Origin of the sequence: uncultured Bacteroides sp. (assembly GCF_905207245.1) — a bacterium.
Taxonomy (GTDB): Bacteria; Bacteroidota; Bacteroidia; order Bacteroidales; family Bacteroidaceae; genus Bacteroides.
Genome location: NZ_CAJLKP010000052.1, coordinates 1 through 43,771, shown reverse-complemented (window position 1 = coordinate 43,771; position 43,771 = coordinate 1). Strand labels below are relative to the sequence as shown.

The following is a 43,771-nucleotide window of genomic DNA, read 5'->3' as shown; positions in this document are numbered from 1 at the left end:
AAAATATATTGAGTAAACTAACTTAGGTATAACAAGCGAAGTTGTCAACTAAATCCAGTACAGTACACCTAGTACCAGGAAACTCGCGTTCCTATGCCTGGAAACTGGAGTTTCCAACCCTTGGGAACGAGCGTTTCCCTTAATGGAACTGTCGTTTCTCCTCATGGGAACGCTCGTTTCCCTTAATGGGAACTGTCGTTTCTTCTCATGGGAACGCTCGTCTCTCTTAATGGGAACGGATGACAAAGCTTTTTCTTGTGTGACTTTAATGAATAGAGTAAAAGAGAATGGAAAGGTTTATTTTCTTCCAAAATCGGCAGGTATTTCTCCCCATTGTTTGGTTTCCCACTTCATGATTTTGGTGGTGTAGGTGTTTTCGCGCAGCCACTTCTCGGCGCGCTCTATCAATTTGAAGAGTTCCTCCGTTTTGGGCTCACGTGGCAGTTTTGTCTTGCATTTTTTCTGCTTTATCCAGTTGATGGCATTCACACTGTCGCTGTAGATGGGCATATCGAAGCCTTTCTGTTTCAGCAAAGCAAGTCCGTGAACGATGGCGAGGAACTCGCCGATGTTGTTTGTGCCATACACTGGGCCGAAGTGGAACACTTCTTGCCTGCTTGCCACATGTACGCCCCGGTATTCCATTGCCCCGGGATTGCCGCTACAGGCTGCATCTACGGCAAGGCTATTCTCTGTTACACAGGCGGGGAGGGGGGCATCGGCATCTTTCTTGGGAGCATGAGCAGTGGCGGGTGTCCGTTTGATATATTCATATGGAGAGGATGCAAAGGCTTTTTCTGCTTCTTCGCGCGTTTCGAACGATTTGTACTTCGCTCCTTCGTAACCTTTGGTTTGCAACTGGCAGTCTGTCCAGGAACTATAAATGCCCGGATTGACGCCTGCCCATACAACGTAAAATTTCTCCTTTCCCATATCGGGGGACAAAGGTACAAATATTCTGTAACTTCGAACAAGTTTCCTCTTTCACTTGTTCCCTTATATGAAGCAAAAATGATAAATACCAAAAGAAAGGACTAAATATGATTAGACAACGGACATTTGCTGAGGCATTGGAACATCGCCGCAGCTATTATTCCATTAGTAACGACTCACCGGTTCAGGATGAGGAGATTGTACATCTCATTCGTACAGCAGTGAAACATGTGCCTTCGGCATTCAACTCTCAGACTACGAGAGTGGTGTTGTTGCTGGGCGATGAACATCAGAAGTTATGGAGAATTGTGAAGGACCAGTTGGAAGAACGCCTTTCCGAAGAGCGCTACCGCCAGTCGGAAAAGAAGATTGACACTTCGTTCTCTTGCGGATATGGTACGATACTTTTCTTTGAAGACCACTCCATAGTAACGGAATTACAAAAAGCATTCCCCACTTATCAGGATAATTTCCCTACTTGGTCGCAGCATACCTCTGCCATGCACCAGTTGGCCATCTGGACTATGCTCGAAGACAAAGGTCTGGGTGCTTCCCTGCAACACTACAACCCCTTGATTGACGAAGAAGTGCGCCGCACCTGGAAGCTGCCCGAAAGCTGGCAACTCGTTGCACAAATGCCTTTTGGCACTCCTGTAGCCGAACCGGGAGAAAAAGAATTCAATGATTTGAGTGAACGCATTAAAATTTTCACCTGATAGTAAATCCTCTCAGAGTAGAATTGCTTACCTTTGTACGCAAAGGTAAGTGCTTATGATACGTATTTTCTTAACCGGATACATGGGAGCCGGTAAAACAACTTTAGGAAAGGCTTTTGCCCGCGAACTCGGCGTGCCGTTCATTGATTTGGACTGGTACATTGAAGAACGGCTTCACAAATCCATACGTGAACTGTTCACCGAGCGGGGAGAGGCCTCTTTTCGTGAACTGGAACGAACCATGCTGCATGAAGTGGCCGAGTTTGAAGATGTCATTATTTCGACCGGAGGCGGTACGCCTTGTTTCTTCGATAATATGGAGTATATGAACAGGTGCGGACAAACGGTTTTCCTCGATGTGCATCCCGATGTGCTGTTCCGCCGCTTGCGTGTAGCCACCCAGCAACGTCCCATCCTGCAAGGAAAAACGGACGAAGACCTGCGGGCTTTCATTATGGAAGCTCTGGAGAAACGTGCCCCCCACTATGGCAAGGCAAGCTACCGTTTTGATGCCGGATTACTGGAAAGCCGTCGGCAAATATCAGAATCCGTACAGAAATTGCGTGCCTTACTGGGTGTTTAACCACTTGTAAATGTGTAATTTTGGGTGGAAAACGCGATAAATCTCAGGAATTATTGTATTTTTGTCGCCCTATTAAAATCAAACAATAAACATTCGAGTAACAAAAAATGAGAAAATGGCGTATTGAAGATTCAGAAGAGCTTTACAATATTACAGGTTGGGGCACTTCGTACTTTGGTATCAATGACAAAGGTCATGTAGTGGTGACACCTCGTAAAGACGAGGTCGGCGTTGATTTAAAAGAATTGGTGGATGAGTTGCAATTGAGAGACGTAGCGGCTCCCATGTTGATACGCTTCCCCGACATTCTGGACAACCGGATTGAGAAGACTTCTTCCTGTTTTAAACAGGCTGCCGAGGAATACGGCTACAAAGCACAGAACTTCATCATCTATCCCATCAAGGTAAATCAGATGCGCCCTGTGGTAGAGGAAATTATCAGCCACGGAAAGAAATTCAATCTTGGGCTGGAAGCCGGTTCGAAGCCTGAACTTCATGCCGTGATTGCCATTAACTCGGATTCGGACTCACTGATTATCTGCAACGGCTACAAGGATGAAAGCTATATAGAGCTGGCTTTGCTCGCCCAGAAGATGGGTAAGCGAATCTTTCTTGTAGTAGAAAAGATGAACGAGCTTAAACTGATTGCCAAGATGGCGAAGCAACTGAATGTTATGCCTAATATTGGTATTCGCATTAAGTTGGCTTCTTCCGGAAGTGGCAAGTGGGAGGATTCAGGCGGAGATGCAAGCAAATTTGGACTCTCTTCCAGTGAATTGCTCGAAGCACTCGACTTTATGGAGGCGAAAGGACTGAAAGATTGTCTGAAATTGATACATTTCCATATCGGAAGCCAGGTGACGAAGATACGTCGCATTAAGACGGCGCTGCGCGAAGCATCTCAGTTCTATGTGCAGCTCCATGCTATGGGATTTAAGGTTGAATTTGTAGATATTGGCGGCGGTCTGGGTGTGGATTACGACGGAACGCGCTCGTCCAGTAGCGAGAGTAGTGTCAACTATTCCATCCAAGAGTATGTGAACGACTCTATCTCTACACTGGTGGATGCCAGTGATAAGAATGATATTCCCCATCCCAACATCATTACAGAGAGTGGACGTGCATTGACCGCACATCATTCCGTACTCATTTTTGAAGTGCTGGAAACCACCACTTTGCCCGAATGGGACGATAATGAGGAAGTGACTGAAGAAGACCATGAATTGGTGCAGGAGCTTTATGGCATTTGGGACACGCTGAACCAGAACAAGATGTTGGAAGCCTGGCACGATGCACAGCAAATTCGCGAGGAAGCGCTCGACCTGTTCAGCCACGGCATTGTGGACTTGAAGACGCGTGCGCAGATAGAACGCCTTTATTGGTCTGTGATGCGCGAGGTGAACCAGATTGCAGGCGGATTGAAGCATGCTCCCGATGAACTTCGCGGACTGCCGAAGTTGCTGGCGGACAAATATTTCTGTAACTTCTCGCTGTTCCAGTCCCTGCCGGACTCCTGGGCCATCGACCAGATATTCCCCATAATGCCTATCCAGCGTCTGGACGAACGTCCCGACCGTGCAGCAACCCTGCAGGACATCACTTGCGACTCGGATGGAAAGATTGCCAACTTTATCTCTACCAAGAACGTGGCGCACTACCTGCCCATTCATTCTTTGAAGAGTAAGGAACCTTATTATATGGGTGTGTTCCTGGTGGGCGCTTATCAGGAAATCTTGGGCGATATGCACAACCTCTTCGGAGATACAAATGCCGTGCACGTGTCCGTTAGTGAGAAAGGATATTCCATCGAACAAGTGATTGATGGTGAAACAGTGGCAGAAGTGCTTGACTATGTACAATATAACCCCAAGAAACTGGTTCGCACGCTGGAGACTTGGGTGACTCAATCGGTAAAAGAGGGACGCATTTCTTTGGAAGAAGGAAAAGAATTCCTTTCCAATTATCGTTCCGGTCTGTACGGATATACTTATTTGGAGTGAATTAGTTACGAGCTACGAGCTACAAGCTACGAGTGGCTGCGCAAACATGCTGCATAGTACTCGTAGCTTGTAGCTCGTAGCTAAAAACTTATAACCATGAGAGAGAAACTGACAGTAATTAAAGTGGGTGGCAAAATTGTGGAGGAAGAAGCCACCCTTCATAAGTTATTGGATGACTTTGCAGCTATCGAGGGTTACAAAGTCCTGGTGCACGGAGGCGGACGCTCGGCTACGAAACTTGCCGCACAACTGGGCATCGAAAGCCAAATGGTGAACGGACGCCGCATTACGGACGCCGAAACACTGAAAGTAGTGACGATGGTGTACGGCGGACTAGTGAATAAAAACATCGTAGCCGGTCTGCAAGCACGTGGTGTCAATGCATTGGGGTTGACAGGCGCGGATATGGACGTCATCCGTTCCGCAAAACGTCCGGTGAAAGATGTGGACTACGGTTTTGTGGGTGATGTGAAGCAAGTGAATGCAGAATTCCTGGGCGATTTGATTCATAAAGGAGTAGTACCTGTAATGGCTCCGCTGACGCACGATGGTGCGGGCAACCTGTTGAACACGAATGCTGATACCATTGCCGGAGAGACGGCAAAGGCACTTGCTGCTTTGTTTGACGTGACGCTGGTATTCTGCTTTGAGAAGAAAGGCGTGCTTCGCGATGAGAATGATGATGACAGCGTGATACCGCAACTCACCCCTGCCGAATTCAAACAATATGTGGAGGAAGGCGTTATTCAAGGAGGTATGATACCGAAGTTGGAGAACTCTTTTGAGGCTTTGAATGCGGGAGTAGGGGAAGTAGTAATTACCTTAGCGTCAGCAATTAATGAGAGTGGTGGAACCCGCATATTTATTAGTTGACAAGGAAATGAGATACGAGTTGACGAGGAGTGCTTGAAAGACAATTTTCCTTGTTAACTTGTTACCTGAAATCTCGTCAACTAAAAAAAAGAAAAAAAAGTAGTGAGCAACTGTAACTTTCCATATACTTAACCGTCATTATTAATAGAGATGCAAGAAATCAGTTTTCGGAATGACATTCTCCCTCTGAAAAATAAACTCTTTCGGTTGGCTCTCCGGATTACTTTCGACAGGGCAGAAGCAGAGGACGTTGTACAAGAAACACTGATAAGAGTCTGGAACAAGCGTGATGAGTGGACGAAGTTTGGTTCCATTGAAGCCTATTGCCTGACAGTGGCAAAGAATCTGGCGATAGACCGCAGCGAGAGAAAAGACGCTCAGACCGTGGAGCTGACACCAGAAATGGAACAGGCTCCGGAAGCATCCAGCCCTTACGACCGCCTGGTGGACAAGGAACAAATGACATTGATTCACCGTCTGGTTAATGAGCTTCCCGATAAACAACGGCTGATTATGCAGCTTCGGGACATAGAGGGCAAAAGCTATAAAGAAATTGCAGTCGTCCTGCACTTAACAGAGGAACAGGTAAAAGTGAACCTCTTCAGGGCGAGGCAGAAAGTAAAACAACGGTATTTAGATATAGATGGTTATGGACTTTAAATATATAGAACAACTCTTGGAACGCTACTGGCAGTGCGAGACTTCCCTCGAAGAAGAAGCGCAGTTGCGTACTTTCTTCAACGGAAGCGACGTTCCCGGGCATTTGCTCCGTTACAAAGATTTGTTCGTATATCAGCAACTGCAACAGGAAGTGGGATTGGGTGAAGACTTTGATGCCCGTGTACTTGCAGAAGTGGAGACTCCGGTGGTGAAGGCGAAACGCCTGACGCTCACTGCACGTTTCGTTCCGCTGTTCAAAGCCGCCGCAGTAGTGGCAGTGGTACTTTCATTAGGGAATGTGATGCAACATTCTTTTTATAGTGATGTGAAAGAAGTTGCCGCCGCCGATACGATTGGCAAACAAATTACCGCACCTTCGGTTGCTCTTTCCAGTGATGTAACGATTACCCACGAACAACAGATTCTGGATAGTCTTCAACGGGTAGATAAGAAGGTTGAACTGAAGAAATAACATTTTCATTTGCTTTAAACATAAATATAGTTAGTGTGCTTTATTAAAACAACAAATTGAGGCTGTGAAGTTTCAATTCTCTCAAATTCTTATAAAAAACTAACTAAGATAGATGGGACGCCGCGAGATGCAGCGTCCCTTTTATTTTAAAAATAAGAAGGGGGATGGTTATTAAGGTAGGAATTTATATCTTTGCCCTGTTCGTAAACGTATGTAAGCATGAAAAAACGATACTTACTCTTTGTAACCTCTTTGCTGTTCTGTTGTCTTCTGCAAGCGCAGGGACAAATAGACTCTTTGCTGGTGGTTCTGGACAGGACGATTGCGAATACCGCTCAGTATGAGCAGGTTCGTTTGAAACGTATCGAGCAAATAAAGGAGCATTCCCGGACCAGGAAGAGTACTTCCCTTGCAGAGGAATACCGCATCAACCAGCAGCTTTATGATGAATATGAAGCCTATATTTGTGACTCTGCCAGACATTATATCAATCGTAATATAGAAATAGCCCTTCAGTGCAATGAGCCGGACTGGCTGAATGAAGCCAAAATGAAGAAGGCAAACATTCTGGGGAAAACAGGCCTGTATGCAGAAGGCGTGGCATTGCTGAAGTCAATAGACAGCAAGCAACTCTCCAGAGAACAGCTCATTGAATACTACATCACCTTCGAAGATATCTACCTTTATCATGCAGAATATGCGATGGATGATGAGTATCAGATAGAATATCTGAATAAGCTGTACACTTATCGCGACTCCGTACTGCAAATGGTAGAGGAGGGTTCCTACCAATATGTCACTACCTGTGCTCCCGAACTCTTGCAACAGGGAAGAGGCGGCGAGGCCATAGAAATGCTGGAAGCCTATCATCATAAACTTGCGCCGGATACGCGCGATTATGCAGTGGTGACATCTATTCTCGCGTTTATCTATCAGAGTACGGGACAACGGGAGAAACAAAAAGAATATCTCATAAAGAGCGCGATTGCTGATATTCGTGGCGTAGTGAAGGAGAATAATTCTTTGCGCACATTGGCAGAATTGCTGTACGAAGAAGGACAGTTGCAGCGGGCGGATGTTTATATGAAGCGAAGCATGGAAGATGCTAATTTCTATAATGCCCGTTTGCGGAATGTGCAGGCTTCGCGAATGCTTCCGGTTATAGATCATGCTTATCAGGTAGAGAAGGAGAAGCATCAGATGTTATTGCAGATTTTCCTGATTGTTACCAGTCTGTTGACGCTGTTTCTGGCATGTGCCGTTTGGTACGTAATCCGCCAGGTGAAGAAACTGGCCCGCGCCCGGCAGGAATTGCTGGATATGAATGAGGAATTGAAGCGGCTGAATGAACAGTTGATTGAGGTGAACCGGAAGCAGCATGAAACAAATGATTCGTTGACGGAGGCAAATCATATTAAGGAGGAATATGTCGGGCGGTTTATGGGCTTGTGTTCCGTATACATTGAAAAGCTGGAAGGATATCGGCGGATGCTGAACAAACAGGCGGCTTCCGGCAAGGTGGAAGAACTGTATAAAACCTTGAAATCCTCCCGTTTCATCGATGAAGAGCTGAAAGAATTTTATCAGAACTTCGATAACTCATTCCTTAGTATCTTCCCTGATTTCGTGAAGCACTTCAATGCATTGTTGCCGGACGAAGAGCGGATTACCCCTAAGCAGGGTGAGCGCCTGACAACTGAATTGCGTATTTTTGCCCTCATCCGGTTGGGCATTACGGACAGTGCCAAGATTGCGGGATTCCTGCGCTATTCTATTACCACTATTTATACTTATCGTTCCAAGTTGAAAAACCGTTCCCTCTATCGGGATAATTTTGAGGAAGAGGTGATGAAAATCGGTTCTTTTGCCAGTTAACTAGGGTATAAAGCCCTTGTTTTCTCTTCCTGTTCCCTTTGTTTTCATTTAGTTTTTTAATGCTTCTTCTTTATGGTATATTGTTGATATATAGTGTATTATTGTTTTCTCTTTTTTAGATTTTCTTTAGTTCCGTTTTCCACCTCTCTTCTTTTTACAGACATTTGCAATGTCGCCTCAAACAGTGTGGGCGGACAGAACGATTGTTAATCTAAAAACTAATAGTATGAATGTAAAAAGAACAAAGTTATGTTTGTGCCGGTCTTTTCTTCTCATGACCGGATTGCTTTTTGCAGTGGCATCCTTTGCCCAGGATTTAACCGTGAAAGGAAGAGTAACGGACACTACGGGCGAAACTGTAATTGGGGCTAACGTAACAGTGAAAGGTACAAGTAATGGTATTATTACCGATATTGACGGTAACTATACCCTGTCGGGTGTGAAGCCTTCTTCGGTCCTCGTCTTCTCCTTCATAGGCTACAAGACACAAGAGATTTCCTGTAACGGACGTACTGAAATCAATGTAGTGCTGGCAGAAGATGCCCAGGCATTGGACGAAGTGGTAGTAGTGGGCTATGGCTCATTGAGCAAGAAAGAACTTTCCAGTTCCATTGTACAAGTGGACAGGTCTAAGTTCCTGCAAGGTTCCATGAACAACCCGATGGAGATGCTGACAGGCAAAGTAGCCGGCCTGACCGTAAATAACACAGCGGCAGCCAATCCGAATGCAAATTCTTCCCTCCAGATTCGTGGCGCAACCTCTATTTCCGCTTCCAATGACCCGTTGGTGGTGATTGACGGTGTGGCAGGCGGCGACATTCGTAATCTGGCGGCACAGGACATTGAATCTATGACTGTACTGAAAGATGCCGCCTCGGCTGCCATCTATGGAACGCGCGGTGCCAATGGTGTTATCTTGATTACCACCCGTAAGGGAGCCGGAGAGGCAGGTCGTGCTCAAGTAACTTATGATAGCTGGTTCGGTGTGAATCTGGCAAAGAGTGGTCCGGATATATTGAGTGCCGACGAATTCCGCCGTTCGCGTCGTGCTACGGACTACGGTTACTCTACCGATTGGTACGACCTGTTGCTGCGTGATTTCTCTTTCGACAACAATCAGTATCTTTCTATTGATGGAAGTACCAAAAACGGATATTATGGTGCTTCATTCAACTATAAGAAAGCAACCGGTCTCGACCTGAATAGCAGCCGTGAGGAATTTGGCGGACGCTTTGTTCTGAACCAACGGATGATGGACGGACTGGTGGAACTGAACGGTTCTCTCAACGCCCGTCGCGTCAATGAGGTATGGGGTGATGACGGCATGTTCGATACTGCTTTGAGCATGAACCCCACCATGCCCCTCTACAATGAAGACGGAACTTACTTCCAGCCTACTTCTCCCACCGGAGCCCGCAACCCGGTGCAGGAACTGAAAGAAATAGACAATAATGGCCAGCGCGTCTACCTGATGGGTACGGCTGAGGTAAAACTGAATCTTATCCGCTCGGAGAAGCAAATGCTGAATACTTCATTGAGTTACTCTCTACACTACAATGACCTGAAACAACACTATTACACTCCCTCTACCGCCGGTGAATCTTACTGGAACGGATATGCCGGTCGTGCCGATGTGACTTATCAGAAATGGTACACTTCCCGTCTGGAATGGCTGGGTAACTATTCGCTGGACTTGGGCGACCACAGCATCAAAGCAGTGGCAGGATACAACTACGAGCAAACCACCTGGGAGCGCCTGCAAGCCGGAAACAGTGATTTCAACTTCGATGACATCCTCTGGAATGACCTCGGCAGTGGTGCTTTTCTGGCAAAGGGTAAAGCAAGCATGGGTACGGGAAAATCTCTTGCCAAACTGATTGGTGTCTTTGGGCGTGTCAACTACAACTGGAAGAATCTGCTGATTGCTTCCGCTTCTATCCGTTACGAAGGTTCCACAAAATTCGGTGCAGACCATAAGTGGGGTGCTTTCCCCTCTCTTTCTCTTGCCTGGGAGATGGCTAATATGGGCTTCCTGGAAGGTCATAAGGATATCGTACAGAGCCTGAAACCTCGTATTTCTTATGGTGTAACCGGACGTTCGGACTTCGATTGCTATCAATCATTGGCCACTTACCGGTCGCATAAAAATGCCCAGTTGAACGTAACGGATACCTATCTGATGGATGGCACCTGGGTAACAGGTTTTGCGCCTTCGGTGAACGCCAACTCTAAACTGGGTTGGGAAAAGAGCATCAGTATGAACATCGGCGTTGACTTTGCCTTGTGGAACAGACTGCGCGGTTCTGCCGAGTGGTTTCATCGTGAATCCCGCGATTTGCTCTATAACTATACAGCTCCGCAGCCTCCTTACATTTATTCCACCATCCTGGTGAACGTAGGAACTACCATTAACCGAGGTGTCGAACTCTCTCTGGAAGGCGACATCTTCAAGGGAACTCCGGTGGAATGGACTTCCGGTATCAACTACTCATACGGAACCACCAAACTGGATAAACTTTCCAATAACTTGTACAAGGCTTCTTACGTAGAACTTTATCAGAAGCCCGGTGTGGGTACCAGTGAATACTTCTTCCGGGTTGAAGAAGGTAGTAAGATAGGTCAGTTCTATGGATACGAGTATGCCGGAGTGGAGAATGGCGATATGATGATTTATACGGATACGGGCGAAAAAGTCCCCGTATCAAAAGCTGATGTGAAGTATAAACGCTACCTCGGTAATGGTACTCCGACCTCTTATCTTTCCTGGAGCAATACCGTCCGTTACAAAAACTTCGACCTGAGCCTGATGTTCAACGGTGCTTTCGGTTTCGAAATCTTCAATATGCGTCGCTATGGCATGGGCTTGAAAGGTTGCGGCACGGACAATGTGCTGCGTGATGCCTACATAAAAGATGCGGACATCACTACCGGTGGCGGTGTCATCTCCTCTTTCTTTCTCGAAAAGGGCGATTACTTCAAATTGGATAACCTGACTCTGGGATACACCATCACTCCGAAAGAGAACAAGTTCATCAAGGGGATGCGTGTGTATCTGACAGCCAAGAACCTGTTTACGCTGACCGGCTATTCCGGAAACGACCCTTCGGCTGTTGCCATCAATGGGCTGACTCCGGGTATAGATACAAACAGTGCCTATCCTTCGGCTACACAGTTGAGTGTAGGTGTAAATATCCGCTTCAAATAGATATAGTTAACGAGGTTGCAGTTAACGAGAGAACGAGGATGATAGTATCATTTAATTAAGAAAGCCATTTTCCCTTGTCAACTTGCCTCCTGAAACCTTGTCAACTTCTCCATTAATAACTTAATACAGAAAAGAATTATGAAATATCTGAAATATAAATATCTGTTGGCAATCATTCTGGGTTGTTCATTAAGCGGTTGTTTCGACCTGACGGAAGAAGTGTTCGACCGGGTAGACTCCGGCGTCTACTATCAGGATGAGAATAGTGTGAAGAGTGCGATAGCGACTGTGTATTCTACAGGAGCTACCAGTTATGCCGAATATTTCTGGTACTTGCAGGAGTTTCCTGCCGACCAGGTGAGCTGGCGTGTGTGGAATGGTGGTCAGTGGGGATATGATGAAGGTGAGAAGTTTGTCTTCTCCATTCAGAACTGGACCCCCGATGCCAAGATTATCCGTTCCGCCTGGGAAAAAGCATGGACGACTATCGGGCTTTGTAACACACTGTTGGCCGATTTGGGAGAATTGAGTCCTGCCGACCTGAAAATGACCGAAGAAGGTTTGAAGGCATACGAAGGTGAAGTACGCACACTCCGCGCGTGGGCCTATTACAATATCTTCGAAATCTGGGGTGGTGCCCTTCCGTTGAACATCGAACCGGCTACTGTGGACGGTGATTTACCGCCTACTGCCGACCCCGACTTCGACGTTAGTTGCAAGAAAATATATGACTTCATAGCTACCGAACTGGACGCTTGTTATGAAGGAATGGCAGAAAACCAGGTGAACCGTATGAACAAAGCGGTGAACCGTATGATTAAAGCCCGCCTGCTGCTGAATGCGGAAGTCTTTATCAAGGAAAACCATTATAGCGAATGTGCAGAATTGTGCCGCAAGATTATCAGTGGCGAATATGGAAAGTATGAGTTGGCGAAAGACTATCGTGACATTTATTCTATTAATAACACCGAATGTCCCGAAGTCATCATGGCCTTTGCCTGCGAAGACGGCAAGCTGAATATGGGTTGGATGCGCATGACTTTCTATCCTTATAACATCTGGGATTATTTCGGGGGTACTTACAGTCAAAGTGGTTGGAACTGTACTTGTCTGGTGCCTTCGTATGACAATCAGGGTACGGTAAATGAACTGGGAGGTACTCAGGGGGCCACTTGTTTTCTCGATGCGCCTTACAATGATAAGCTGGGTGCCGTGTACGAACGCTTCGACGACCGTGATGTCCGCAAGAAGAATTATACTTATGACAAGAAGAATGGTTACAGTGGTATCTTCCTGAAAGGTACCATAAAAGCTAATTATGGTAAAGGTGAAGTCCTGAAAGCAGATGCCGACCGTGATGGACAAGACTTGGCTTACGTAGACCAAGTGGGTACGTTTATGAATCTGGGGCGTAATCTGGAAACTGTCATGTCTCCGCGCTGGGGAGAAACGAACTCCGGTCTCCGCCTTGTGAAGTATCCTGTATATCCCACTTCCGCAGGTATCGACTTTCAGAATATTGATGAGGTGGAATTCCGCCTGAGTGAAGTGTACTATATGCTGGCCGAATGTGAAATGCGTGCCGGACAGGCTGACAAAGCCAAAGATTTGGTAAATGCAGTGCGCCAACGCTATTTCAGTGCCGGTGACTGGGCAGATGTAAAAGACCGTCCGGGCCGTGGCTTCACTGCATTCGATATGGACTGGATGTTGAGCCAGTGGGGCGTTGAATTCCTGAACGAGGGTCGCCGTCGCCGTACAGACTTACGCCGCTTCGACAAATTCACACAAGGCCAGTGGTGGTTCTTCGGACGTGCTTCGGACGACGGAGGAGTCTATCCGGCCAAACGCGACCGTAAATATGAGTGGTATCCGTTGCCATCTTCTGCGTTACTCGTAAACCAGGGACTGATACAGAATCCGAATTATAAATAACTCTAATACAGAAAATTCATGAAAAAGATAATATATTGGTTATTTATGCTGCCGTTGTTTGCATTGCTCAACGGATGTGACGATAATGACATGATTACGTTCGACGACGAACTGCCTCAGTTCGAAATCAAGGCGAACGCCATATTGCTGGAAGTCATCATGCCGAAAGGCAGTGCCGCCGATGACGAATATTACATTGTGGGCGACTTCAACGGAGGAGCCGAAGCTGCTGTTGGCAATCTGGAATGGCAATTGGAGAAAGCAACCGACAGCGATTCCAAGTGGGGCATCTACCTGATACCTTCCACTTTCAAGAACGGAAAGACACTGGCCGACGGTTTCTATTTTGTATCGGCTGCAAAGGGAGAAGAACGTTCTGTGAAGAATGAGGCTGTGGTGCACACGCTGGATGTTTCGGTAGGAACCCGCACGAATGTCTGGGTGGACCGTTGGAAGGCCTACTTTGAAACGGAAGAAGAAGGACATGACGGTTTCGTGGTTTATGTGGCTGATAAGTCCGGTTGGGATAATCTTTACTTGTATGGTTGGGCCGGTGCCGGTGATGTAACACCTGCTTGGCCGGGTCTTGCGGTGAAAGGTACGGAAGTAATCAATGGGGTTACTTATAAATACTTCGATATGGGGAAAGCTCTGGATGGATATGAAGGCGTGAATCTTATTTTCAATAATAATGATGGAAAGCAGTTTGACGGCCCGGCGGTGACACTCAATAAGAACTTCTATTTCCGCATTACCGATAAGGGTTACGAAGAAATCGATCCGGAAGCAAGCTATTGCATCTATGTGGATGACCAGTCCGGTTGGGGAGAACTGGCACTTTACATCTCCGGGGCAGGTGATAACAATGAAGACTGGCCGGGACTTGAACCTGCCGGAACAAAGGAAATCAACGGAGTGGTTTATAAATACTTTGAAACCGATGTGGAATTGATGAATCAGAGTCTGAAGCTGACATTTAATAATAACAAAAAGGAAGACGATCCGGGACTCGTGCTGTCTTTCGTTAAGAATATCACTTTCAGCCGCGATTTCTATTTCAGCATTACTCCTGAGAAGTGTGAGGAGATAGATCCCGCAAATCACGGTACGCGCTATTCTCTTTATGTGGAAGATAATACCGGTTGGGGTGCGTTGGCACTTTACAGCTATGGAGATGTGGAACTTGGTGGCGGCTGGCCCGGCATACAGGTGTCGGAGACGAAAGAAATCAACGGTACGACGTATAAGTGTTTCCATCTGACACCGGATTGTACAAATAAGAATGTCAATCTGATATTCAATAATAACAATGGTGGAAGTCAGTTGAATGACTATAACCTGACGATAGATCGTGATTACTATCTACGCATCTCGGGCGATGGCTGTAGTGAAATAAAAGATTGTACGGTCTATGTACAAGATAACTCCGGTTGGGAAGCTTTGGCTCTTTATGGCTGGGGCGACGCTGAACTTGGTGGCGGCTGGCCGGGCATACAAGTAGCCGGAACGAAGGAAATTAATGGCGTGACTTATAAGTACTTTGATTTATCGGAGCATGTTGGTAAGTATTCGAATTTGATTTTCAATAACAATGGAGGCGGACAGCAAATAGAAGATGGCGGGCTGTATACAGCATTGATAGGAGATATCTACTTCTCCATCACAGCTACTTCTTATGAAAAACTGCCCAAGCCCTAAGATGCTTTGAGTTTCAAGACGGGAAACCGTTTGTTTCATGCCTTGAAACAAGTAGTTTCATTACTTGAAACTCTCTGTTTCATACCGAGAAACTCTTGGTTTCACCGCTTGAAACTAAGAGTTTCACCAGCTGAAAAATAAGCTGAAACTCTTTTATCAGATAATTAATAGGTATAACATTATAGATATGAGACTAAAAGATATCCTTAAGATTTTATGCTCCAGCCTTTTGCTGTTGAGCTTTACCGGATGCAGTTCGGACGATGATCCTGATATGCCGCCTCCCGCAGGTGACGTTACTACAGACGGAATGGTGATTTATGAAGCCAATCCGGCACTCTTCGGTGAAGCGCAAGCACTGAATGGACTGACTGTCCAACTGCCGCGTATCAAAAAGCTGGAAGCCAATGTTCTTTGGCTCATGCCCATTTTCCAGCAAGGTGAAAAGAATGCTGTCGGTTCTCCGTATTGTGTGAAAGACTATCGGGCTATTAATCCTGCTTATGGAACACTGTCCGATCTGAAAGCATTAGTCACGAAAGCCCATGACGAAGGTATGTTGGTCATCCTGGACTGGGTAGCTAACCATACCGCCTGGGATCATGCCTGGACTACGGAACATAAGGACTGGTATACGCAGGACGCCAACGGTAATATTGTTTCTCCTCCTGGAATGGGTTGGGACGATGTGGCTGATCTGAACTATGACAACACTGCCATGCGTGCCGCCATGCAGGAGGCCATGCTTTACTGGCTGACCGAAGCGGACGTAGACGGATTCCGTTGCGACCATGCCGAAGGTGTGCCCAATGACTTCTGGAAGGAAACTATCACGAAGCTTCGTGCCGCCAAAAGTACCTTGCTAATGCTGGCCGAAGGCTCACAAACCTCACTCTACGATGCAGGTTTTGATATGCTGTATGCCTGGAACTTCGCTTATAAACTACAGGATGTATATGCAGGAAGCGCTTCTGTGGCAAATCTGTATGATACACATCGTAGTGAGCTTGCTTCGGTAACAGATAAACGGTTACTTATGCGTTATTCCACCAACCATGATATGGCTTCCGAGAAATCGCCCGTGCAGGCTTATCAAACCAAGGAAGGTGCTTTCTCGGCCTTTGTGGTCTCTATTTCTATGGGTGGCTGCCCAATGATTTATAGTTCGCAGGAACTGGCTTATGACAAGGCCCTCTCTTTCTTTGGTTATCAGCCGATGGACTGGGATTCTAATGCCGATTATCAGGTGGATTATACCAAACTGATGCAGTTGTATCGCAACTCTCCTGCTTTACAGAATGGAGAAATCAAACTTTATCAGACGAGTAAAGCGATTTGCTCTTATCGTATCTCCAGTACGGAAAAGATACTGGTACTGATAAATACCAGTGGCAATCAGGAAAGATTAAATCTGCCTATGGAGCGGGTAGGGGATAGTGCGAAGAATCTCTGGACCGGTGAAAGCACCGTGTTGCCAAGGACGATTACGTTGGAGCCCTATCAATATTACATCTGGAAAATAGAAGGATAATATGAAGAAATATATATTTATTGTAAGCCTATTGTGCCTGCTTGCTGCCTGTACAGGTAAGCGGCAGGGCGAAGCGGCGGCGGAAGTTGCGGCATTGCCTGCTGTGGAAGATGTGGTGATGTATCAGGTCAATCCGCGAGTGTTTGCTCCTGAGAAGTCATTCAAGGCGGTGGAACGTCGCTTAGATTCCATTCAGGCATTGGGAATCAACGTGGTGTGGTTTATGCCGATCAATGAAGTAGGGCAGGAGAAATCTGTGAATTCCCCCTATTGTGTGAAGGACTATAAAGGAGTGAATCCGGAGTTCGGTACTCTGGATGAGTTTAAGGCTTTGGTTGCCACTTGCCATCAGAAGGGGATGAATGTGATTATCGACTGGGTAGCCAATCATACTTCCTGGGACAATGCCTGGATTGCCAACAAAGAATGGTATACGCAGGATGAGGCCGGAAACATAATCTTTCCTGCCGGAACCGGTTGGAAGGATGTGGCTGATTTAAACTTTGATAATCAAGAGATGCGCCTGGCAATGATTGACGCCATGAAGTTTTGGGTTACAGAAATCGGCATCGATGGTTTCCGTTGCGATGCGGCGGACTTTGTTCCCTTTGACTTCTGGAAACAGGCGCTCGATTCTTTGCGTGCCATTCCCGACCGTTCGTTGCTGATGTTGGCTGAAGGGAAAAGACGCGATCACTTTGATGCCGGTTTCGATATGAACTATTCCTGGGACTTTTTGGAGTCACTTCGCGATGTATTCGTAAAAGATGCTCCGGCTCCGGAACTGTTTGCTACGGATAAAGCGGAGTATGACACTATCCCCGTGGGAAAAGTGAAACTGCGTTTTACCACCAATCATGATGAGTCGGCAAAGATGTCTCCTGCTAAAGAATTCGGGGATGTGCGCGGTTCTATGGCGGCTTTCGTACTGACTGCTTATCTGCATGGAGGAGCGCTGATTTATGGTTCACAAGAGGCGGGGTATCCCGAAGCTATCAACTTCTTTACGTATGTTCCGGTGGATTGGATGGGGAACAGTGAACTGTATCAGGAATACTGTCGTCTGATGGCTCTTTACAACGAGTATCCGGCTATCCGTAAAGGGGCGTTGAAGACATATCCGCAATCCGATGTGCTGCTCTTTGAAAAGCAGGATGGTAAAGACCGTGTGTTGGTTGCTGTAAATGTACGTAACCGTGAAGTAAATGTGACGCTTCCGCAAGAGTGGACCGGACATCCAAGTAAAGATATGTATAGCGGAACAGAAGAGAAGCTGGAAGCTGAATTGACTCTGTGCCCTTATCAGTATCGAATCTTTAAGTATTGATGAGATGATATGAGTGTTTAAAAGTATCATACAAAAACCATAATAGAATATGAAACATTCTCTTTTTATTGCCTTTTTCCTTTGCCTCGGCTCGTTCGCCTCGGCCCAGCAACTCACTTCTCCTGACGGTAACCTGTCATTGGAGTTTATGGAGCAGGCTGACGGCGTTCCGGCATACCGGCTGGACTATAAAGGCAACCCCGTTTTAACTTCCGGTCGTTTAGGTCTCCTGACGGAAGAAGCCGACCTGACCCGAGGATTCAAACAAACGAATCTTGAACGTGCTTCTGTTGATAACTACTGGAATCCCGTCTGGGGTGAGTACAACCGTGTACGGAATCATTATAACGAAATGACTGTCACCCTGGAACAACCGGAAACTGGACGGATCCTGAATATCCGTTTCCGTCTGTTCAATGATGGTCTGGGCTTTCGCTACGAACTGCCTTTGCAACGCAAGATGAACTACCTCACCGTAAAAGATGAAGTAACCGAATTCAATCTCACGGGAAATCATAAGGCCTTTTGCATCCCCGGCGATTATGATACCAATGAGTTTGCCTATACCACTGCCCCTCTATCGGAAATAGCAGTGGATATGGAGAAAAGAATTGCCAAGAAATCTTATGAATCTAAAGCCGAAGGGGGCCTGACAGTGCAAACCCCGTTAATGATGAAAAGCGAAGACGGCATCTACCTGAATATCCATGAAGCCGCTTTAGTGGATTATGCCGGTATGTTGCTGAATGTAGATGATAAGCAGTTTAAACTGAGCGCCCACCTGACCCCCGATAAATTGGGTAAGAAAGGCTATTTGCAACTGCCCGTGCTGTCTCCCTGGCGTACAGTCATCGTTAGCGATGATGCCCGAGATATTCTTGCTTCCCAGTTGATTTATAATCTGAATGAGCCTTGCCGCTATGAAGATACCTCCTGGATTCGTCCGATGAAGTTCGTCGGTGTGTGGTGGGAGATGTTTACAGGTGAAGGAAAAACCTGGGCTTACAGTGATTTCTACCAGGCCAAGCCCGGCATTACCGACTATGAGAAATTAAAACCAAATGGCCATCATCCTGCCAATACCGCCCACGTGAAAGAATATATCGACTTCGCCTCCGCCCATGGCATCGACGGCGTACTGGTGGAAGGCTGGAACGAGGGCTGGGAAGATTGGGCGTCTTATCGGAAAGACCGCCAATTCCTCTTCAACAAAGCCTATCCCGACTTCGACGTCAAAGAATTGCAACGTTATGCCAAAGAAAAAGGCGTGCAAATGGTGATGCACCACGAAACAGCCGCCAATGCTGCCGACTACGAACGCCAATTGGATGAGGCCTTCCAGTTCATGGTAGACAATGGCTATCATGCCGTGAAAACCGGTTATGTAGGTTACATCATCCCCCGTAATGAATATCACTCTTCACAATGGATGAACAACCATTACATCCATGTGGCCCGTCGCGCTGCTGATTATAAAGTAATGGTTAATAGCCACGAGGCAGTACGCCCCACCGGTTTGTGCCGTACATATCCCAACTGGCTGGCTCAGGAGTCGGCCCGTGGCGGGGAGTTTGAAACAATGGGCGGTAATGATCCCGACCATACTTGTATCCTTCCCTTCACCCGTCTGAAAGGTGGTCCGATGGACTATACCCCCGGCATCTTTGAAACCAGATTATCTTATTATAATGGTGAGAAACCCAATGAGCGGGTACATACCACTCTGGTAAAGCAGATGGCGCTCTATGTGACCATGCCTTCTCCCATTCAGATGGTAGCCGACCTGCCTTCCAACTATGCCCGCTTCCCGGACGCATTCCGCTTCATCGAGGATGTGGCTGTAGATTGGGATAACAGTTGGTATCTGGAAGCTGAACCGGGAGATTATATCACCGTAGCCCGCAAGGCAAAAGGTAAAAACGAATGGTTTGTTGGCGGCATTACTGATGAGAACAGCCGTACGGCAACCATTCCATTCTCCTGGCTTCCCGAAGGAAAACAATATATCGCCACCATTTACGAAGACGGCAAAAATGCCGACTGGGATACGAATCCCCAGAGCTATCAGATTCGTAAAGTAGTAGTGACCCCAAAAAGTGTCCTGAAACAGAAATTGGCCGCAAGTGGTGGTGTTGCCATCAGTATTAAAGAAGCTGATAAAGCGGAAATGAAAGGTTTGAAAGTCATCCGCTAAGGCATAAAGGCATTAAATGGAGATATACTCTGCATTTAATATTAAAGTTAACAATACGAATAGGGAGGCCGTGAGGTTTCCCTATTTTTTTGTGCTTTGGGGGATTCATTTGAGAAATTAATTCATAACCCGACAAAAAAGAAGAGAATTTCAGTGCAGTTATCCTGAAAACTTGGTGCGGTTGCCCTTGCATTTTGTGGAATGGTAGATATAATAAATCTTTATTTAGTATCTTTGCGCCATAACAATAATAAAACGAAAGTGATAGTAGCTGCAATGACCCACCAACAGATTGCTGACGAATGTCAGAATGAGTGGAGAGATGAATTGTATGACAAGACAATGAAAATCTTGCTTTCGGAAAAATACAGGAAGTTCATCATGAAAGAAGCCCGTTCAGAGAAACGGATATATTTCAAATCGATAGAGTTTGTTACAAAACGGAAGAACAGTTGTGTGATACAACCTTTCAGTAAAGGTTGGAGCTTATATAAGAAACGCGGATTAAGTTACTTCGTGTATTTACGCTACCATCGATCCGATGGCTTACATGCAGTAGTGTTTAGTGCCGTGAAAGGTATTTCGTATTATATCTTTTATACACCTCACTTTTTTGACCGGTATAAGGAGCGGGAATTAAAAGATACTTCAATGCCTAAGATACAGGCTATCCATGAATTTTTTAAGTATAATGCGAATGTAGACTTTTTCAGTGTGGAAATTCCCAAGTATCCGGATAGTATGTTCGGTGTTTCACTCCATGGCGTTGTTCTGGCAGTGCGTGTTGGACGGAATCTGATTGAAGGCAGAACTTATCTCCCTTTTGAGATGTTGAAGGGCGAACAATTAGAACTGTCGGCAGATTTGCTGGGATATTTAAGAGCCTTTCTTGAACATAAATTTGGCGTGATTGTGTAATTTGAACTTACGAGCGAATGCGATGGCCTTATAAAAAATAACGAAGGGCTTCCTCACGGAAACCCTTTCGCCTCATAGTGTGTTAAACTATCCTTTTTATAGTAGTTGTAAGAGAGAATTTTAAAGTTTGTACAAGCTCTTCTTCGGGTAATCCAGTTCCGGATTTCCTTTGTAGCCTATCTTTCCGCTGCCGCTGGTGCGTGCTTTCAGGAACTCGGTTGCGAAACATTTGATGCTGCCCGAGCCTGCTACACTGGCAGTAACGCGTTGAGCCTCGTAACCTTCTGTAAGTAAATCACCTGATCCGGCTACGCTGTAAGTAGCTGTTTGGGTTGTACCGGTAATAGTTGCCGAGCCTGAACCGGCCACACTTGCTTCCGTGCCCGTAGCTGTTACATTTCTTAATACCATGTCACCCGATCCTGCAACGGATACTTTCAGGTTGTTACAAGTAATATTATCAGCATTGATATCGCCCGCTCCTGCTACAGACACTTTCATATCATTGCATTTGATGCCACTGCCTTTGACATCTCCTGACCCGGCAATATTGATTGATAAATTGTCATTGGTCTGAAGACCGTTTTTCAGGAAGATATCTCCTGAGCCGGCAACAGAAATCCCGTTCAGAGTTTCGGCGGAAACGCGTACTTCAAGTTTCTTATAAGATACATTTACGTCCTTCTTGAAACCTATATATAATGTGTTATCCTTTACCTTGATGTCCAGTAAGTCCACAATGTTATCCGAAGTGTAAACTTCTACATCGGGGCGCCCTGATTTCTGGGTGAATATAACGTCGGAACTTCCGGCAACACTAATTTTTTTGAAGTTGTCTACCTTGATGTCTTTCGTTACGTAATTATTGCTGGCTACCACTTTCTTGCTGCTCCAATTGCCGGAACTGTAGTTCTTGCTTTGTGAACACGCTGTTGTACTGACGATTAAACAGATACATGTGATGAGAGTTGCTAACTTTTTCATGACTTTTTTCATTTTATGATTATTCATTAATATTATTCCTGTTTATCTATTAGACGTATGTTGCTTAAAAAAGGTTGCATGCTGTTGCCGCTTTTTTTTAGAAACTTTTTCAGTAACATCCGGTCGTATTTTATAAATCAACATTCGTGCCAAATTCGTAAGATGCTGATAATTAGGATTTGTCGTTTTTTGGTATGTGTTCATTATCGGACACTTGTCCGTTTTTGGTTGTCCAATCATTTGTATATTCGGGTGATATTTTGTTCATTTGTCTGTTTATTCATCAGGAGGTTTTATTGCTTTGGAAAAGATATTGGAAGATAAGGAACTTGGACGCTTGTTGATTCGGGCGAATACCCGTGCACGTCGTTTGACTTTTCGCACGCGGGAAGATGCTATTTACGTGACCGTACCACCCGGAACAACGCTTACCGAGGTAAGGAATGCCATAGAGCAGTTGCGTCCCCGTCTGAGAGTGGCCCGGCAGAAACATACCCGTCCTTTGATAGACTTGAACTTCCGGATAGATACGGAGTTCTTCAAGCTAAGTCTTGTAAGCGGACAGCGCGAACGCTTCTTGTCGCGTTCGGAGTTGGGGGAGATGCAGATAATCTGTCCGCCGGATGCGGACTTTGCCGATGAAGGACTACAGAAGTGGTTGCGTAAAGTTGTTGAAGAGGCTTTGCGGCGTAATGCAAAAATCATTCTTCCGCCACGCCTCTATATGCTTTCGCAGCAACATAACCTGCCTTATCAGAGTGTAAAAATCAATTCCAGTAACGGTCGTTGGGGCAGTTGCTCGGCACGTCGCAGCATAAATCTGTCTTATTATCTGATACTGCTTCCGAAGCATCTGATAGACTATGTGCTGTTGCACGAACTGACCCATACCCGCGAAATGAATCATGGAGAACGCTTCTGGGCGCTCCTTGATAAACTGACCGAGGGAAAAGCACAAATCTTACGGAATGAACTGAGGCAATATCGCACGGAATTCTGATGTCAGGCAACGGGTTTACATTGCACCTTCTCCTTACTTACTCCCTACCTACTCCTTACCTTCTCCTTCCTATAGACAAGGGAGAAGGTGGGGAGTAAATGAGAAATAATTGAAAACATGGTACGAGGTGGAAGAAAGTTGGTGGCTGTTTTATATGATTATACCCGTTGACGGAATTAGTTCGTAACGAATCAATTCTGTCAACGGGTATGAATATCTTTTTTTAGTATGATGAGTTATATAACTCTGGAATTATTTCTGTGACAACTGCTTCACTTCTCCGTTTTCTTTCTCAAACCGGTAGTTGCCGCCTTTTTCGCTTAGTTCGAACAGGGATAATTCTTCTGTTTCATTGTCTACAATGAATAGTGCGCTCTGTTCTGCAAAGCGTTTCACATCGATACTGAAAGGTTCTTCGGCTATTTTTTTGTTTACCAGCACACTGTCGTTAATCAGCAGAGACAGGGAGTCTCCTGTAAAGCCTTTCGTCAGGGTAATGGTGTATGTCTCAATAAAGTTGCGGTCTTCATCCTTTTGCTTTTGCAGGCGCAAGCTCATATAGATGAAGATAACGACTATGAAGATAACTGCAAAAGCCAGGATGCCATTGCCTATCATAAACTGTTTGTTGGTATTCAGATGATGTGCCATAAAGGTTGAAGTTTTAAGAATGGTACAAATGTAACGAATAAATGCTATATGGGGCAATACTTTCTGCGACTTAATGCCTGAGAAACGGAAAAAATACTTTATCCGGTAACGTATGCCGTTACTTTGATGCCATTTCTTTAGTGAAGTTTGTTTTTCCTGGTTGCACTCAGGAACTTACTATGGAACTGGAGAATGTTTTCTCTGTTGATGTAAGTCATATAAGTTCAGAATAAGTATGATGCGGATATAGTTCTATGCTAATAAAATTGAACATACCAATAAACTTTTCAACAACTAAGAAGCGGCCCTTTGAGATTATTTGCCTAATATTGCAACAGAAAAACTTTAGATGAAGAATATCATGAAGAGAAAAGCCCTCTTTCTGTTACTATTATTCTGCATGATTGCCTTGCATGCACAAGACTTGTATAAAACAGAAAAAGACCTGCTCTATGTTCCCGATTCCGAGATGGATGCTTACCGGAAAGAGCGCTGTAAACTGGATGTTTACTATCCGGCTGACAAAAAAGATTTCCCAACTATCGTCTGGTTTCACGGCGGTGGACTGGAAGGAGGCAATAAGCATATCCCCCAGGAACTTATGAACAGAGGATTTGCTGTTGTGGCGGTGAACTATCGCCTGAGTCCTAAAGCCAAGAATCCTGCTTATATTGAGGATGCCGCCGCCGCTGTGGCATGGGCGTTTAACCATATAGAAGAGTATGGCGGCAGTAAAGACAAGATATTCGTTTCCGGTCATTCTGCCGGAGGCTATCTCTCATTGATGCTGGCTATGGACAAAAAATACATGGAGACTTATGGAGCCGATGCAGATAAAGTGGCGGCTTACCTCCCGATAAGCGGACAAACGGTTACTCATTTCACCATTCGCAAGGAACGCGGATTGCCGAATGGTATTCCTATCATAGATGAATACGCCCCCGTGAACCGTGTACGCAAAGATACTTCTCCTATTATATTGATTACCGGTGACCGCAATCTGGAAATGGCCGACCGTTGGGAAGAGAATGCCCTGCTTGCTTCCGTATTGAAGAATATAGGAAATAAGCAAATTACTTTATATGAATTGCAAGGTTTCAATCATGGCACGGTGCTCGAACCTGCCTGCTTCCTGATTATAAATTATATCCGTGAACATTGCCCGGATAAAACGGTGAAGAAATAACATGGCTAATACCTTATAATATATACTATTATGAAAAGATTTACAATTTTAGCTGTCGCTTTGTTGATGTGTGTAGCGACCTTCGCTCAAGAGGCCCTTTGGGGAATCGGGCCACTCGTATCTCCCGAAATATATGACAATAACACCGTTCTATTTCGCTTGAGAGCACCGAAAGCGGTGAAAGTACAAATCACAGGTGATTTCCTGCCGAAACAAAAAGTAAAGATGCCTAACGGGGAATATGAGATTCCGGGAATTGTGGATTTGACTGAAGGTAAAGATGGCGTATGGGAATACACCACTCCCGAACCGTTGAAGCCCGAACTCTACAGCTACTCTTTTATTGTGGACGGCCTGCGGATGAACGACCCTGCCAATATTTATCTGATACGTGACGTGGCCACCCTTACCAATGTATTCATCATTGGTGGTGACCGTGCCGATTTATATAAAGTAAACCAAGTACCTCATGGCACGGTATCCCGCACTTGGTACAATAGCCCGACCCTCGGTATGGAACGCCGCATGACAGTCTATACTCCCGCTGGCTATGAAACCGACGGTAAACGCTATCCCGTGTTCTATCTTCTGCACGGTATGGGTGGTGACGAGGAGGCCTGGATTTCTCTTGGCCGCACCGCGCAGATACTGGACAACCTGATTGCGCAAGGCAAAGCAAAGCCCATGATTGTGGTGATGACGAATGGCAATGCTTCGCAGGAAGCTGCTCCGGGTGAATCTTCCCTCGGTATGATGCCTCCTTCCATGCAACTACCTAAAACAATGGAAGGTTCTTTTGAACAGGCATTCCCGGATGTGGTGAAATTCGTGGATAAGAACTATCGTACTATTAAGAATAAATCCGGTCGCGCCATTGCCGGACTGTCTATGGGTGGTTTTCACGCTTTGCACATTTCCAAACAATATCCCGATATGTTCAATTATGTAGGCTTGTTCTCTGCTGCTATTTTGCCGAACAAGAATGTTGCTTCCCCGATATATGAAGACTTGGAAGGTAAGTTGAAAACACAGTTTGCCAAGAAGCCGTCTCTTTACTGGATAGCTATCGGAAAGACAGATTTCCTTTATAAAGCGAATGAGGATTTTCGCAAACTACTGGATGAGAATGGATATAAATATACCTATTACGAAACCGATGAAGGACATATCTGGAAGAACTGGCGCATCTATCTGAGCGAATTTGCTCCACTGCTTTTTTAATAAGAATACCTTAATCAAATAATACCCCCAAAAATAACACCGCAGATAACTGTGCAATGCTTTTAATCTGCATAAAAACAATATCAAAACCATGAATAGAAAATTAATCTTATCCTTTGCCCTGTCCGGGCTTGTGTTAACCACCGCCACGGCGCAGACTTCCGTAGCGCCCGCCATTCCCAGAGACGAAAAGATAGAACAGAAAGTGGAAGACTTGCTCAAGAAGATGACCCTTGAAGAGAAAATCGGTCAGATGACGGAGCTTACCATCGACGTTATTACGAAGCGTGATAGCCCCTCTAAAGAGTTCCAGATAGACGACGCCCTGCTGGATACCGTCATCGGCAAGTATAAGGTAGGTTCTATCCTGAATGTTCCCCAAGGCGTTGCCCAGTCCAAAGAGAAATGGGAAGAAATCATCAGGAAGATACAAGATAAATCCATGCAAGTGATGGGTATTCCCTGCATTTATGGTGTAGACCAAATACATGGCACCACCTATACACTGGGCGGAACTTTCTTCCCGCAAGGCATCAACATGGCAGCTACCTTCAATCGTGAACTGGTGCGCGAAGGTTCCCGCATTTCCGCCTATGAAACCAAAGCCGGAAGTATCCCCTGGACTTATGCCCCGGTGCTCGACCTGGCCCGTGATGCCCGTTGGCCCCGCCATTGGGAGAACTATGGCGAAGATTGCTTTGTGAACGCTGAAATGGGACGCGAGTCCGTTCTCGGTTTTCAGGGCGTAGACCCTAATAATATAGGAAAGCAGCATGTAGCCGCATGTATCAAGCATTACATGGGTTACGGTGTTCCGGTTTCGGGAAAAGACCGCACCCCTTCCTCTATCACCGTGCAGGACATGCGCGAGAAGCATTTTGCCCCCTTCCTCGAAGGCATTAAGGCGGGTGCTCTATCTGTCATGGTGAACTCTGCCATGAACAATGGTCTCCCTTTCCACGCCAACTACGAACTGTTGACGCAATGGTTGAAAGAAGACCTGAACTGGGATGGACTGATTGTGACAGACTGGGCGGACATTAATAACCTTTATACCCGCGATAAGATTGCCTCCAGCAAGAAGGAAGCCATCAAAATTGCCATCAATGCAGGTATCGACATGTCCATGGTTCCCTACGAGTGGAGTTTCTGCACCTACCTGAAAGAGTTGGTGGATGAAGGTGAAGTGCCTATGAGCCGCATTGACGATGCTGTGCGCCGTGTATTGCGCATGAAGTATCGTTTGGGTTTATTTGATACACCTGCTTATAATCATAAAGATTTCCCCCTGTTCGGTGGCAAGGAACACGCTGCCGCCGCTTTGCAGGCTGCTGAAGAATCTTTGGTACTGCTGAAAAACACAGATGGAATCCTGCCTCTGCTCCCCGGCAAGAAGTTATTGATTACCGGCCCTAACGCCAACTCCATGCGCACGCTCAACGGTGGCTGGTCTTATTCCTGGCAAGGTGATAAAGCTGACGAATGTGCTGCAGACTATAACACTATTCTCGAATCGTTTACCAACAAGTTCGGCGCTTCCAACATCATCTACGAGCCGGGTGTGAGCTACAAACAAGGCGGTGCTTGGTGGGAAGAAAACGCTCCTGAAATAGACAAAGCCGTAGCTGCCGCCGCTAATGCGGATTACATCATCGCCTGTATCGGCGAGAATTCCTATTGCGAAACTCCGGGCAACCTGACAAACCTCTTTCTTTCCAAGAACCAGTTTGACTTGGTGAAAGCATTGGCCACTACCGGGAAACCGATTGTCCTTGTCCTGAACGAAGGACGCCCGCGCATCATCAACGAGATAGAACCATTGGCAAAAGCCGTTATTAACGCCATGCTTCCGGGCAACTACGGTGGCGACGCCCTCGCAAACCTTCTGTCCGGCGACGCTAACTTCAGCGGAAAAATGCCATATACTTATCCGAGAGACATCAACTCGCTGTTCACTTACGACTATAAACCTTGTGAAGACCTCGAAAAGATGCAAGGCGCTTATGATTATGATGCAGTGATGTCCGTGCAGTGGGCATTTGGCTACGGACTGAGCTACACTTCCTATGCATACAGCAACCTCAAAGTGGATAAGCCGGACTTCACTGCCGACGATGTGCTGACTTTCACCGTTGACGTGAAGAATACGGGCAATCGCATCGGCAAAGAGAGCGTCCTGTTGTTCAGCAGCGACCTGATAGCTTCCCTGACTCCCGATGTACGTCGCCTGCGTGCCTTTGAGAAGGTGGAACTGAGACCGGGTGAAACCAGAACTGTTACTCTGAAAGTGAAAGCCTCCGACCTTGCCTTTGTCGGTTATGACGGCAAGTGGATACTGGAGAAGGGGGATTTCCGCATCCAGACGGGTAATCAGACATTGAATGTAACTTGCATGGATACGAAGAAATGGGATACTCCGAATAAGTAAAAAGGAAGGAAACAAGGGGACGAGTTAACAAGGGAACAAGGGGCTGCGCAATGCTTCTATGCCGCATGGAACCTTGTCCCTTTGTCAACCCGTCTCTTCGTCAACTGATTTAAAACCGCAGAAAAGGAAATAATTACGTCAACTAATCGTTAAATGATTCTTTTTTTCTCTAATATTTTGTAGTCGAACAGATTATTTATATCTTTGCAACCGCAATGGATGAAAGGTGGAGGGGCAATTAAGCTCCTTTTTTTGTTCTTATATAGTTAATCAATGATAGAAAAGAAAACTGTTTGTCAAATTGTTGACGAGTGGCTGGACGGAAAAGAGTACTTTCTGGTGGAAGTATCTATCAGCCCGGATGACAAGATTCTGGTGGAAATTGACCACAAAGAAGGTGTTTGGATTGAAGATTGCGTGGAATTGAGCCGATTTATCGAATCCAAGTTGAACCGTGAAGAGGATGATTATGAGTTGGAAGTAGGCTCTGCCGGTATCGGACAGCCATTTAAAGTGTTGCAACAGTACTGCAATCACATCGGGAAAGATGTGGAAGTGTTGAAAAAAGACGGACGTAAGCTGTGCGGCGTACTCAAAGCGGCCGACGAACAGCATTTCACCGTAACCATTGAGAAGAAAGTGAAACCTGAAGGAGCTAAGCGCCCCACGTTGGTGCAAGAAGATGAAACCCTTGCGTATGATGAAATAAAATATACTAAATACTTAATCAGTTTTAAATAAGACTATGGCCAAAAAAGTAGAAACTATCAGCTTGATAGATACATTCTCGGAATTTAAGGAACTGAAAAATATCGATAGAACCACAATGGTGAGCGTACTCGAAGAGTCGTTCCGTAGTGTGATTGCGAAGATGTTCGGTACCGATGAGAACTACGACGTAATCGTGAATCCGGATAAGGGTGACTTCGAAATATGGCGTAACCGTGAAGTGGTGGCGGATGAAAACCTGGAAAATCCGAACTTGCAGATTGGATTGTCGGAAGCACAGAAGATAGATGCTTCTTATGAAGTAGGTGAAGAAGTGACGGATGAGGTGATCTTCGCAAACTTCGGACGCCGTGCCATCCTGAACCTGCGCCAGACTTTGGCTTCGAAGATTTTAGAACTGGAAAAAGACAGTATCTATAATAAATATATTGATAAGGTAGGCAACATCATCAATGCAGAAGTATATCAGATATGGAAGAAGGAAATGTTGCTGCTGGATGATGAAGGAAACGAGTTGCTGTTGCCCAAAACGGAACAAATCCCGAGCGACTTCTATCGCAAAGGTGAAACGGCACGTGCCGTAGTGGCCCGTGTGGACAATAAGAACAACAACCCGAAGATCATTCTTTCGCGTACATCGCCTGTATTCTTGCAGCGCCTGTTCGAGATGGAAGTGCCCGAAATCATGGACGGACTGATTACCATTAAGAAGATTGCCCGCATCCCCGGTGAGCGTGCCAAGATTGCCGTTGAGTCGTACGACGACCGTATCGACCCGGTAGGTGCCTGCGTAGGTGTGAAGGGTAGCCGTATTCATGGTATTGTTCGTGAGTTGCGCAACGAGAATATTGACGTAATCAACTATACGAGCAATATCCAGTTGTTTATTCAGCGTGCCCTCAGCCCCGCAAAAATATCTTCTATCCGACTGAATGAAGAAGAGCGTAAGGCAGAAGTATTCCTGAAACCGGAAGAAGTATCGCTGGCTATTGGTAAAGGAGGTTTGAATATCAAACTTGCCAGTATGTTGACCGAGTACACCATTGACGTGTTCCGTGAGTTGGATCAGGCTGTTGAAGATGAGGACATCTACTTGGATGAGTTCAGAGACGAAATTGACGGTTGGGTGATTGACGCTATCAAAGCGATTGGCATCGATACCGCAAAAGCCGTACTGAACGCTCCGCGTGAATTGCTGATTGAAAAGACCGACCTGGAAGAAGAAACGGTGGATGAGGTATTGAACATTTTGAAATCGGAGTTTGAAGAAAGCGAACCTGAATTCGAGCCTGAATTTGAACCGGAATCAGAAGTAGAGTCTGAGTCTGAGTCAGAGGCCGGATTAGAGCCTGAGGCTGAATAAACGTCCGATGGCGTTTGTTTCTGTTTGCACTAACTTCTTTCTCCACATTATTCATTAATTTTTTAGTATGACGATTAGGTTAAATAAAGTAACAAGAGATTTGAATGTAGGAATTTCAACGGTAGTTGAGTTCTTGCAGAAGAAAGGCTTTGCCGTTGAGGCAAATCCCAACACAAAAATTACCGAGGAGCAATACGCTTTGCTCGTGAAAGAGTTCAGTACAGATAAGAATCTTAGACTTGAATCGGAACGTTTCATTCAGGAACGACAGAATAAAGACCGCAACAAAGCGTCGGTATCTATCGACGGTTATGCGACTGAGACCACGGAGAAACCGAAAGTTGAGGAAATCAAGACGGTAGTTCCCGAAGATGCACGTCCGAAGTTTAAACCTGTAGGGAAAATAGACTTGGATAAGCTGAATAACCGGAAGTCGGTAGTGGAGAAAGTGGAAGAGAAGAAAGTAGAAGAAGCCGCACCTGTGGTGAAGGAAGAACCTAAGCCGCAGCCTAAGCCTGAGCCAAAGCCCGAACCTAAACCGGAGCTTAAGCCCGAGCCTAAGGTGGAACTCAAACCAGAACCCAAGCCGGAACCCAAACCAGCACCTGCTCCCAAACCTGAACCTGTGGTGAAAGAAGAACCGAAAGTGGCTGTGGAAGAAAAAACAGAATCCGCTACGGTAGTAATCCAGAAAGAAGAAGTGAAAAAAGAAATACCTGCTCCTGTGGCATCTGCCAAGGAAGAGCCGAAGCCCGAAGCGGGCGAAGAAGCAACAGCAAAAGCTGATGGAGATGAAATCTTTACAATCCATAAGCCGGAGTTTGTTTCCAAAATTAATATCATCGGTCAGATTGACCTAGCTACGCTGAACCAGTCTACACGCCCCAAGAAGAAGAGCAAAGAGGAGAAACGTAAAGAGCGTGAAGAGAAGGAGAAAATCCGTCAGGACCAGAAGAAGCAGATGAAAGAGGCGATTATCAAAGAAATCCGCCGCGAAGATAGTAAAGCGAAAGATGGCAAGGAGAAAGATGCCGATGCCAACGCTAACAAGAAGAAACGTCTCCGTATTAATAATAATAAGGAGAAAGTAGATATTAACAATGCATCCAACTTCCAACGCGGAGGTGACAACCGTCCGGGTGGTGGCAAACCCCACGGTAGCGGTCAGGGCGGTGGTGCCAACAATCATCCGGGTGGCAATCGCAACAACCGCAACAATAATGGCGGTAAGGACCGTTTCAAGAAACCGGTTATCAAAGCGGAAGTTAAGGAGGAAGACGTAGCTAAGCAGGTAAAAGAAACTTTGGCACGCCTCACTTCCAAAGGTAAGAACAAGACAGCGAAGTATCGTAAGGATAAACGTGATATGGCATCCAGCCGTCAGCAGGAGCAGGAAGACCGCGAAATGGCGGACAGCAGAGTGCTGAAGATTACGGAATTCGTGACTGCTAACGAGTTGGCAAGCATGATGGATGTTTCCGTTACGCAGGTCATCGCTACTTGTATGAGTATCGGTATCATGGTTTCTATCAACCAACGTCTGGATGCTGAAACCATCAACCTGGTGGCGGAAGAATTCGGATACAAGACTGAGTATGTCAGTGCAGAAGTATCACAAGCCATTGTGGAAGAAGAAGATGCTGACGACGATTTGGAACCGCGCGCACCGATTGTTACCGTTATGGGGCATGTAGACCACGGTAAGACATCGTTGCTCGACTATATCCGTAAAGCGAACGTTATTGCCGGTGAAGCCGGTGGTATCACGCAGCACATCGGTGCCTACAACGTGAAGCTGGACGACGGACGTGAAATTACGTTCCTTGATACTCCGGGTCACGAGGCATTTACAGCAATGCGTGCCCGTGGTGCGAAGGTGACGGACGTGGTTATCATCATTGTTGCTGCCGATGACAACGTGATGCCGCAGACGAAAGAGGCTATCAACCATGCTATGGCAGCAGGTGTACCTATCGTATTTGCTATTAATAAGATTGATAAGCCGACTTCCAATCCAGATAAGATTAAGGAAGAACTGGCAAGTATGAACTACCTTGTTGAAGAATGGGGTGGTAAGTACCAGTCGCAAGATATTTCAGCCAAGAAAGGTCTGGGTGTGAAGGAGCTGTTGGAAAAGGTGTTGCTGGAAGCTGAAATGCTCGACTTGAAAGCAAACCCGAACCGTAAAGCTACAGGTTCCATCATTGAATCTTCACTGGACAAGGGACGTGGCTACGTAGCCACCATGTTGGTATCCAACGGTACGTTGCACGTAGGTGACATCGTATTGGCAGGTACAGCTTATGGTAAGGTGAAAGCTATGTTCAACGAACGTAACCAACGTCTGAAAGAGGCTGGTCCGTCTGAACCGGTATTAATCCTCGGATTGAACGGTGCCCCTGCCGCAGGTGACACGTTCCATGTGATTGATACGGAACAGGAAGCACGTGAAATTGCTAACAAGCGTGAGCAGTTGCAGCGCGAACAGGGCTTGCGTACTCAGAAGATGCTTACTCTGGATGAAGTGGGCCGCCGTCTGGCACTGGGTGACTTCCACGAACTGAACATCATCGTTAAGGGTGACGTGGACGGTTCTGTTGAGGCATTGAGCGACTCACTGATTAAGCTGTCTACGGCACAGGTACAGGTGAATGTAATCCACAAAGGCGTTGGAGCTATCTCCGAGTCGGATGTTTCACTGGCTGCTGCTTCGGATGCCATTATTATCGGCTTCCAGGTGCGTCCGTCGAACGCTGCTGCGAAGCTGGCAGAGAACGAAGGTGTGGATATCCGCAAGTATTCGGTAATCTACGACGCTATCGAAGAGGTGAAGGCTGCTATGGAAGGTATGTTGGCACCGCAGGTGAAGGAGCAGGTGACTGCAACTATCGAAGTGCGCGAAGTGTTCAATATCACCAAGGTGGGTCTCGTGGCCGGTGCAGTGGTGAAGACCGGAAAGGTGAAACGCAGCGACAAGGCTCGTCTCATCCGCGACGGTATCGTAATCTTTACGGGCTCTATCAATGCTTTGAAGCGCTTTAAAGATGATGTGAAGGAAGTGGGTACCAACTTTGAGTGCGGTATCAGTCTGACAAACTGCAACGATATCAAGATAGGCGATATTATCGAATCTTATGAAGAAATTGAAGTAAAACAAACATTATAGTGTGGTAGTGTGATAATGTGATGAAGTTATAATGTTATATGTGCCAATGTGCCAATTGCCCTGCGGCATCTTTCGTACGCAGTCAATTGGCACATTGTTGTATGACAGTCCGCCTTACTCCCTGGCTCTATCACCTTATTACTTACCACCCCTTATTACACTTTAACTATGACAATATTGGATATCATCATACTGGTGGTGGTGGGTGCCGGAGCGGTTATAGGTTTTCTTAAAGGCTTTATCAGGCAGTTGGCGTCTATCCTTGGATTGATTGTCGGTCTGTTGGCGGCGAAAACGTTGTATGTGTCGGTGGCGGAGAAAGTCTTTTCCAGGATGACGGATTCCATGACGTTTGCGCAGATATTGGCTTTTGTCGTTATCTGGGTTGTGGTGCCATTGCTGTTCCTGTTGGTGGCTGCTTTGTTGACCAAGGCAATGGAGGCCGTTTCGCTCGGTTGGCTTAATCGCTGGCTCGGTGCGGGGCTTGGAGCATTGAAGTTCCTGCTGCTGACCAGTTTGCTGGTCTGTGTTGTCGAATTTATTGACTCGGATAATACGCTGGTCGAGCAAACAATGAAGGAGGATTCAGTGTTATATTATCCTATAGAGTCCTTTGCAGGGATGTTTTTTCCTGCCGCAAAAGAAGTTACTGAACAATATATACTTAATTAATAATGCAACCCGAAGAACCCAATAAATATGTAAAGGAACTGACGCAGGAGAAGTACAAGTACGGCTTCACCACCGACGTGCACACGGAAGTCATTGAACGAGGGCTGAATGAAGACGTTGTGCGACTAATTTCTGCGAAGAAGAACGAGCCGGAATGGCTGTTGGAGTTCCGTCTGAAAGCATACCGTCACTGGTTGACGCTGGAGATGCCTACATGGGCGCATCTCCGTATTCCTGAGATAGATTATCAGGCTATTTCATATTATGCCGACCCGTTGGCAAAGAAAAAGGATGCTCCGAAGAGCATGGATGAAGTAGACCCCGAGTTGATAAAGACCTTTAATAAACTGGGTATTCCGTTGGAAGAACAGATGGCGCTGAGTGGTATGGCGGTAGATGCTGTGATGGACTCTGTTTCTGTGAAGACGACATTCAAGGAGACGTTAATGGAGAAGGGAATCATCTTCTGTTCCATCAGTGAGGCGATACGTGAGCATCCCGACTTGGTGCAGAAGTATCTGGGTTCCGTGGTGGGATACCGTGATAACTTTTTTGCTGCGCTGAACTCGGCGGTGTTCTCCGATGGCTCATTCGTATATATCCCGAAGGGAGTACGTTGTCCGATGGAGTTGTCTACCTACTTCCGTATCAATGCCCGCAACACCGGACAGTTTGAACGGACACTGATTGTAGCGGATGCTGACTCGTATGTTTCCTATCTGGAAGGTTGTACGGCGCCAATGCGTGACGAGAACCAGTTGCATGCCGCTATCGTAGAGATTGTGGTGCACGACCGTGCTGAAGTGAAGTACAGTACCGTACAAAACTGGTATCCGGGCGATGCCGAGGGCAAGGGCGGTGTATATAACTTCGTGACGAAGCGTGGCAATTGCAAAGGTGTGGACAGTAAATTATCCTGGACGCAGGTAGAGACTGGTTCGGCCATTACGTGGAAGTATCCGTCTTGTATTTTGACGGGAGATAATTCTTCGGCTGAATTCTATAGTGTGGCGGTGACAAACAACTACCAGCAGGCGGATACGGGTACGAAGATGATACATCTGGGCAAGAATACCAGTAGCACAATTGTCAGTAAAGGTATTTCTGCGGGACACAGTGAGAACTCTTACCGCGGTCTGGTGCGTGTGGCTCAGAAAGCTGACAATGCGCGTAATTACAGTCAGTGCGACTCTTTGTTGCTGGGCGATAAGTGCGGTGCGCACACGTTCCCCTATATGGATATCCATAATGAAACGGCGATTGTGGAGCACGAGGCAACCACCAGCAAAATCAATGAAGACCAGATATTCTATTGCAACCAGCGCGGCATCTCTACGGAAGATGCGGTGGGATTGATTGTGAATGGCTATGCCAAGGAAGTGCTGAACAAGCTGCCGATGGAGTTTGCCGTAGAAGCTCAGAAGTTGCTGGCTATTTCGCTGGAAGGCAGCGTGGGATAAATTAAGAGTTAAGAATGAAGAATGAAGAATTAAAATAAAATGATGGAGAGTTAGGAATGGAGAATGTTGCAATATTCTTCATTCTTAATTCTTCATTCTTAATTTAAGAAGTTATGTTAGAGATAAAAGACCTGCATGCCAGCGTAAATGGCAAAGAAATATTGAAAGGCATCAACCTGACGGTGAGAGCAGGTGAGGTGCATGCTATTATGGGGCCTAACGGTTCCGGTAAGAGTACTCTTTCGGCTGTGTTGGTAGGTAACCCGGCTTTTGAGGTGACAAAGGGCAGTGTAACTTTCTACGGTAAGAACCTGTTGGAGCTTTCACCCGAAGACCGTAGTCACGAAGGTATCTTCCTCAGCTTCCAATATCCGGTGGAAATTCCGGGGGTGAGTATGGTGAACTTCATGCGTGCGGCGGTGAACGAGCAACGTAAATATAACCATTTGCCTGCTCTCAGCGCAAGCGAATTTCTGAAACTGATGCGTGAGAAGCGTGCGATTGTGGAACTGGATAATAAACTGGCAAACCGCTCCGTGAATGAAGGCTTCTCCGGTGGAGAGAAGAAGCGTAACGAAATTTTCCAGATGGCTATGCTGGAACCGCGTCTGAGTATCCTTGACGAAACGGACTCCGGGCTGGATATCGATGCCCTGCGCATCGTTGCCGAAGGGGTAAACAAGTTGAAGACACCGGAAAACAGCACCATCGTCATTACCCACTACCAACGCTTACTGGATTATATCAAACCTGACGTCGTGCATGTGCTATACAAAGGTCGCATCGTAAAGACTGCGGGACCGGAGTTGGCTCTGGAACTGGAAGAGAAGGGGTATGACTGGATTAAGAAGGAGTTGGGAGAATAAATTATGAATGCAGAACAACAATACATAGAGCTTTTCTCCCAGACGGAAGCTATGATATGCCAGCATAGTGCCGAGGTGCTGAATGCTCCCCGTGCCACTGCGTTTGCCGACTTTGAGCGGCTCGGCTTTCCTACCCGTAAGCAGGAGAAATATAAATATACCGATGTCAGCAAGTTCTTTGAACCGGACTATGGACTGAACCTGAACCGTTTGGATATTCCGGTGAATCCTTATGAAGTGTTCAAATGCGATGTGCCCAATATGAGTACGTCTCTGTACTTTGTAGTGAACGATGCTTTCTATAATAAGGCTTTGCCTGCATCCCACTTGCCTGAAGGAGTTATTTTCGGAAGTTTGAAAGAGATGGCAGAGAAGCAACCGGAACTGGTGAAGAAATACTACGGTAAGCTGGCGGACACCTCGAAAGACGGAGTAATAGCTTTCAATACTGCTTTTGCACAAGACGGTGTGCTGCTGTATGTGCCAAAGAATGTAGTAGTGGAGCGTCCCATTCAATTGGTGAATATTCTTCGTGGTGACGTGAACTTCCTGGTGAATCGCCGGGTACTGATTGTTCTGGAAGATGGTGCACAGGCACGTATGCTGGTATGCGACCACGCTATGGATAATGTGAACTTCCTTGCTACTCAAGTGATAGAAGTCTTTGTCGGAGAGAATGCAGTCTTCGATTTTTATGAACTCGAAGAGACTCATACGAGTACAGTGCGCATCAGCAGCCTGCACGTGAAGCAGGAAGCAAACAGCAATGTATTGCTGAACGGCATGACTTTGTATAACGGCACTACCCGCAATACCACCGAAGTGTTGCTGGCAGGCGAAGGTGCTGAAATCAACCTTTGCGGCATGGCAATTGAGGATAAGAACCAGCATGTTGATAATCATACAAGTATTGACCATGCCGTGCCCAACTGTACCAGTAATGAGCTTTTCAAGTATGTACTCGATGACCAGTCTGTCGGTGCTTTCGCCGGTTTGGTGTTGGTGCGTCCCGATGCACAACATACCAGTTCACAGCAAACAAACCGTAATCTTTGTGCTACCCGTGAAGCACATATGTACACCCAGCCGCAGTTGGAGATTTATGCCGATGATGTGAAGTGTAGTCATGGCGCTACAGTTGGTCAGTTGGATGAGACTGCTTTGTTCTATATGCGTCAGCGTGGTATTCCGCAGCGTGAAGCCCGTCTGTTACTGATGTTTGCTTTCGTGAACGAGGTGATTGACACCATTCGGTTGGATGCATTGAAAGACCGCTTGCATCTGCTGGTGGAGAAGCGTTTCCGTGGAGAACTGAACAAGTGCCAGGGGTGCGCCATTTGCAAATAAAGAGTTGTCAATGAAGAATGAAGAATGAAGAATGAAGAATAAGTTGCGCGACATTATGCCGCATGGTAATTCTTCATTTTTCATTCTTCATTCATAATTCTAAATATATGGATATTCAAAAGATAAGAGCCGATTTTCCGATACTTTCCCGTGAAGTGTATGGTAAGCCATTGGTCTACCTTGATAACGGTGCTACGACGCAGAAGCCGCGTCAAGTGGTGGATGCTATTACGGATGAATATTATTCTGTCAATGCGAATGTGCATCGTGGTGTACACTTCCTGTCGCAGCAAGCTACGGAACTGCATGAGGCGAGTCGTGAGACAGTGCGGAAGTTCATCAATGCAGGTTCTACGAATGAAATCGTATTTACGCGGGGAACAACGGAAAGCATCAATCTGCTGGCATCCAGTTTTGGAGAAGCAGTAATGAATCCGGGTGATGAAGTGATTGTTTCGGTGATGGAGCATCATAGTAATATTGTGCCCTGGCAACTGTTGGCTGAACGGAAGCGCATCAACCTGAAAGTTATCCCCATGAACGACCGTGGCGAACTTCTGCTGGATGAATATGAAAAGCTCTTCACAGATCGGACAAAGTTGGTCAGCGTTGTGCATGTATCCAATGTATTGGGCACGGTCAATCCTATCAAGGAGATGATTGCTACTGCTCATGCTCACGGAGTGCCTTTCCTGGTGGATGCTGCGCAGTCCATTCCTCACATGGCGGTGGATGTGCAGGACCTTGATGCTGATTTTCTTGTATTCTCAGGCCACAAAGTATATGGTCCTACGGGTGTCGGCGTGCTTTATGGCAAAGAGGAATGGCTGAACAGGCTGCCGCCTTATCAGGGTGGAGGCGAGATGATACAGCACGTATCTTTTGAGCACACCACCTATAATGAACTTCCCTTTAAGTTCGAAGCGGGAACACCCGACTACATTGGAACTACAGGACTGGCCAAAGCTCTGGATTATGTATCTGCCATTGGACTGGACAAGATTGCCGCCTATGAACATGAACTGACGGAGTATGCCACGCAGCGTTTGAAGACTATCCCCGGTATGCGCATCTTTGGTGAAGCGGCAGAGAAGGGGAGTGTCATTTCTTTCTTGGTGGGCGATATCCATCACTTCGATATGGGCACATTACTCGACCGTCTCGGTATCGCCGTGCGTACAGGGCACCATTGCGCCCAGCCGTTGATGCAACGTCTCGGCATTGAAGGTACAGTACGCGCTTCTTTTGGACTCTACAATACGAGAGAAGAAATAGATGTCCTGGTGGCGGGCATTGAGCGGGTCAGCAAGATGTTTTGATAAGTGCCAGTTTCTTCTGCCACTTATCCCGTGCCAGTTTCTGCATATCCGTAACACTGTCCTTTTCATCCACAATTTCGAAACCTAAGGCTGTTTCTATAATATCTTCCATAGTAACAATTCCCCAGAAACAACCATACTCATCAATCAGGATGGAGATATGTTCCTTCCTTTCAAGCATCTGCTCCCAAACCGTGGAAACGGAACTGTTTTCCGGAAAGGAAAGGACGGGGCGGGCAACATCCTTCAGATGCAGGTCAAACCTATCTTCCGCCAACTTTTCAAGTACTGTCTGCCGCAACACATAGCCCGTGATGTAATCTTCACTGTCATTATAAACAGGGATGCGGGAGTAGAATTTGAATTTTCCATCCTGGTAGAATTCCTTTAAGGACATGCTTTCGGGTGCTGTTGCCACCACAGTCCGCGGTGTCATAATCGATTGCGATTTCACCTTGTCCAGCTTGATTAAGTTCTGTATCATCTTGTTCTCCTTCATCTGGAAGACACCCTCTTCCGCTCCAATGGAAATCATAGCGGACACTTCTTCACGGCTGACGGACAATGCCTGTTTTCCGGAAGAGAACAGCCGGGTAATCAGCTCGGACAGCCATACCAGAGGATAGCAGATGATAATAAGGAAATTAATGATACGTGCCGATGGAAGTGCCAGTGAGCGCCAGTAGCATGCACCTATTGTCTTGGGGATGATTTCTGAGAGAACAAGAATCAAGATAGTCAGTATGGCGGATATGACACCGAAGTAAGCCTCTCCGAATATCTTTACTGCTTCAGAACCCACACCTGCCGCACCGACGGTGTGGGCAATGGTGTTCAGTGACAGGATGGCGGCAATGGGCCGGTCGATGTCTTGTTTGAACTTCTTCAATAAAGCAGCGCTTTTGCCGTGCATTTTCTCTTTGGTAGAGATGTACGACATGGGGGTGGATAATAAAACTGCTTCCAGAATGGAGCATAAAAAGGATAATGATAAGGCAAGGGTCAGATATAATAAAACAAGTCCCATATATAAATTAATTAATTGAACATAGCGGAACGGATCAGTGATTCGCACCGGATAAATAATAAAAAAGCAATAAGGAAAAGACTTGTGCTAAAGACGGTATATACACAGCAGGGAGCGTTCGGGAGAGAACAAACTTCTGCGGTTATGCGGCTGGTTGCCGTCGCTATATATGTATAGATTCGTATTCTCGGTAGAGAAATTGTAAGTAGTGGTGGTTTCTGCACAAAGCTGGCGTGCCCGATTCTGGGAAAGGGAACGGAACATGATGGCCTCGTCGTTGAAGTCTGCGGGGAAATATTGTCCGTTTTGCTCAATGCCAAGAAAGGGCGGTTCGTTCTCTGAGAAGGCATTATAATCTTCGGGTTGAAGTGCGAAAAGCACCACGACCAGACATGTGATTATTCTGAATATAAAATGATTTGTTTCCATTTGTTCGGAGACAAAGATAGATAAATGTTGACTTAGCTCATAGACAGGCGTTGACTTTTTTGTTTTTTTATAATAATGAGAGCTTATAAAAGCGCATCGTGACTGCAACTTTTTGCTTTATGGTGCGTCTAATAGTTTGCAAATAACTTAAATGAATAAAGCTTATGTTAGTAACAACAACGCCTGTTATCGAGGGTGCACGTATCACCCGCTATTACGGCATCGTTTCCGGTGAAACGATTATCGGTGCCAATGTATTCCGTGATTTCTTTGCCAGCATCCGCGACGTAGTGGGTGGACGTAGCGGTTCTTACGAAGAAGTGTTGCGCGAAGCGAAAGACATTGCCCTGCGTGAAATGCAGGAACATGCCAGAGCACTCGGAGCCAATGCTGTGATTGGTGTGGATCTGGATTATGAAACAGTTGGCGGCAGTGGCAGTATGCTGATGGTAACAGCTTGTGGTACAGCCGTAACTGTAGAATGATAAAACAGACGGTCTGTTTGCTTGAAATACATGGTCTGTTTACCCCAAACAGATGGTCTGTTCATGGCAAATAGACCATCTGTTTTTTTATACCCGAAGATTCCCTTGTAGTAGTCTCATTCTTTGGGCGTTGCGTTATCACAAAAAAACAAATTCCCCTGCAAAGGTAATTCCTGTTTTGTTTGTCTTTCTCGCGGAGAATTAATATATTTAGCCCTCAAATACTTAATTCTTAAAATACTAACACTATGGACAGTTTGCTTTTCTGGCTGATTCCGGCCGCTTCTGTTTTGGCTCTCTGTTTTGCTTATTATTTCCATAAGCAAATGATGAAGGAGAGCGAGGGTACTCCACAAATGATAAAGATTGCCGCCGCTGTACGCAAGGGGGCTATGTCTTATCTGAAGCAACAATACAAGATTGTTGCCTGGGTATTTCTGGGACTGGTTATTCTTTTTGCTATTATGGCTTATGGCTTCAATGTGCAGAACCATTGGGTACCGATTGCTTTCCTGACAGGCGGTTTCTTCTCCGGCCTTTCCGGTTTTCTCGGTATGAAGACGGCTACATATGCTTCGGCACGTACGGCAAATGCTGCCCGTAGTTCACTGAACGCAGGATTGCGTGTGGCTTTCCGTAGCGGTGCGGTGATGGGGCTGGTTGTAGTAGGGCTGGGACTGCTCGATATTTCTTTTTGGTATTTTTTGCTCGACGCGGTTATTCCCGCAGATGCCTTGACTCCGACTCATAAACTCTGTATCATCACTACCACCATGCTCACTTTTGGTATGGGTGCTTCCACACAAGCGCTCTTTGCCCGTGTAGGCGGTGGTATCTATACGAAAGCTGCCGATGTGGGTGCCGACCTGGTAGGTAAAGTAGAAGCCGGCATTCCCGAAGATGACCCGCGCAATCCTGCTACGATTGCCGATAACGTAGGTGATAACGTGGGCGACGTAGCCGGTATGGGCGCCGACCTTTATGAAAGTTATTGCGGCTCCATTCTGGCAACTGCCGCCCTGGGTGCTGCCGCCTTTATCCATACGGGAGATACCGCCATGCAGTTCAAAGCTGTTATTGCTCCGATGCTGATTGCTGCCGTAGGTATCCTTCTTTCCATAATCGGTATATTCGCAGTGCGTACCAAAGAGAATGCTACCATGAAAGATTTGCTGGGTTCTCTGGCTTTCGGTACCAATCTGAGTTCCGTGCTGATTGTTATTGCTACCTTCTTCATCCTTTGGTTGCTGGGATTGGAAAACTGGATGTGGATTTCCTGTGCCGTAGTAGTAGGTCTGGTGGTTGGCATCATCATCGGTCGTTCCACGGAGTACTATACTTCGCAATCCTACCGTCCCACTCAGAAACTTAGTGAAAGCGGGAAGACTGGTCCGGCAACAGTGATTATCTCCGGTATCGGTTTGGGGATGCTTTCCACAGCAATCCCTGTGATTGCCGTAGTGATAGGCATCATTGCTTCCTATCTATTCGCTTCCGGATTTGAGTTTGCCAATGTAGGCATGGGGCTTTATGGTATTGGTATTGCTGCCGTGGGTATGCTCTCCACTCTGGGCATCACCCTTGCCACGGATGCTTATGGTCCTATTGCCGATAATGCCGGAGGAAATGCCGAAATGTCCGGTTTGGGTGAAGAAGTCCGCAAACGTACCGATGCCCTCGACTCTCTGGGCAACACCACTGCTGCAACCGGAAAAGGCTTTGCAATCGGTTCTGCCGCCCTTACCGGACTAGCTCTGCTTGCTTCCTACATTGAAGAAATCCGTATCGGACTGACCCGTTTAGGTACGATGGAATTAACATTGCCTCATGGTGAAGGCGTTGCCCTTCAGGATGCCACTTTCTTCGACTTTATGCATCATTATGATGTGACGCTGATGAATCCGAAGGTACTCTCCGGCATGTTTCTGGGTAGTATGATGGCATTCCTTTTTTGTGGACTGACGATGAACGCAGTTGGTCGTGCCGCTGGTCATATGGTGGATGAAGTGCGTCGGCAGTTCCGAGAAATTAAAGGAATCCTTACGGGAGAAACAGAGCCTGATTACGAACGCTGTGTAGCTATCTCTACAAAAGGAGCGCAGCGCGAAATGGTTGTACCTTCGTTGATAGCTATTATTGCTCCGATTGCTACAGGTTTAATCTTTGGTGTGCCTGGCGTACTTGGTCTGTTGATTGGTGGGCTGAGTAGTGGTTTCGTTCTTGCTATTTTCATGGCGAATGCAGGTGGTGCATGGGACAATGCCAAGAAATATGTGGAAGAAGGTAATTTCGGTGGTAAGGGTAGTGAGGTGCACAAGGCCACTGTGGTAGGTGATACGGTGGGTGACCCGTTTAAAGATACTTCCGGTCCGAGCTTGAACATCCTTATTAAGCTGATGAGTATGGTGGCTATTGTTATGGCCGGACTTACCGTTGCCTGGAGCCTTTTCTGATGAGTGCAGGCATTTGATTCAGTTCCAAGTAATGAAACCGACAGTTCCAAATAATGAAACCGACA

General features: G+C 46.3%; 33 protein-coding genes. 28 read left to right on the top strand and 5 right to left on the bottom strand.

Annotated elements, in window-relative coordinates; translation table 11 throughout:
• Window positions 1-297: 297 nt before the first annotated feature.
• Window positions 298-933: a ribonuclease H family protein gene (locus QZ135_RS15725; RefSeq protein ID WP_294611260.1), complete on the bottom strand. Its 636-nt coding sequence runs from the start codon at window positions 931-933 to the stop codon at window positions 298-300.
• 107 nt (window positions 934-1,040) lie between these two features.
• Here QZ135_RS15725 and QZ135_RS15720 point away from each other — a divergent pair, with 107 nt between their 5' ends.
• The 14 genes from QZ135_RS15720 (at window position 1,041) to QZ135_RS15655 (ending at window position 20,920) form a co-directional block, all read left to right on the top strand.
• A complete protein-coding gene (locus QZ135_RS15720) occupies window positions 1,041-1,649 on the top strand; it encodes a nitroreductase family protein (RefSeq protein WP_294611257.1) in 609 nt (202 codons plus the stop codon).
• A gap of 55 nt (window positions 1,650-1,704) precedes the next feature.
• Entirely contained in the window at window positions 1,705-2,232 is a 528-nt protein-coding gene (locus QZ135_RS15715; protein ID WP_294611254.1) for a shikimate kinase, read from the top strand.
• Window positions 2,233-2,339: 107 nt separating this feature from the next.
• Complete coding sequence (gene speA / locus QZ135_RS15710; RefSeq protein ID WP_294611251.1) at window positions 2,340-4,232, top strand: biosynthetic arginine decarboxylase; 1,893 nt, start codon at window positions 2,340-2,342, stop codon at window positions 4,230-4,232.
• Between the two features lie 96 nt (window positions 4,233-4,328).
• Window positions 4,329-5,105, top strand: coding sequence for an acetylglutamate kinase (gene argB, locus QZ135_RS15705; RefSeq protein ID WP_294611248.1), 777 nt, complete (start codon window positions 4,329-4,331; stop codon window positions 5,103-5,105).
• Between the two features lie 150 nt (window positions 5,106-5,255).
• Complete coding sequence (locus QZ135_RS15700) at window positions 5,256-5,765, top strand: sigma-70 family RNA polymerase sigma factor (RefSeq protein WP_294611245.1); 510 nt, start codon at window positions 5,256-5,258, stop codon at window positions 5,763-5,765.
• The gene (locus QZ135_RS15695; RefSeq protein ID WP_294611242.1) at window positions 5,755-6,237 is read left to right on the top strand and encodes a hypothetical protein; all 483 of its coding nucleotides are present in this window, start codon (window positions 5,755-5,757) and stop codon (window positions 6,235-6,237) included. Before QZ135_RS15700 ends, QZ135_RS15695 begins: the two co-directional genes overlap by 11 nt.
• A 219-nt stretch (window positions 6,238-6,456) precedes the next feature.
• Window positions 6,457-8,112 (top strand): DUF6377 domain-containing protein, encoded by a 1,656-nt coding sequence (locus QZ135_RS15690; protein WP_294611239.1) that lies wholly within the window; start codon window positions 6,457-6,459, stop codon window positions 8,110-8,112.
• A 226-nt stretch (window positions 8,113-8,338) separates the two neighbouring features.
• The gene (locus QZ135_RS15685) at window positions 8,339-11,317 is read left to right on the top strand and encodes a SusC/RagA family TonB-linked outer membrane protein (protein ID WP_294611236.1); all 2,979 of its coding nucleotides are present in this window, start codon (window positions 8,339-8,341) and stop codon (window positions 11,315-11,317) included.
• Window positions 11,318-11,455: 138 nt separating this feature from the next.
• On the top strand, window positions 11,456-13,252 hold the full coding sequence (locus QZ135_RS15680) for a RagB/SusD family nutrient uptake outer membrane protein (RefSeq protein ID WP_294611233.1): 1,797 nt from the start codon (window positions 11,456-11,458) through the stop codon (window positions 13,250-13,252).
• Window positions 13,253-13,270: 18 nt separating this feature from the next.
• Complete coding sequence (locus tag QZ135_RS15675) at window positions 13,271-14,950, top strand: starch-binding protein (protein WP_294611230.1); 1,680 nt, start codon at window positions 13,271-13,273, stop codon at window positions 14,948-14,950.
• A 187-nt stretch (window positions 14,951-15,137) separates the two neighbouring features.
• Window positions 15,138-16,481: an alpha-amylase family glycosyl hydrolase gene (locus tag QZ135_RS15670; RefSeq protein ID WP_294611227.1), complete on the top strand. Its 1,344-nt coding sequence runs from the start codon at window positions 15,138-15,140 to the stop codon at window positions 16,479-16,481.
• Window position 16,482: 1 nt separating this feature from the next.
• Complete coding sequence (locus QZ135_RS15665) at window positions 16,483-17,808, top strand: alpha-amylase family glycosyl hydrolase (protein ID WP_294611224.1); 1,326 nt, start codon at window positions 16,483-16,485, stop codon at window positions 17,806-17,808.
• Window positions 17,809-17,857: 49 nt separating this feature from the next.
• A complete protein-coding gene (locus QZ135_RS15660) occupies window positions 17,858-20,002 on the top strand; it encodes a glycoside hydrolase family 97 protein (RefSeq protein WP_294611221.1) in 2,145 nt (714 codons plus the stop codon).
• A 201-nt stretch (window positions 20,003-20,203) separates the two neighbouring features.
• The gene (locus tag QZ135_RS15655) at window positions 20,204-20,920 is read left to right on the top strand and encodes a hypothetical protein (protein ID WP_294611218.1); all 717 of its coding nucleotides are present in this window, start codon (window positions 20,204-20,206) and stop codon (window positions 20,918-20,920) included.
• Window positions 20,921-21,040: 120 nt separating this feature from the next.
• Here QZ135_RS15655 and QZ135_RS15650 read toward each other — a convergent pair whose 3' ends face one another.
• The gene (locus QZ135_RS15650) at window positions 21,041-21,904 is read right to left on the bottom strand and encodes a head GIN domain-containing protein (RefSeq protein WP_294611216.1); all 864 of its coding nucleotides are present in this window, start codon (window positions 21,902-21,904) and stop codon (window positions 21,041-21,043) included.
• Between the two features lie 295 nt (window positions 21,905-22,199).
• Between QZ135_RS15650 and QZ135_RS15645 the strand changes: the two genes are divergently transcribed.
• On the top strand, window positions 22,200-22,904 hold the full coding sequence (locus tag QZ135_RS15645) for a SprT family zinc-dependent metalloprotease (protein ID WP_294611262.1): 705 nt from the start codon (window positions 22,200-22,202) through the stop codon (window positions 22,902-22,904).
• Between the two features lie 252 nt (window positions 22,905-23,156).
• On the opposite strand, the gene QZ135_RS15640 is transcribed toward QZ135_RS15645, so the two are convergent.
• On the bottom strand, window positions 23,157-23,555 hold the full coding sequence (locus QZ135_RS15640; RefSeq protein WP_294611213.1) for a hypothetical protein: 399 nt from the start codon (window positions 23,553-23,555) through the stop codon (window positions 23,157-23,159).
• Between the two features lie 361 nt (window positions 23,556-23,916).
• Here QZ135_RS15640 and QZ135_RS15635 point away from each other — a divergent pair, with 361 nt between their 5' ends.
• The 11 genes from QZ135_RS15635 (at window position 23,917) to QZ135_RS15585 (ending at window position 39,312) form a co-directional block, all read left to right on the top strand.
• Window positions 23,917-24,741, top strand: a complete 825-nt coding sequence (locus QZ135_RS15635) for an alpha/beta hydrolase (protein WP_294611210.1) — start codon at window positions 23,917-23,919, stop codon at window positions 24,739-24,741.
• A gap of 30 nt (window positions 24,742-24,771) precedes the next feature.
• Window positions 24,772-25,962: an esterase gene (locus QZ135_RS15630; protein ID WP_294611207.1), complete on the top strand. Its 1,191-nt coding sequence runs from the start codon at window positions 24,772-24,774 to the stop codon at window positions 25,960-25,962.
• A gap of 91 nt (window positions 25,963-26,053) precedes the next feature.
• Window positions 26,054-28,390 carry a glycoside hydrolase family 3 N-terminal domain-containing protein gene (locus tag QZ135_RS15625; RefSeq protein WP_294611204.1) on the top strand — a complete coding sequence of 779 codons (2,337 nt, stop codon included), beginning with the start codon at window positions 26,054-26,056 and terminating at the stop codon, window positions 28,388-28,390.
• A 273-nt stretch (window positions 28,391-28,663) separates the two neighbouring features.
• Complete coding sequence (gene rimP, locus QZ135_RS15620) at window positions 28,664-29,131, top strand: ribosome assembly cofactor RimP (RefSeq protein WP_294611201.1); 468 nt, start codon at window positions 28,664-28,666, stop codon at window positions 29,129-29,131.
• 4 nt (window positions 29,132-29,135) lie between these two features.
• Window positions 29,136-30,482 (top strand): transcription termination factor NusA, encoded by a 1,347-nt coding sequence (gene nusA, locus QZ135_RS15615; protein ID WP_294611198.1) that lies wholly within the window; start codon window positions 29,136-29,138, stop codon window positions 30,480-30,482.
• A gap of 67 nt (window positions 30,483-30,549) precedes the next feature.
• Window positions 30,550-33,648 carry a translation initiation factor IF-2 gene (gene infB / locus QZ135_RS15610; protein ID WP_294611195.1) on the top strand — a complete coding sequence of 1,033 codons (3,099 nt, stop codon included), beginning with the start codon at window positions 30,550-30,552 and terminating at the stop codon, window positions 33,646-33,648.
• Between the two features lie 168 nt (window positions 33,649-33,816).
• Window positions 33,817-34,320, top strand: a complete 504-nt coding sequence (locus QZ135_RS15605) for a CvpA family protein (RefSeq protein ID WP_294611191.1) — start codon at window positions 33,817-33,819, stop codon at window positions 34,318-34,320.
• A 2-nt stretch (window positions 34,321-34,322) separates the two neighbouring features.
• Window positions 34,323-35,780: a Fe-S cluster assembly protein SufB gene (sufB, locus tag QZ135_RS15600; protein WP_294611187.1), complete on the top strand. Its 1,458-nt coding sequence runs from the start codon at window positions 34,323-34,325 to the stop codon at window positions 35,778-35,780.
• A gap of 113 nt (window positions 35,781-35,893) precedes the next feature.
• Complete coding sequence (gene sufC / locus QZ135_RS15595) at window positions 35,894-36,646, top strand: Fe-S cluster assembly ATPase SufC (protein WP_294611185.1); 753 nt, start codon at window positions 35,894-35,896, stop codon at window positions 36,644-36,646.
• A gap of 3 nt (window positions 36,647-36,649) precedes the next feature.
• Entirely contained in the window at window positions 36,650-37,993 is a 1,344-nt protein-coding gene (sufD, locus tag QZ135_RS15590; protein WP_294611183.1) for a Fe-S cluster assembly protein SufD, read from the top strand.
• A gap of 107 nt (window positions 37,994-38,100) precedes the next feature.
• A complete protein-coding gene (locus tag QZ135_RS15585; protein ID WP_294611181.1) occupies window positions 38,101-39,312 on the top strand; it encodes a cysteine desulfurase in 1,212 nt (403 codons plus the stop codon).
• On the opposite strand, the gene QZ135_RS15580 is transcribed toward QZ135_RS15585, so the two are convergent.
• Both QZ135_RS15580 and QZ135_RS15575 read right to left on the bottom strand, forming a co-directional pair.
• A complete protein-coding gene (locus QZ135_RS15580) occupies window positions 39,296-40,339 on the bottom strand; it encodes a hemolysin family protein (RefSeq protein ID WP_294611178.1) in 1,044 nt (347 codons plus the stop codon). The genes QZ135_RS15585 and QZ135_RS15580 overlap by 17 nt on opposite strands.
• Before the next feature lie 87 nt (window positions 40,340-40,426).
• Window positions 40,427-40,768, bottom strand: coding sequence for a hypothetical protein (locus QZ135_RS15575; RefSeq protein ID WP_294611176.1), 342 nt, complete (start codon window positions 40,766-40,768; stop codon window positions 40,427-40,429).
• Between the two features lie 164 nt (window positions 40,769-40,932).
• On the opposite strand from QZ135_RS15575, the gene QZ135_RS15570 reads away from it, so the two are divergent.
• Together QZ135_RS15570 and QZ135_RS15565 are read left to right on the top strand one after the other, a co-directional pair.
• Window positions 40,933-41,253 carry a heavy metal-binding domain-containing protein gene (locus QZ135_RS15570; RefSeq protein ID WP_009129671.1) on the top strand — a complete coding sequence of 107 codons (321 nt, stop codon included), beginning with the start codon at window positions 40,933-40,935 and terminating at the stop codon, window positions 41,251-41,253.
• Between the two features lie 248 nt (window positions 41,254-41,501).
• On the top strand, window positions 41,502-43,706 hold the full coding sequence (locus tag QZ135_RS15565; protein ID WP_294611174.1) for a sodium-translocating pyrophosphatase: 2,205 nt from the start codon (window positions 41,502-41,504) through the stop codon (window positions 43,704-43,706).
• Window positions 43,707-43,771: the final 65 nt, after the last annotated feature.

Bases quoted from the DNA above. Each gene is read 5' to 3' on its own strand.
- sufD (WP_294611183.1), top strand. From the start codon at position 36,650: ATGAATGCAGAACAACAATACATAGAGCTTTTCTCCCAGACGGAAGCT.
- QZ135_RS15640 (WP_294611213.1), bottom strand. From the start codon at position 23,555: ATGGCACATCATCTGAATACCAACAAACAGTTTATGATAGGCAATGGC.
- QZ135_RS15695 (WP_294611242.1), top strand. From the start codon at position 5,755: ATGGACTTTAAATATATAGAACAACTCTTGGAACGCTACTGGCAGTGC.
- QZ135_RS15580 (WP_294611178.1), bottom strand. From the start codon at position 40,339: ATGGGACTTGTTTTATTATATCTGACCCTTGCCTTATCATTATCCTTT.
- QZ135_RS15680 (WP_294611233.1), top strand. From the start codon at position 11,456: ATGAAATATCTGAAATATAAATATCTGTTGGCAATCATTCTGGGTTGT.
- QZ135_RS15650 (WP_294611216.1), bottom strand. From the start codon at position 21,904: ATGAAAAAGTTAGCAACTCTCATCACATGTATCTGTTTAATCGTCAGT.
- QZ135_RS15625 (WP_294611204.1), top strand. From the start codon at position 26,054: ATGAATAGAAAATTAATCTTATCCTTTGCCCTGTCCGGGCTTGTGTTA.
- sufC (WP_294611185.1), top strand. From the start codon at position 35,894: ATGTTAGAGATAAAAGACCTGCATGCCAGCGTAAATGGCAAAGAAATA.
- QZ135_RS15715 (WP_294611254.1), top strand. From the start codon at position 1,705: ATGATACGTATTTTCTTAACCGGATACATGGGAGCCGGTAAAACAACT.
- QZ135_RS15690 (WP_294611239.1), top strand. From the start codon at position 6,457: ATGAAAAAACGATACTTACTCTTTGTAACCTCTTTGCTGTTCTGTTGT.
- sufB (WP_294611187.1), top strand. From the start codon at position 34,323: ATGCAACCCGAAGAACCCAATAAATATGTAAAGGAACTGACGCAGGAG.
- QZ135_RS15635 (WP_294611210.1), top strand. From the start codon at position 23,917: ATGAAGAGAAAAGCCCTCTTTCTGTTACTATTATTCTGCATGATTGCC.
- speA (WP_294611251.1), top strand. From the start codon at position 2,340: ATGAGAAAATGGCGTATTGAAGATTCAGAAGAGCTTTACAATATTACA.
- QZ135_RS15725 (WP_294611260.1), bottom strand. From the start codon at position 933: ATGGGAAAGGAGAAATTTTACGTTGTATGGGCAGGCGTCAATCCGGGC.
- QZ135_RS15575 (WP_294611176.1), bottom strand. From the start codon at position 40,768: ATGGAAACAAATCATTTTATATTCAGAATAATCACATGTCTGGTCGTG.
- QZ135_RS15700 (WP_294611245.1), top strand. From the start codon at position 5,256: ATGCAAGAAATCAGTTTTCGGAATGACATTCTCCCTCTGAAAAATAAA.
- QZ135_RS15665 (WP_294611224.1), top strand. From the start codon at position 16,483: ATGAAGAAATATATATTTATTGTAAGCCTATTGTGCCTGCTTGCTGCC.
- nusA (WP_294611198.1), top strand. From the start codon at position 29,136: ATGGCCAAAAAAGTAGAAACTATCAGCTTGATAGATACATTCTCGGAA.
- QZ135_RS15605 (WP_294611191.1), top strand. From the start codon at position 33,817: ATGACAATATTGGATATCATCATACTGGTGGTGGTGGGTGCCGGAGCG.
- QZ135_RS15565 (WP_294611174.1), top strand. From the start codon at position 41,502: ATGGACAGTTTGCTTTTCTGGCTGATTCCGGCCGCTTCTGTTTTGGCT.
- rimP (WP_294611201.1), top strand. From the start codon at position 28,664: ATGATAGAAAAGAAAACTGTTTGTCAAATTGTTGACGAGTGGCTGGAC.
- QZ135_RS15675 (WP_294611230.1), top strand. From the start codon at position 13,271: ATGAAAAAGATAATATATTGGTTATTTATGCTGCCGTTGTTTGCATTG.
- QZ135_RS15685 (WP_294611236.1), top strand. From the start codon at position 8,339: ATGAATGTAAAAAGAACAAAGTTATGTTTGTGCCGGTCTTTTCTTCTC.
- QZ135_RS15670 (WP_294611227.1), top strand. From the start codon at position 15,138: ATGAGACTAAAAGATATCCTTAAGATTTTATGCTCCAGCCTTTTGCTG.
- QZ135_RS15570 (WP_009129671.1), top strand. From the start codon at position 40,933: ATGTTAGTAACAACAACGCCTGTTATCGAGGGTGCACGTATCACCCGC.
- QZ135_RS15655 (WP_294611218.1), top strand. From the start codon at position 20,204: ATGGTAGATATAATAAATCTTTATTTAGTATCTTTGCGCCATAACAAT.
- QZ135_RS15720 (WP_294611257.1), top strand. From the start codon at position 1,041: ATGATTAGACAACGGACATTTGCTGAGGCATTGGAACATCGCCGCAGC.
- infB (WP_294611195.1), top strand. From the start codon at position 30,550: ATGACGATTAGGTTAAATAAAGTAACAAGAGATTTGAATGTAGGAATT.
- argB (WP_294611248.1), top strand. From the start codon at position 4,329: ATGAGAGAGAAACTGACAGTAATTAAAGTGGGTGGCAAAATTGTGGAG.
- QZ135_RS15660 (WP_294611221.1), top strand. From the start codon at position 17,858: ATGAAACATTCTCTTTTTATTGCCTTTTTCCTTTGCCTCGGCTCGTTC.
- QZ135_RS15630 (WP_294611207.1), top strand. From the start codon at position 24,772: ATGAAAAGATTTACAATTTTAGCTGTCGCTTTGTTGATGTGTGTAGCG.
- QZ135_RS15585 (WP_294611181.1), top strand. From the start codon at position 38,101: ATGGATATTCAAAAGATAAGAGCCGATTTTCCGATACTTTCCCGTGAA.